The organism is Synechocystis sp. LKSZ1 (assembly GCF_040436315.1).
In the GTDB taxonomy this organism is placed as follows: Bacteria; Cyanobacteriota; Cyanobacteriia; order Cyanobacteriales; family Microcystaceae; genus Synechocystis.
Window position 1 is genome coordinate 1491860 of record NZ_AP031572.1, and the last position, 57671, is coordinate 1549530.

53 protein-coding genes (2 of these 53 running past the window's edge) are annotated in these 57671 nt (G+C 48.8%); 39 read left to right on the forward strand and 14 right to left on the reverse strand.

What is annotated here, in order from left to right:
- Window positions 1-114, reverse strand: the 5' portion of a protein-coding gene (locus ABXS88_RS07080; protein WP_353674478.1) for a response regulator. The gene continues 3981 nt to the left of window position 1, outside the view; 114 of the gene's 4095 nt are visible here — the first part of the coding sequence; its start codon is at window positions 112-114; its stop codon lies beyond the left edge, outside the window.
- 155 nt (window positions 115-269) lie between these two features.
- Here ABXS88_RS07080 and ABXS88_RS07085 point away from each other — a divergent pair, with 155 nt between their 5' ends.
- From ABXS88_RS07085 to ABXS88_RS07140, 12 genes are all read left to right on the forward strand, one after another.
- Window positions 270-1298 (forward strand): glycosyltransferase family 2 protein, encoded by a 1029-nt coding sequence (locus ABXS88_RS07085; protein WP_353674479.1) that lies wholly within the window; start codon window positions 270-272, stop codon window positions 1296-1298.
- 112 nt (window positions 1299-1410) lie between these two features.
- Window positions 1411-1854, forward strand: coding sequence for a PssD/Cps14F family polysaccharide biosynthesis glycosyltransferase (pssD, locus tag ABXS88_RS07090; RefSeq protein ID WP_353674480.1), 444 nt, complete (start codon window positions 1411-1413; stop codon window positions 1852-1854).
- A 77-nt stretch (window positions 1855-1931) separates the two neighbouring features.
- The gene (locus tag ABXS88_RS07095; RefSeq protein WP_353674481.1) at window positions 1932-2531 is read left to right on the forward strand and encodes a glycosyltransferase; all 600 of its coding nucleotides are present in this window, start codon (window positions 1932-1934) and stop codon (window positions 2529-2531) included.
- 225 nt (window positions 2532-2756) lie between these two features.
- On the forward strand, window positions 2757-3704 hold the full coding sequence (locus tag ABXS88_RS07100) for a sugar transferase (protein WP_353674482.1): 948 nt from the start codon (window positions 2757-2759) through the stop codon (window positions 3702-3704).
- 50 nt (window positions 3705-3754) lie between these two features.
- A complete protein-coding gene (locus tag ABXS88_RS07105) occupies window positions 3755-4081 on the forward strand; it encodes an STAS domain-containing protein (protein WP_353674483.1) in 327 nt (108 codons plus the stop codon).
- 13 nt (window positions 4082-4094) lie between these two features.
- Window positions 4095-4982 carry a sulfotransferase gene (locus ABXS88_RS07110; protein ID WP_353674484.1) on the forward strand — a complete coding sequence of 296 codons (888 nt, stop codon included), beginning with the start codon at window positions 4095-4097 and terminating at the stop codon, window positions 4980-4982.
- A gap of 9 nt (window positions 4983-4991) precedes the next feature.
- On the forward strand, window positions 4992-5981 hold the full coding sequence (locus ABXS88_RS07115) for a glycosyltransferase family 4 protein (RefSeq protein WP_353674485.1): 990 nt from the start codon (window positions 4992-4994) through the stop codon (window positions 5979-5981).
- Window positions 5978-7231 (forward strand): lipopolysaccharide biosynthesis protein, encoded by a 1254-nt coding sequence (locus ABXS88_RS07120; protein WP_353674486.1) that lies wholly within the window; start codon window positions 5978-5980, stop codon window positions 7229-7231. Before ABXS88_RS07115 ends, ABXS88_RS07120 begins: the two co-directional genes overlap by 4 nt.
- Window positions 7212-8276: a polysaccharide biosynthesis/export family protein gene (locus ABXS88_RS07125; RefSeq protein ID WP_353674487.1), complete on the forward strand. Its 1065-nt coding sequence runs from the start codon at window positions 7212-7214 to the stop codon at window positions 8274-8276. The genes ABXS88_RS07120 and ABXS88_RS07125 overlap by 20 nt, the downstream gene beginning before the upstream one ends.
- Before the next feature lie 5 nt (window positions 8277-8281).
- Entirely contained in the window at window positions 8282-9706 is a 1425-nt protein-coding gene (locus ABXS88_RS07130; protein WP_353674488.1) for a hypothetical protein, read from the forward strand.
- A 13-nt stretch (window positions 9707-9719) separates the two neighbouring features.
- Window positions 9720-11063, forward strand: a complete 1344-nt coding sequence (locus tag ABXS88_RS07135) for an O-antigen ligase domain-containing protein (RefSeq protein WP_353674489.1) — start codon at window positions 9720-9722, stop codon at window positions 11061-11063.
- A 198-nt stretch (window positions 11064-11261) separates the two neighbouring features.
- Complete coding sequence (locus ABXS88_RS07140) at window positions 11262-11957, forward strand: aldehyde oxygenase (deformylating) (RefSeq protein ID WP_353674490.1); 696 nt, start codon at window positions 11262-11264, stop codon at window positions 11955-11957.
- Between the two features lie 69 nt (window positions 11958-12026).
- Here ABXS88_RS07140 and ABXS88_RS07145 read toward each other — a convergent pair whose 3' ends face one another.
- Window positions 12027-12803: a glycosyltransferase family 2 protein gene (locus ABXS88_RS07145; RefSeq protein WP_353674491.1), complete on the reverse strand. Its 777-nt coding sequence runs from the start codon at window positions 12801-12803 to the stop codon at window positions 12027-12029.
- A 153-nt stretch (window positions 12804-12956) separates the two neighbouring features.
- Between ABXS88_RS07145 and ABXS88_RS07150 the strand changes: the two genes are divergently transcribed.
- The 3 genes from ABXS88_RS07150 (at window position 12957) to ABXS88_RS07160 (ending at window position 17470) form a co-directional block, all read left to right on the forward strand.
- Window positions 12957-13985 carry a sirohydrochlorin chelatase gene (locus tag ABXS88_RS07150; RefSeq protein WP_353674492.1) on the forward strand — a complete coding sequence of 343 codons (1029 nt, stop codon included), beginning with the start codon at window positions 12957-12959 and terminating at the stop codon, window positions 13983-13985.
- Window positions 13986-14287: 302 nt separating this feature from the next.
- Window positions 14288-15313, forward strand: a complete 1026-nt coding sequence (gene purM / locus ABXS88_RS07155) for a phosphoribosylformylglycinamidine cyclo-ligase (RefSeq protein WP_353674493.1) — start codon at window positions 14288-14290, stop codon at window positions 15311-15313.
- Window positions 15314-15469: 156 nt separating this feature from the next.
- Window positions 15470-17470 (forward strand): M48 family metalloprotease, encoded by a 2001-nt coding sequence (locus tag ABXS88_RS07160; RefSeq protein ID WP_353674494.1) that lies wholly within the window; start codon window positions 15470-15472, stop codon window positions 17468-17470.
- On the opposite strand, the gene dusA is transcribed toward ABXS88_RS07160, so the two are convergent.
- The gene (gene dusA, locus ABXS88_RS07165; RefSeq protein ID WP_353674495.1) at window positions 17458-18459 is read right to left on the reverse strand and encodes a tRNA dihydrouridine(20/20a) synthase DusA; all 1002 of its coding nucleotides are present in this window, start codon (window positions 18457-18459) and stop codon (window positions 17458-17460) included. The two genes, ABXS88_RS07160 and dusA, sit on opposite strands and share 13 nt — an antisense overlap.
- 96 nt (window positions 18460-18555) lie before the next feature.
- On the opposite strand from dusA, the gene ABXS88_RS07170 reads away from it, so the two are divergent.
- Window positions 18556-19554, forward strand: a complete 999-nt coding sequence (locus ABXS88_RS07170) for a CHAD domain-containing protein (protein ID WP_353674496.1) — start codon at window positions 18556-18558, stop codon at window positions 19552-19554.
- On the opposite strand, the gene panD is transcribed toward ABXS88_RS07170, so the two are convergent.
- Window positions 19534-19998, reverse strand: coding sequence for an aspartate 1-decarboxylase (gene panD, locus ABXS88_RS07175; protein ID WP_353674497.1), 465 nt, complete (start codon window positions 19996-19998; stop codon window positions 19534-19536). The two genes, ABXS88_RS07170 and panD, sit on opposite strands and share 21 nt — an antisense overlap.
- A 182-nt stretch (window positions 19999-20180) precedes the next feature.
- Here panD and ABXS88_RS07180 point away from each other — a divergent pair, with 182 nt between their 5' ends.
- On the forward strand, window positions 20181-20423 hold the full coding sequence (locus ABXS88_RS07180) for a DUF167 domain-containing protein (RefSeq protein WP_353674498.1): 243 nt from the start codon (window positions 20181-20183) through the stop codon (window positions 20421-20423).
- A 28-nt stretch (window positions 20424-20451) separates the two neighbouring features.
- On the opposite strand, the gene ABXS88_RS07185 is transcribed toward ABXS88_RS07180, so the two are convergent.
- Both ABXS88_RS07185 and ABXS88_RS07190 read right to left on the reverse strand, forming a co-directional pair.
- Window positions 20452-21579, reverse strand: coding sequence for a THUMP domain-containing protein (locus tag ABXS88_RS07185; RefSeq protein WP_353674499.1), 1128 nt, complete (start codon window positions 21577-21579; stop codon window positions 20452-20454).
- A 3-nt stretch (window positions 21580-21582) separates the two neighbouring features.
- Window positions 21583-22440: a tetratricopeptide repeat protein gene (locus tag ABXS88_RS07190; protein ID WP_353674500.1), complete on the reverse strand. Its 858-nt coding sequence runs from the start codon at window positions 22438-22440 to the stop codon at window positions 21583-21585.
- Between the two features lie 12 nt (window positions 22441-22452).
- On the opposite strand from ABXS88_RS07190, the gene ABXS88_RS07195 reads away from it, so the two are divergent.
- The 16 genes from ABXS88_RS07195 (at window position 22453) to ABXS88_RS07270 (ending at window position 36829) form a co-directional block, all read left to right on the forward strand.
- Window positions 22453-23682: a DUF790 family protein gene (locus ABXS88_RS07195; protein WP_353674501.1), complete on the forward strand. Its 1230-nt coding sequence runs from the start codon at window positions 22453-22455 to the stop codon at window positions 23680-23682.
- A 247-nt stretch (window positions 23683-23929) separates the two neighbouring features.
- Entirely contained in the window at window positions 23930-24358 is a 429-nt protein-coding gene (locus ABXS88_RS07200; RefSeq protein ID WP_353674502.1) for a DUF29 domain-containing protein, read from the forward strand.
- A gap of 114 nt (window positions 24359-24472) precedes the next feature.
- Window positions 24473-25765, forward strand: coding sequence for an ABC transporter ATP-binding protein (locus ABXS88_RS07205; protein ID WP_353674503.1), 1293 nt, complete (start codon window positions 24473-24475; stop codon window positions 25763-25765).
- A 7-nt stretch (window positions 25766-25772) separates the two neighbouring features.
- Window positions 25773-26498, forward strand: a complete 726-nt coding sequence (locus ABXS88_RS07210) for a hypothetical protein (protein ID WP_353674504.1) — start codon at window positions 25773-25775, stop codon at window positions 26496-26498.
- Between the two features lie 32 nt (window positions 26499-26530).
- A complete protein-coding gene (locus tag ABXS88_RS07215) occupies window positions 26531-27760 on the forward strand; it encodes a glycosyltransferase (protein ID WP_353674505.1) in 1230 nt (409 codons plus the stop codon).
- A 41-nt stretch (window positions 27761-27801) separates the two neighbouring features.
- A complete protein-coding gene (locus ABXS88_RS07220; RefSeq protein WP_353674506.1) occupies window positions 27802-28641 on the forward strand; it encodes a methyltransferase, TIGR04325 family in 840 nt (279 codons plus the stop codon).
- Complete coding sequence (locus ABXS88_RS07225) at window positions 28638-29369, forward strand: class I SAM-dependent methyltransferase (protein WP_353674507.1); 732 nt, start codon at window positions 28638-28640, stop codon at window positions 29367-29369. The genes ABXS88_RS07220 and ABXS88_RS07225 overlap by 4 nt, the downstream gene beginning before the upstream one ends.
- Complete coding sequence (locus ABXS88_RS07230; RefSeq protein ID WP_353674508.1) at window positions 29362-30366, forward strand: NAD-dependent epimerase/dehydratase family protein; 1005 nt, start codon at window positions 29362-29364, stop codon at window positions 30364-30366. The genes ABXS88_RS07225 and ABXS88_RS07230 overlap by 8 nt, the downstream gene beginning before the upstream one ends.
- Complete coding sequence (locus tag ABXS88_RS07235; RefSeq protein WP_353674509.1) at window positions 30363-31457, forward strand: DegT/DnrJ/EryC1/StrS family aminotransferase; 1095 nt, start codon at window positions 30363-30365, stop codon at window positions 31455-31457. Before ABXS88_RS07230 ends, ABXS88_RS07235 begins: the two co-directional genes overlap by 4 nt.
- Complete coding sequence (locus tag ABXS88_RS07240; protein ID WP_353674510.1) at window positions 31447-32421, forward strand: hypothetical protein; 975 nt, start codon at window positions 31447-31449, stop codon at window positions 32419-32421. The genes ABXS88_RS07235 and ABXS88_RS07240 overlap by 11 nt, the downstream gene beginning before the upstream one ends.
- Window positions 32422-32459: 38 nt before the next feature.
- The gene (locus tag ABXS88_RS07245) at window positions 32460-33173 is read left to right on the forward strand and encodes an FkbM family methyltransferase (RefSeq protein WP_353674511.1); all 714 of its coding nucleotides are present in this window, start codon (window positions 32460-32462) and stop codon (window positions 33171-33173) included.
- 3 nt (window positions 33174-33176) lie between these two features.
- A complete protein-coding gene (locus ABXS88_RS07250) occupies window positions 33177-34049 on the forward strand; it encodes a glycosyltransferase family 2 protein (RefSeq protein ID WP_353674512.1) in 873 nt (290 codons plus the stop codon).
- A 16-nt stretch (window positions 34050-34065) separates the two neighbouring features.
- Entirely contained in the window at window positions 34066-34944 is an 879-nt protein-coding gene (locus tag ABXS88_RS07255; protein ID WP_353674513.1) for a glycosyltransferase family 2 protein, read from the forward strand.
- A 1-nt stretch (window position 34945) separates the two neighbouring features.
- Window positions 34946-35896, forward strand: a complete 951-nt coding sequence (locus ABXS88_RS07260; protein WP_353674514.1) for a hypothetical protein — start codon at window positions 34946-34948, stop codon at window positions 35894-35896.
- 49 nt (window positions 35897-35945) lie between these two features.
- On the forward strand, window positions 35946-36500 hold the full coding sequence (locus ABXS88_RS07265) for a Uma2 family endonuclease (RefSeq protein ID WP_353674515.1): 555 nt from the start codon (window positions 35946-35948) through the stop codon (window positions 36498-36500).
- 131 nt (window positions 36501-36631) lie between these two features.
- Window positions 36632-36829: a hypothetical protein gene (locus ABXS88_RS07270; RefSeq protein ID WP_353674516.1), complete on the forward strand. Its 198-nt coding sequence runs from the start codon at window positions 36632-36634 to the stop codon at window positions 36827-36829.
- 2 nt (window positions 36830-36831) lie between these two features.
- Here ABXS88_RS07270 and ABXS88_RS07275 read toward each other — a convergent pair whose 3' ends face one another.
- A complete protein-coding gene (locus tag ABXS88_RS07275; protein ID WP_353674517.1) occupies window positions 36832-37779 on the reverse strand; it encodes a glycosyltransferase family 2 protein in 948 nt (315 codons plus the stop codon).
- Between the two features lies 1 nt (window position 37780).
- Window positions 37781-38731 (reverse strand): ABC transporter ATP-binding protein, encoded by a 951-nt coding sequence (locus ABXS88_RS07280; RefSeq protein WP_353674518.1) that lies wholly within the window; start codon window positions 38729-38731, stop codon window positions 37781-37783.
- 136 nt (window positions 38732-38867) lie between these two features.
- On the opposite strand from ABXS88_RS07280, the gene ABXS88_RS07285 reads away from it, so the two are divergent.
- From ABXS88_RS07285 to ABXS88_RS07310, 6 genes are all read left to right on the forward strand, one after another.
- Window positions 38868-42245, forward strand: coding sequence for a glycosyltransferase (locus tag ABXS88_RS07285; protein ID WP_353674519.1), 3378 nt, complete (start codon window positions 38868-38870; stop codon window positions 42243-42245).
- A 60-nt stretch (window positions 42246-42305) separates the two neighbouring features.
- Window positions 42306-45314, forward strand: coding sequence for a glycosyltransferase (locus ABXS88_RS07290; RefSeq protein WP_353674520.1), 3009 nt, complete (start codon window positions 42306-42308; stop codon window positions 45312-45314).
- A gap of 4 nt (window positions 45315-45318) precedes the next feature.
- Window positions 45319-46479 carry an FkbM family methyltransferase gene (locus ABXS88_RS07295; protein WP_353674521.1) on the forward strand — a complete coding sequence of 387 codons (1161 nt, stop codon included), beginning with the start codon at window positions 45319-45321 and terminating at the stop codon, window positions 46477-46479.
- Window positions 46480-46507: 28 nt separating this feature from the next.
- Window positions 46508-48334, forward strand: coding sequence for a hypothetical protein (locus ABXS88_RS07300; protein WP_353674522.1), 1827 nt, complete (start codon window positions 46508-46510; stop codon window positions 48332-48334).
- Window positions 48335-48422: 88 nt separating this feature from the next.
- Complete coding sequence (locus ABXS88_RS07305; RefSeq protein ID WP_353674523.1) at window positions 48423-49670, forward strand: FAD/NAD(P)-binding oxidoreductase; 1248 nt, start codon at window positions 48423-48425, stop codon at window positions 49668-49670.
- Window positions 49671-49827: 157 nt separating this feature from the next.
- Window positions 49828-51579, forward strand: coding sequence for an FAD-dependent oxidoreductase (locus ABXS88_RS07310; RefSeq protein ID WP_353674524.1), 1752 nt, complete (start codon window positions 49828-49830; stop codon window positions 51577-51579).
- Window positions 51580-51763: 184 nt separating this feature from the next.
- On the opposite strand, the gene ABXS88_RS07315 is transcribed toward ABXS88_RS07310, so the two are convergent.
- The 6 genes from ABXS88_RS07315 to clpS all read right to left on the reverse strand — a co-directional run.
- Complete coding sequence (locus tag ABXS88_RS07315; RefSeq protein WP_353674525.1) at window positions 51764-54481, reverse strand: valine--tRNA ligase; 2718 nt, start codon at window positions 54479-54481, stop codon at window positions 51764-51766.
- Window positions 54482-54541: 60 nt separating this feature from the next.
- Window positions 54542-55054 carry a type IIL restriction-modification enzyme MmeI gene (locus ABXS88_RS07320; RefSeq protein WP_353674526.1) on the reverse strand — a complete coding sequence of 171 codons (513 nt, stop codon included), beginning with the start codon at window positions 55052-55054 and terminating at the stop codon, window positions 54542-54544.
- Between the two features lie 252 nt (window positions 55055-55306).
- On the reverse strand, window positions 55307-55792 hold the full coding sequence (gene rnhA, locus ABXS88_RS07325) for a ribonuclease HI (protein ID WP_353674527.1): 486 nt from the start codon (window positions 55790-55792) through the stop codon (window positions 55307-55309).
- 63 nt (window positions 55793-55855) lie between these two features.
- On the reverse strand, window positions 55856-56692 hold the full coding sequence (locus ABXS88_RS07330; RefSeq protein ID WP_353674528.1) for a type II CAAX endopeptidase family protein: 837 nt from the start codon (window positions 56690-56692) through the stop codon (window positions 55856-55858).
- 124 nt (window positions 56693-56816) lie between these two features.
- Window positions 56817-57266, reverse strand: a complete 450-nt coding sequence (locus ABXS88_RS07335) for a hypothetical protein (protein ID WP_353674529.1) — start codon at window positions 57264-57266, stop codon at window positions 56817-56819.
- A 227-nt stretch (window positions 57267-57493) separates the two neighbouring features.
- Window positions 57494-57671, reverse strand: partial view of an ATP-dependent Clp protease adapter ClpS gene (clpS, locus tag ABXS88_RS07340; protein ID WP_353674530.1) — the 3' portion only. It continues 116 nt past the right edge of the window; the window shows 178 of its 294 coding nt (coding positions 117-294); the start codon falls outside the window, past its right edge — the gene reads right to left on this strand; its stop codon occupies window positions 57494-57496.

Below are 57671 nucleotides of genomic sequence, written 5' to 3' on the forward strand. Positions count from 1 at the left end.
CAGGACACGATGGCCCTCCATCTCAACGCGTACCTGATAGCCGGCTTTGGTGAGAATGTGGCTGAGGATACTTAAATTGTCGGGGTTATCGTCAACCACGAGGATGCTGGCCATTGGCAGAAAATTCAGGGAGGAAAGATTCTTTTACTGTAGGCGGAGATTTTGGGTCGAGGCTAGGCTATCAGCCAAAAAAGTTAGACACAAGTTAGGCCCGATCACAGGAATGTCTAGTGGAGGATAGGATCAGTCGCGTTTGGTAAGGTATCCCCATGAAACTAGTCTCTGTGATTGTTCCGGTCTATAACGTTGAAGTCTATCTCGCCGATACGATTCGCTCCGTTCTCGCCCAGACCTATCCTCATTTTGAGCTAATTCTAGTGGATGATGAGTCCCCCGACCAAAGTGTGGCCATTGCCGAATGTTTCACGGATCCTCGTCTTAAAATTGTGCGCCAGAAAAACCGAGGCCTGGCCGGGGCCCGCAATACCGGAATTCGTCATGCCCAGGGAGACTACTTAGCTTTCTTAGATGCTGATGACCTCTGGTTACCGGAAAAATTAGCGAAACACGTCCAACACCTAGACGCCAATCCCCAGGTCGGGATCAGTTTCAGTCGTTCGGCCTTTATCGACCAAGCGGGCCAATCCCTCGGGTTATACCAGATGCCCCAGCTCACCGACATCACCGCCGAGCATCTCCTCTGCCGTAACCCCATCGGCAATGGGTCGGCCCCCGTCATCCGTCGCCAAGTCTTTGAAGCAATCCGTTTTCAGCAAAACCGCACCGGCATCGTCGAAGACTTCTACTTTGATGAAGATTTCCGTCGCTCCGAAGATATTGAGTGCTGGTTGCGCATCAAGCTCCTGACGGATTGGCAGTTGGAAGGGATTCCCGAGGCCCTGACGCTTTACCGAGTCAATGAAGCCGGTCTGTCCGCCGATGTGGAACGCCAATTTGAGTCCTGGCAACAGATCATCACCAAAACCCGCACTTACGCCCCGGAACTGATCGCGCAATGGGGCGATGTCGCCAAGGCCTATCAATTACGTTACCTGGCCCGTCGAGCCGTTCGTTTCAAAGCCCCCCAGGCCGCTGTCCCCCTCATCCACCAGGCCCTGGCGGCCCATTGGCAAATTGTCTTAGCGGAACCCCGTCGCACCCTTTTGACCCTGGGAGCGGCCTATCTCCTCCAGCAATTACCCTTGCCCCTCTATAGCGCCCTAGAATCAGGGGCCGTGACCATCACTGGGGCCCTGCAACGCTCGAAAATTCAACGTCAATCCCTGGCCAAGGCCTAAAAATCAGCAAGAAAGGCCTGAACTTAGACAATCGCGTAGGCCTGATCACCGATCCGGGGTTGAGATACTGAAAGTTGAGCCAGTTCAGTAATTTCTCGTAGGCCTTCAGGTTATGAAAGTTGTCCTAGTTAGTTCCACCGGTGGTCACTTCAACGCCCTCTGCCAACTCTCTTCTTTTTGGCAACGCCACCAATGCACTTGGGTTACCTTCCGCAACAGCACCACCGAAAAAGTTCTCCAGGGCCAACCAACCTTCTGGGCCTATGGCCCGACCAACCGTAGCCTCAAAAACCTTGTGCGAAACCTTCTGCTCTCGGCCCAGGTACTCCAGCAAGCAAAGCCTGACTTGGTGCTCTCCACCGGAGCTGGGGTTGCGGTTCCCTTCCTGATCCTGGCCAAGTTGATGGGCATTAAAACTGCTTTTTTAGAATCCTTTACCCGCGTCGAAGACCTCAGCCTTTCCGCCCGTTTGGCCCTGCCCTTCATCGACAAGCTCTACGTCCAGTGGCCCCAACTCCAGGACAAATACCCCCAGGCTGAATTAATTACGCTTTAAGCCTTACTTCTAATTTTTAAGAACTTTTACTTTTTAAGTTAACGACTCCCCTGTTCCCCTCTCTTCCTGTCACTACCATGATTCTGATTACCGTCGGCACCGAAAAATTTCCCTTCAACCGCTTAATGACCTGGATTGACCGCCTCATTGAACAACAGTTCATCAATCCCAACGAAGAAGAAATTATTGTCCAATACGGTTCCTGTACCATCCAACCCCAGGGCGTTAAAGCTTATCAAGTCCTCCCCAGCCAAGATTTTCAGGCCCTCGTCGCCGAAGCCCGCCTGATCATCGCCCATTGTGGCGAAGGCAGTATCGACCTCCTGGCCAAAGCCGGTAAGCCCTATATTCTTGTTCCCCGTAGTGGCCAATTTGGAGAGCATGTCGATGACCACCAAGTAGAATTGGCCCGTAGCCTGGCCCGTCAGCAGGTGCCCATCGCCTATACCCCTGGTGATCTGGTTCGTTTTCTCCAGGCTCCTGTGTTTGTGGAAATTCCTGCAACCCCGACCCAATACTATGCCCAGGCCAGTCAACTTCTCCACCAGGACTTGGTGACACTAACTACGCCGAAAACTCGTTCTAGCCGCGCGTTGCTTCCTGGCCTCGCTTCTCTGGCCAATATCGGTAACTGGGTGGCCCGTGTCCCTGCGGTTTTTTCCCAAATCACTGCCTAGATCACCAAATTATCTAATTAAATATTGGTATTTTGCTGGCCCTGCACTGGCGCTTAATCTGTCGTTTTTAGTAATAGTTAGGCCAAAGGACAGAAGTTAGACAAAAAAAAGCACAAAGTTAAACATCGCAGTCAACAGGAACGTAGATCTGAGCCGGCCAAAATAAAAGTATCGACAAAGAAAGCACCGCCGCCCGAATCCTTCCCCAGTCCTTAGGAGTTTACGATGAGCCAAGTCCAACTGATCGAAATGCCAGTCCACTTCACCCTAGCGGAAATCACGGATATCCACGGGGCCTTAAAGGAACTGTTACGGGAAACGGTCACCCTCAAGCGCATCGTCTTTGACTTTGCCCAAACCAACTTTATTGATAGCAGTGGTGTTGTTTATCTGCGTCAATTTTGCCAAGCGGCGCAACGGGCCGGCATTGAACTCCTGGGCTGGAGTTTGTCCCCTCAGATTAAGTCTCTCCTCCAGGCCTCCCACCTCGACCAATGGCTGGAAATTGACCTGGATACGGAAGGGGTGATTCGTCTCCAGACTGAAGACAATAAAGATTTGCTCCATCCCTCGGTGCGTTCTGTGGCCAAGCGGGCCATCGATATTGTGGGAGCCTTGGTTGGTTTGACGGTGACGGCGGTGTTGTTTGTCCCCGTGGCCATCGCCATTAAGTTAGAAAGTCCTGGGCCAGTTTTGTTTAGCCAATTGCGCTGTGGCCATCAGGGCCGTACCTTCCGCATTTGGAAATTCCGTTCTATGGTCGCCAATGCCCCAGAACTGAAGCATTTAGTCGAGAACCAAATTAAAGGGGCCTTCTTTAAGAACGAAAATGACCCCCGCATCACCAAAATCGGTCGTTTGCTACGCAAAACCAGCCTCGATGAGTTTCCCCAGTTTTGGAATGTCCTCACGGGTGATATGAGCCTTGTGGGAACCCGCCCCCCCACCCTCGATGAAGTGGCCCAGTACGAACCCCACCAGGGCAAACGTCTCGATGTTAAACCCGGCCTGACGGGGGAATGGCAGGTGAATGGCCGCTCACAAGTCCTGGATTTCGAGCAAGTGGTGGCCCTGGATCTGCGTTATCAAGAACGCTGGAGCCTCTGGCATGACCTGAAATTAATCTGGAAAACGGTCACGGTTCTGCTCAGCAAACGCAGTGGGGCCTGTTGATTTTTCCGCTTTTTTTAACTGACTAATCTAAAACTTTTTGGAGTCAACCCATGAACTTGAACCTCCCCGCAATCCATCCCACCATGCTTGATGTCTCCGGTGCGATCACTGTCGAAAATGCCCCCGCCGTCGAGGCCCTGTTGACGGAAGTGATTCAGACCCTACCGCATGATCACGTTGTCTTGAATATGCAAAAGGTGGATTTTCTGGATAGTACCGGCCTGGTGGTACTGGTCAGTGCCTGGCGCTTAGCCCAGGATTTAGGCAAACAATTGAGCCTATCTGCTCTCACACCAGGGGTGCGCCTGATTTTTGACCTTACCCAATTGGATCGCGTCTTTCATCTCATCGAAGAATCTGCCCAATTTACATTCTAAGCTTCTCTTCACCATGACTCTCCCCAATTTCCTCATTGTCGGTGCCGCTAAATCAGGAACAACGGCCCTGCATACCTACCTGCAACAGCATCCCCAGATCTACATGACCCCCGACAAGGAAACCAATTTCTTTGCCTTTCAGGGGGAAACCCTCCACTTTCAAGGGCCCGGGGATGAGGCCATTAATTCTTTTTCCATCACTGACTTGGCCACCTACGAACAGTTATTCGATGGTGTGACCCAGGAAACCGCCATTGGTGAGGCCTGCCCCCTCTATCTCTACCATCCCCAGGCCCCCCATAACATTGCCCAGATGCTGCCAACGGTGAGGTTAATCATCATTCTTCGTAACCCCGTGGATCGGGCCTATGCTAACTTCCTTCACTTAGTAAGGGATGACCGGGAACCCCTCGACTTTACCTCGGCCATCGCCGCTGAGTCCGAACGCATTAACAAGCATTGGGAATGGTTTTGGCACTACCTCCAACAGGGGTACTATGGCCCCCAACTCCAGCGCTACTACGAGTTATTTCCCGCAAACCAGATGAAAGTCTATCTCTACGAAGACCTGGTGAAACGGGCCGATTGGCTACTCCGAGATATTTTCGACTTTCTGCAAGTTGACCCCGATTTCCAGCCGGATATGTCCGTGCGGCCCAATAAATCTGGTATGCCTAAAAACCGCTTCTTGCACCAGTTACTCACCAAACCGAACCCGATTAAAAGTCTTCTCAAACCCCTCTTTCCGGCCCAACTGCGGCAAAAAATTCAACACCGCAACCTAGAAACCCCTAAACTAACAGCAGAGATGCGTCAGCAGTTGATTAATTCCTATCGGGTTGATATTCTTGCCTGTCAAGACCTGCTCCAGCGGGACCTCTCGGCTTGGCTCACGGTTTAGCGATTCAGCATGGCTCCCAGCAAACCTACGATTTGGCACATCATCGGCGATAAACGGGCCGGTGGTTCCAATCGCTTTGTGCAACAGTTGAGCGAGTCCTATCTCCAGGAACAGTTTTATTTTGTGACCCTGCGTCTGGAAGCGGCCCAGGCGAGACTCCGCCAAGAAAAGCCGGCCTTGATCATTTTTCACTATCCCTGTGCCTGGAAGTATCTAGCGGCCCTATTTAACTTCACCACCAATGCCCCTCTCTGGATCTGCGACCATCACTATTGCCGGGGCTTTGAACAACGACAGGTGCGCTCCCGCTGGCGCTTTCGGCTACTGCTCAAACTGGCCTACGGCTTAGCGGATGGGATAATTGCGGTTTCCCAGGGCCAACGCCAATGGATGGTCGATGCAGGCCTGGTGAAAGCGGACAAAATCCGGGTGATTAAGCCGGCTTCTATCCTGACGGAACTCTTAACCCTGCCCCCAAAAGTTCCTGAAAAACCGCTGATTCTAGGGTCCTATGGTCGTTTTGCCCCCCAAAAAGGCTTTGATCAGTTACTCCAGGTGATGGCCCCGCTTGACCCAAAGCAATTTCAACTGCGTCTAGGGGGCTACGGGCAGGATGAGGAAAAGATACAAACCTTGGCCGCCAACCTGCCCCAGGTGCAACTGGTGGGCTCGATTCCCCAGGTTCCCGACTTTCTGGCCCAGTGTGATCTGGTGATTATTCCCTCGCGCTGGGAACCCTTTGGTCTGGTTTGTTTGGAAGCCAAGGCCGCCGGTAAACCTGTGTTAGTTACCGATGTGGATGGCCTACCAGAGCAAGTCCTAGCCGGTATGGGGGCCATTTTACCCAGCGATCAGCCGGAACAATGGGGAGCAATCCTCACCCATCTGGCTGAACAGGATTTGGTCGCCTGGGGCCAACGGGGCCGGGCGACCGTGGAACGGGCCTGGGAAAATTGTTTAGAACAGTGGCAGTCTTTTCTTAGCTCAGTGGCCCTATGAAACAATGGCTCCAGCAAAAAATCGCTCAAATTGATAGCCCCTTTGTCCGCAATGTGGGCTGGTTGGGCAGTTCCGGGGCCATCATTCGAGTCTCACGCTTACTAGCCACGATTATTCTGGCCCGCTTTCTCACCCCCCAGGACTACGGCTTAGCGGCCCTGGTCTTGACGACGAATGAGTTTGTGCGAGTGTTTACGCGCAATGGCGTGGTGGCCCGCTTAATTCAAGTAGAGGCGGAGAAATTACCCTATCTGACCCAGGCGGCCTATTGGCTCAATTGGGCCATGTTTATTGGCCTGTTTTTGATCCAATGCCTGGTGGCTTTTCCCATTGCCTGGTTCTATCGAGACCAGCAGATTATTTTGCCCATCTGTGTCATGGGATTAAATTTACTCTGGATTCCTCTGGGCCTGGTGCAAGCGGCCCTCCTGCAACGAGAAGGTCGGTTTAAGGTAATTGCTCTGACGGAACTGGTGCAAATTTCCACGGATAATCTGCTCTCGGCAGTGTTAGCTATTGCCGGGTTGGGCATGTGGGCCATTATTTTGCCGAAGATCTTGGTGGCACCGATCTGGGTCTATATCATCACCAAAAATAATCCCTGGCGACCAACCGAGAAATTTAGCACTCAGCATTGGAGTGATCTGTTTGGCTTTGGGCGCAGTGTCTTGGGGGTGGAGTTGCTCAATACCCTCCGGGCCAATCTGGATTATCTGATCATTGGGCGTTTTCTCAGCCTAGAGGCCCTGGGGTTGTACTATTTTGCCTTCAATGCCGGATTAGGGATTAGTTTGGGCATTATCACCTCGATCAAAGCGGCCCTTTTGCCCCACCTCTGCGAGGGCCGGGATACGCTCCAGGAATTTCGCCAACGCTACTACCACAGCCTCAAAACCATCGGTTCGATCATTACGCCCCTGGTGGTGTTGCAATCCTCCCTGGCCCCTTTTTATGTTCCCCTGGTTTTTGGCCAACGCTGGACTGAGGCCATTCCCATCTTGATCCTGATCTGTCTGTCGGCCCTGCCCCGGCCCTTTGCCGATTCCGCTTCCCAGTTACTGTTAGCCATTGATAAACCGGAGTTGGATCTGTACTGGAATCTCGGTTTTACGGCCCTGTTTGCCGGGGCTTTACTCCTGGGGGTACAAGGGGGAAGTTTGGGGGTTGCCTGGGCCGTCTTGCTGAGCCATTGGCTCTGTTTACCGCTGTTTATCTGGTGGACGTCTCGCTATGTCTTTAAAACTGCTTAAGGGTTGGCTGACTGTCCTGGGATGGACTTGGATGTGGCCGGTTTCGGCCCTGCCCCTGTCCCCCGGCGATCGCCTGGAAGTGTCGATTCCCAAGGATACCTATTTTGCACGGGTCTATGAGGTGAACCAGGACGGTAATTTAGAAGTTCCCTTTGTGGGGTTGGTGCCCGTATCTGGCCTAGAACCCCCGGAAGTGCAAGCCAAATTATCTGAGATTTTAATTGCTCAAAAATTCTTTCCTCCCCAACGCCTACAACTGAGCGTACAGATGGTGGCCTGGGCCCCGGTACAGGTGAGTTTAGCCGGGGAATTGTTTCAACCAGGCCGGGTGTTAATTAATGACCCCAAGGATAATCCCCCCACCGCCATTAGTGACACCAGTCGTCAGATCACCGGCAGTAATCCTGTTCAGCGCTACCTAACGACGGCGATCCGGGCCGCCGGGGGCGTTTTACCCACCGCCGATGTGACCCAGGTGCAATTAATTCGCCAGGGCCAAGCCACTATAGTGGATCTTTCGGGTATTTTTAGCGGTCAACCGATCCAGGATTTACCCTTGATTAACGGCGATCAGATTATTGTGCCTCGATCAGAACGGTTCCAAAACGAGCTCATGCGGCCTTCCCAAATTACACCGCCGGGGATTAAGGTGTTTGTCTCTAACTTAACCGTGCCGGCCACCAGCAACGCCACCTCGGCCGTCGGAAACCAACAGGAGGGGATCACCTTTCCCTACGGCGCCCGCTTTAGCCAGGCCGTCATCTCGGCCAACTGTGCCGGGGGGATTAATGCCACCAACGCCGACCGCCGGGCCATGCTGGTACGGGTGGATAGTCTGACGGGAAAAACGACGACCGTGGAGCGTCAGGTGGAAGATTTACTCCGGGCCTCGACGAACAATGAAGAGAATCCGCCCCTTTTTCCGAGGGATGGTGTGGTTTGTTATGATTCGACTGTGACCAGCCTACGGGATCGCTTCCGGTCTATTTCTGACATTTTGAGTCCTCTCAATCCGATCTTGCTCCTCATCAATCTCTTCAAATGATCGATATGGCTTCCCAGCCTTCTTCCCCGGCCAACGTTGAGCCGATGACCTACGGTACCTTGCCCTGGATTCGTTTCGCTAAGTACCTTGTGGTTGCCGGGCTGGTCAATGGTTTGGTCTGGTCGCTATCCCTCGGTTATCTCAAAAAAGCCAAGCCGGTCTATACCAGTGAATTGGTGTTGAATATTGCGGGGGCAGGCCAGGGGGTGAATGTCAACTTGCCGGATGTGGGCCAGGCCATTACTTCCACGACCACAGCCTACGGTTCCACCGCCGATCCCCGCGAAAATTACAAATTGATGACCCTAGGGCCGACGGTTCTCGGTAAAGCGGCGGAGGCTCTCGACCTGACGGAAGAGCAACTGGGCCAACCCAAGGTCAAAATTATCAATAACACCACCATGATGGAGATTACCATTACCGGCCTGACTCCTCAGAAAGCACAAGCCAAGGCCTGGGCCATCTACAATGCCTTGACCCAACGCCTCACGATTCTCCGGGACAATGAACGTTCTCAACGGGATCGAGCCATCCAAGCCGCCGTTACTGAGGCCCAAAATAAACTCACTAGTGCCCAGCGCCAACTCTCCCTCTACCGCTCTCAATCGGGTCTCAATTCCTCGGAGCAGGTCAGTAATTTGATCAGTAGTATTGAAGCTCTCCGTAAACAACGGGCTGAATTAGTTGCCCAAGCCCAACAGTCCGGTGATCGCCGCCAAAAATTATCTGCGACCCTTGGTCTTTCTCCCCAACAAGCCGCTGAGGCCCTGCTCTTGCAAACTGACCAACAATTCCAAGCAGCCCTCAAAGATTACAGTACCTTGACCCTAGCTTTAAATACCCTGCTGGAAACTCGGGGAGAAAACTATCCCGATGTGGTAGAAACCCGAGATGCTCAAACCGCGGCCCGTACCCTGCTCCTTAAACGGGGAAAAATCCTGCTCGGTCGTCCCCTGGATCAATTGGCCCTAGAACGCCTCAGCTTAGATAACAGCAATGGGTCTGGGGTCAAACGCAGTGAACTATTTCAACAATTGGTGCTAGCTGACAGTGATTACCAAGGCCTGATGGGCCAACTCCAGGCCCTCAGTCAACAGATCCAAGACCTGGAAAAACGCCTAGCCAGCCTGACGCAAAAGCAATCGATCCTCGACCGTCGCCTACGGGATCTACAAATCGCCGAGGCCATTTTTACCTCCACCCTCGCCAAGGTCGATCTGGGCAAAAGCGACCCCTACGGTTCCTTTCCATTGTTAGAAATTGTGGAAAATCCCAGTCTTCCCAGCGAAGCCACGGCCCCTAAACCCAAACTAGTTATCGCGGGTTCCCTGGGTGGTTCCCTACTGATTACCCTGGGGCTGACCCTTGCCTGGTGGCGATCGCCGATTCTGCGGTTTAGTAAAAAAGCGATGCGGGATATTTTGGCCTAGTGGTGTGGCAACGATGACGGCGAACGAGTCTATCCCAACAGGTAAGGTATTCATTTCCAAAGAAGTTATTCCCAAGCAAGCCATTCAACCAGAAAACTTTCCCGAACGCCTGGTCTGGTACAGCATGATCTGGACTTACGGCTTTTATGTGATTGGGGCGACCTATATTGTGGGCTCCCTGCTGAGTTGGATTCTGACCTTTTATCTCCTGCTGAAACTCTGGATCCAAACGGAAGACACCCCAGAGACAGAAAAAATTCGTATTCCCTTTCTTGTCTGGGTCTGGATTCTCGGCATGATCGGCATGGAAGTCGCTCTAATTGTTGGTTCTCTGGACTTTGACCTTTCCACTGGGGAAATTATTAAATCCTCCATCGGTTGGGCCAAGGGTTGGGCCGCCCTGGCCCTCTATCCCCTGGTTGGCGTTTTAAATATTAGACCCCAAATTATCTATCGGGCCACCTGCATTATTTGCCTGCACACTTTGCTCCTCTCTCCCATCCTCATTCTCGCCCCTATTCTCCACTTTCCTGAAGTTCTCTATGTTTCCCCTCTGCGGGCAGTGGGCGGGCCAAGTGATCAATTCTTTGATGTCTCCTTTTACGAAGTCGATTTTGATGGCCAGATCCGTCAGCGCCTTTTTACCCCCTGGGGGCCAGCCCTGGGCTTTGTGGCCAGTACCTACTTCATCCTAGCCCTGAAGGAAGAAGATAGAAAATGGCGCTGGTTTGGCATCATTGGCTCGATTTACATGGGTTATATCTGTAAGTCTCGGCTAGCCTTAGTCTCCCTGCTATTCACCCCTGTTTTTACCGCTCTTCTCGCTCGTCTGGGCCGTCCTGCCATTTTGATCCTGTTAGGCCTGGGTAGTACCCTATCAGGAATCTTTGCACCCAATATTGTGACCACCATCGATACGGTGATGACCAAATTCACTGAAGCCCGAGCCGCCTCCAGTAAAGTCCGTTCCATCCTCAAGGAAATTGCCGGCCATCGTTGGGAAACGGAAGCACCGATCTGGGGCCATGGGGTAGTGGAAGCCGGGCCCCACGTCGCGGAATTTATGCCCATTGGTTCCCATCACACTTGGTATGGTCTCCTCTTCGTTAAAGGCCTGGTAGGATTTTATTCCTTGGCAATTCCGATGGTCTTGAGCTTTATTGTTTTGGTCTTTAAGGCCCAACGCAGTCAAACCGCCCGAGCCGGTCTAGGCATTCTATTCACCTTATTTCTGTATACTTTTGGGGAGAATTTGGAAATCCTGGCTTATCTTTACTGGCCCGGTCTGATTATCATGGGCAGTGCCTTTAAAATAAGGCCGTCAGCCCCTCAGAGTGACCACGAGATCCCTTCTTGATCCCTGGAAAAATCCCCAGTCCTGGTCTGGCCCTATCATCTCAATAGAAGAAGTTGAGGTGTTACCAAGGGAGCCCTTAGGTTTTGACTAATCCAGAGGAATTAGAATAGAGTAGAACCTGAAATTTTAAAATAAATGGCCACGGCGTAGCATGAGCCATTGCAACATCCCATAAGAATTTAGGAGAAAGAAGTCCCTATGCCAGAGCTTGCTGTACGCCCAGAATTTGACTACACCAGCGCGACCTACAAAGATGCCTATAGCCGCATCAATGCCATTGTCATCGAAGGAGAACAAGAGGCCTATAGCAATTATCTCCAAATGGCAGAACTCCTCCCTGAAAGTAAGGATGAATTGGTTCGTCTCGCCAAAATGGAAAACCGTCACCGGGCTGGCTTCCAAGCCTGTGGCAAAAACTTAGATGTAACCCCCGACATGGCCTATGCTGAGGAATTTTTTGCGGCCCTGCACCGTAATTTCCAAACGGCCTTTGCTGAAGGTAGAATCGTCACCTGTCTGTTGATCCAGGCCCTAATTATCGAAGCCTTTGCCATTGCTGCTTACAATATCTACATTCCCGTAGCTGATGACTTTGCCCGTAAAATTACGGAAGGCGTTGTCAAGGATGAATATACCCACCTCAACTTTGGGGAGGAATGGCTCCGGGCCAATTTTGAAAGCGCGAAAGCAGAGCTAGAAGCGGCCAACAAAGAGAATTTGCCCATTGTCTGGCGGATGCTCAACCAAGTTCAGGACGATGCCAAAACCCTCGGCATGGAAAAAGAGGCCCTAGTGGAAGATTTTATGATCAGCTATGGTGAGGCTCTGAGCAATATCGGCTTCAGTACCCGGGATATTATGCGGATGTCTTCCTACGGCTTAACAGCAGCCTAGGCCCTGAAGCGACCCTACCTTTATTTATGATCCCCCAAAATTGGGGGATTTTGTTTTGTGGCAGAATCATCAGGCCGACGTTAACCAGAACTTAGCAATGTAGCCCAGGGCCTTAACCCCATCACGCCAGTTAATTTTTTTCCCCTCGGCGTAGGTGCGGCCATAGTAGGCTACGCCCACCTCATAGATGCGCCAGCGATGACGAGAACGGGTTACCTTCATGGTGAATTCCACCTCAAAGCCAAAGTCATTACAGGTCAGGGCCAAGTCTTCTAGGACTTCACGGCGAAACATCTTATAGCAGACTTCAATATCACTCAGGTTGATATTACAAATCAGATCGATCAAACTGGTGATGATTTTATTGCCTAAGTAGTGGTGGAAGTAAAGTACTCGGTGGGGATTGCCGTAAAAACGCGAACCAAAGACCACATCGGCCCAACCCTCGGTAATTAAGCGCCACATGGGTTGCCAGTCCTGGGGATCATACTCCAGGTCAGCATCTTGGATAATCAGCACCTCCCCAGAGGCCGCTTCAAACGCCGTGCGCAGAGCGGCCCCTTTGCCTTGATTACGACGGTGGAAAATCAGCTTGACCGATAGAAGGGCCGACGCGAACATTTCAGGGGCCAGCTCATCGGGCAGAAAGTCGAGGCCCATGGGTTTGGCCTGGCCATCTGCTTCCCCAAAGGTTTCCACCAACCACTCCCGCGTGCCATCGGTGGAGCCGTCATCGACCATCACAATTTCCTTTTCCACTTGGGGCAGTACCAGGGCCACCTTGGCCAACAGCAAAGGCAGGGTATGAATTTCGTTATAAACGGGAATGATGACCGATAACTTCATGTCGGGGAGGGCGGCGACTTAAAAAGCCCATTATAGAGCGTGGGGGTTCTCCTCCAACTCAGCAACGGCAATGCCTCGGTGGTGCATAGACGCAATCCTGTACTGCCTGCCATAATGAAGCTCTCTGCTAAAACCTCCAATGCTTGAACCCGAATGGTTATTTCTACTTCTCAGGCCAATCCTGCCACCACGGCGACGCTACAACTGCCGCCCCTGCCTTATTCTCGCCCCCTGCTGATGATTGGCCATGGTACTCGTGATCAGGATGGTCGCCAAACCTTTCTCGATTTTGCTCAGGCCTATCAACAGTTAGATACCAGTCGGCCCGTCATTCCCTGTTTCTTGGAGTTAACCGAGCCTTCGATCCAAAAAGGCGTGGAGGCTTGTGTGGCCCAGGGCTTTACGGAAATCTCTGCCCTCCCCATTCTTTTATTTGCCGCCCGCCACAATAAATTCGATGTCACCAATGAGTTAGACCGCAGTCGAGAACGCTATCCCCAGATCACGTTTTCCTATGGCCGCCATTTTGGCATCACCCCTTCCATTCTTGAACTCTGGCATGACCGCTTGGCTGCATTGGATAGCCCAGCAGCTAATCCTAGACAAATTTCCCGTGCTGAAACGGTGCTTTTATTTGTGGGCCGTGGTTCTAGTGACCCCGATGCCAATGGCGATGTTTATAAAATGGCCCGGATGCTCTGGGAAGGAAGCGGCTACCAAACGGTGGAAACCTGTTTTATTGGTATTACCCATCCCCGGCTAGAGGAAGGGTTTCGTCGCGCCCGTCTGTATCAGCCTAAACGAATTATTGTTCTGCCCTATTTTCTCTTCACCGGGGCCCTAGTCAAAAAGATTTTTCAGATCACGGCCCAACAGCAGGCGGAATTCCCCGAGATTGACATGGTTTGCTTGCCCGAAATGGGAGTACAGGCTCCCCTATTAGCCCTTGTCCGCGAACGAGAAATCGAAACCCAATTGGGCCAGGTGGCCATGAATTGCGAGGCCTGTAAGTTTCGCTTGGCCTTTAAGGCCCAGGGCCATTCCCATGGGCACGATCATCACCACCACGGGCATGATCATAGCCATCATCACCACGACCATAATCATGATCATGACCATTCTGCCCCCGACCCCTACGCCAACCTAGCAGACTACCACGGACGGATTTGGCAGGCCCCGTAGCTTGTCTCGCCGTTAAGTTTCCGCAACTAAAGGGCCGTTCCTCCAGGGGATGCGCGAGGATGAAAGTAGGAATGATCCACCCTATTCAAGTAGGGTGATTTCTGGAGGTTCCCATGTTGAGTACCTATCTCTACCCTGATTCCCTCACCTACCTGCTGGTGAAACTGGTTGTTCTAGCGATTGTCGTGCTTCTCTGGTTGGCTCTGACAACGGCCCCAGTGGTCTGAAGTAAAAGAAAAGCTTGAGCGCAATTCCCCCTAGCCCTTAGCATGGAAAAAAGTTATTGCTCAGGATCATAGTCTATGGATTACCGGGAAGCGGGGGTTGATGTTACCGCTGGTCGCAATTTTGTCGAGCGCATTCGCCAGGGCGTGGAAAGTACGTTTCGGCCCGGTGTCCTCGGTGGCTTAGGGGGCTTTGGCGGCCTGTTTCAACTGCCGAGCGGCTATCAAGAACCCGTGCTGGTGTCGGGTACCGATGGAGTTGGCACAAAACTGAAAATTGCCCAGGCCCTGGATCAGCACGATAGCATTGGCATCGACCTGGTAGCCATGTGTGTCAACGATATTTTAACCAGTGGTGCAGAGCCGCTCTTTTTTTTAGACTACTTAGCCACGGGCAAACTAGAACCAGAGCAATTGGCGGCGGTTGTGCAAGGCATTGTTGAGGGCTGTCGGCAGAGTGGCTGTGCTTTGCTGGGGGGAGAAACGGCGGAAATGCCGGGTTTTTACGGCCAGGGAGAGTATGACGTTGCCGGCTTCTGTGTCGGCATTGTGGAAAAAAGTAAAATTCTCGATGGTTCTCAGGTGGAACTCGGAGACCGGGCCATTGCGGTCGCCAGTAGTGGGGTACATAGCAATGGCTATAGTCTTGTCCGTCGCATTGTAGAGAGCCAGGGTCTGAGTTGGCGGGATTATCCGGCTGAACTAGGGGGCCAAAGCCTGGGAGAAATTTTTTTAACGCCGACTCGGCTCTATGTAAAGCCTATTTTGGCCCTGCTTAACTCGGGTATTGGGGTTCATGGCATGGCCCATATTACCGGAGGAGGCCTACCGGAAAATCTGCCTCGTTGTCTGGGGCCGGGCCAAGCGATTCAAGTGAAATCAGGCAGTTGGGAGGTTTTGCCCATCTTTCGCTGGCTCGAAAACGCAGGTCAAGTTCCGGAAGCGGCCATGCTAGAAACGTTTAATCTGGGTGTGGGTTTTGTGGTTTTAGTCAGTCCAGACCAGGCCCTGACGACCCTAGATTTTTTCCGAAGCTATGATTTAGCGGCCTACGACATTGGCCAGGTGATTCCGGGACAAGGGGATTTTCAACTCCAGGCCTAGGAGCACTCCAGAGCCTTCAACCCAATCTGGGGCCTAGGCAACAAGGGAAACAAGGAGAACTGGGGTATCTCAAATTGGGAGAGTATTTGCGACTTTCCCCGACAAACAACGATAATTAGTATCGTCTTGGTTGCTGACCCCAGGCTGTCTCCTGCTATGTCAAACCCCGCTGATATCCTCCCTCTCCTTGACCGTGGCCTAGCCGCTTTACAGCGCCAGGACTATCGCCAGGCTATTGCTGACTTAACCACTTGTTGTCATCAAATTGTAGATGCCCAAGACCCTTACTTTGTTAAGGCCCAGATGGCCTTAGCCAGAGCCTACCGGGGCCTGGGAGATACCCAAGCGGCTATAGAGCTTTGTCAAACCCTGATTAACCATCCCGACCGGGAAGTGAATCAATGGGCCTGGTCCTTGTTGGCCCTTTTGGATCAAGGAGAAGCACCGGCAGACCTAGATGCGATGCCGACTACGGAATTTAAGGCCCAGCGGGCCGACAAAAATCGGGTGCACGTCAGCTTACCCCGCGTCGCCGATAGCTATTTCTTTGTGTTGTTGATGGCCATCCTGACCCCCCTATTGCTGGGGGCCTTACTAACGATGGGGATCGGCTGGATTTTGGGTCAGAAAGCGTTTTTACCCTTACTCTACCTTGGGCTGGGAGTAACCTTCCTGCTGAATGGCTCGGCGTTGCTCTTCAGCAATATTTTAATGGATTGGCAACAACGACACTTTTACCAAACCCAGTGGATTAATCTCGGGGAAGTGCAAAAGTATAGCCCCGAAGCGGGAGAACTCCTCCTACGGATTTGCCGCCGCCGCAATATCAAACTACCGCGCTTGGGGTTTATTGACGACCGCCGACCGATGATTTTTTCCTATGGAATTTTCCGTCAACAGAGTCGTCTCATTGTTAGCAAAGGGGTGTTTCGTTACCTGGACAATGAAGAAATTGCCCTGCTCTACGCCCACGAACTGGGCCATATCCTGTCAGCCGATAGTATGCTGATGACCTTCGTCAGTGCCTGGGGCCAGGTCTTTTACAGCGGCTATGGCCTGCTATACCAGGTGATTCAAAAAGTTCCAGGGCCAGGGGCTTGGCTATTGTTGATCCCCACTAGCCTCTGTTATGGTCTGTTTCAGATCAATCAAGCTTGTAATCTCTATTTTTCCCGGTCGCGGGAATACTATGCTGACCATTTTGCCGTTGAACATACTGGCAATCCCAATGCCCTGGTTCGGGCTCTGGTCAAGCTCTCCAAGGCGATTGTCAAGCAAGAGCGTCAAGCGGAGAAACCGGCCCTTTTTCTGGAGGCCCTGCGTAACTTCGGCATCTATGATCCCTTGACCACGGGGACTTGTGAACGGGCCAATCGCTTTGTCCCCCAAACCATTTATCGGCTTCTGGCCTGGGATTGGTCGAATCCCTGGCATTCCCTACTTGCCTGGCGCAGTTCCCATCCTCTTCTAGGCAAGCGAGTTCTGCTCCTTACCCACTATGCCGAGCAATTGGGCTTAAACACCGAATACCATCTGGCCTCCGCCTACTATCTCCCGTCTGAGCTGAAGCCCCCCCAGCGCTATCAACGCTTGACTGGGGAAATCTTTATTGCAAATCTGCCGATCCTCGGGGCCGTCCTGGGGAGCGGTCTAGCCCTGCTTTCTGGTGTCAAAGCAACGATGGCCTGGAACCAGGGCCTACTGCTGGGGCTAGGACTGGGCCTACTGAGCCAAAGCCTGCTACGACGTTTTCTGAGTTTATCGCTATCGGCAAAGGATATTTTAACCCTCCTGAGTGAACCGGCCCTCAGTCCCGTTCAGGGAACAAACATCCAGTGGCAGGGCAAGCTCCGTCTTCGTCAGTCTGTGCCAGGAAAATGGCCCAAACTCTATTTCCATGACCGGACGGCGGTTATCCCTGTGCGTTATCCCTACTGGTTGCATTGGCAATTTCCCTTTCGTTCTCCCGTCAAGGTTTTAGAACCCTTTTTAGAGCATACCTGTACAGTCACGGGCCAAGTACAACGGGGCCTGGTTCCCTACTTAACCCTGTATCGTGTGACGGCGAAGGAAAAGCCCACAGTCCATAGTTATGCTGCTTGGCCCGCCTACGGTCTTAGTCTCGTTTTCCTGGTGCTGGCCTACTATTGGCGGTGAACTCCCGCATTTCCCATACCGGCCAGGGCCTCGCGGAGGGTTTGGGGGCCGGCTTCCGGTCGGTGGGCATTTTCACTGATATGGCGTTTCCAGGCCTTAGTGCCCGCCTGGCCCACAAAAAGATTGAGCAAATGGCGACTGATGCTGTGGAGTTTCCAGCCCTTCTGCGTCCATTCTTCCACGTAGGGAAGCATGCCTTCGATAATCTCCTGACGACGGGGAATGGGGGTTGATTCTCCGTAAAAATCCCGGTCTACAGTCGCTAACAGATAGGGCTGGTCGTAGGCGGCCCGGCCGATCATCACCGCATCGACATGGGCCAAGTGGTCTCGGGCTTGGGCCAAGTTGGTAATGCCGCCATTGATTTCAATCCCTAGCGGGGGAAAATTCCGCTTGAGCTGGTAAACATCGTCGTAACGCAGAGGCGGAATCGTTCGGTTTTCCTTGGGACTCAGGCCCTGGAGCCAGGCCTTGCGGGCATGAACCGTAAAACGTTGACAACCCCCATCGGCTACAATCCGCACAAAGTTGGCCAGATCCGAGTAACTATCTTGGTGGTCAATGCCAATGCGATGTTTTACCGTTACCGGAATTTGCACCCGTTTCTGCATCGCTGCAACGCAACGGGCCACCTGCTCCGGTTTGGCCATTAGACAAGCCCCGAAATGACCATTTTGAACTCGGTCACTGGGACAGCCGACATTTAAGTTAATTTCGTCGTAACCCCAGTCTTGGCCAATCAAGGCACAGTCCGCTAATTGTTGGGGATCGTCGCCCCCCAATTGCAGGGCCAGGGGATGTTCTAGGGGGGAAAAGTCTAGAAGCTTAGAACGATTGCCGTGGAGAATGGCCGCCGTCGTGATCATTTCCGTGTAAAGCAAAACCCGACGACTAATCTGACGCAGAAAGTAGCGAAAATGCCGGTCGGTATAATCCATCATCGGCGCGATACTCAGGGGATTCATCAAAGCAGAGGAAGAATGCGTCACAGGGCCTTTAGCTTTTTTTACCTAGCCTTTAATTCTATCGCCTAGGATGGAAATAGCCGGTGTCAGGCTCCGCCAACTCAGGAGCAGGAGGTCAGGGTGAAAACAGACGTGCCAGCTACAAGCTTTGGGGATTGGGCGATCAGGGCCCTAGAACGCCACTACAAAAAGATTCTTAAACACGAGAAAAAAGTTCTCCTCGACCGCGATCCCGAAGAACTCCACCAAATGCGAGTCGGGATGCGGCGGCTACGCACAGCCATGGTAGGTTTTAGCCGGGCGGTTGTTCTACCGAAGGGGGTCAATGAAAAAAAAATTGGTGCCATTGCCCGCATTCTGGGCCAGTTGCGAGACAATGACGTTCTCCAGGCGAGCCTGACCCAAGACTACCAATCCCAATTACCAGAAAAAGAACAAGAATACGTCCAGAGCGTTCTAGCCCATCTCCAACAGCAACGACAACGAGCCGTCCAGCGGACGCGAAAAACCCTGACCCACGCCAACTATTTTGCTCTGAAGGATAAGCTCCAACAATGGTTAGCGGCGCCTCAACTGACCGCCATTGCCGATCTGCCCATTACAACAGTATTACCCGACTTGCTCTTGCCCCAATTTAGTCAATTACTCCTGCATCCCGGTTGGCTTGTGGGCCGGTCGCTGTCCGGTGCTATCCCCCCCAGTCTAGAAACCCTGGCCCCGGAGCAAGAAACCTTGCTCCATGACCTCCGCAAAACAGCCAAAAGAACGCGCTATCAAATGGAACTCTTTACGCCCTTTTACAGGGCCGATTATCAAGACCTTTTGGACAAAATCAAGGCCCTCCAAGAAATTCTAGGGGCCCTACAGGATAGCTGTGTGTTAAGGGAAATGGTGAAGGATCACGACCGAATGCATACTCCTGAACCAATGCCACGGTTTGAAGATTGTCTCCAACACCATCGTCATCAGTACTGGCTAGAATGGTTGCCTCTCCAGAGCGACTTCCTCGACCCAGACCATCGCCAACAATACCGGACGCTCCTTCAGCATTGCCAGGCCCTAGAATCGATCCCATCTCCCGAGCTGATTCCAGCCAACTCAGGGGAGAATGACGGCTGAGGAACTGGCGAGTTCTGCGGGAAGATCTTCTGGGATGTTGCAAAAGGCCACCCCTTGGCCCTGGGGAATCAAGCGCTGGTGATAAAAGGCCTCAATGCCATTATCGGGGCTGGCTACTAAAACCTTGGCTTCGTGGCCCGATTGCAGAACCTCCTGCCGTTCCCGCTGTTCATAGGCGTAAATAATCAAGAGATCCCCCGGTTGACAGAGGAGAGCCGCGCCGCCATTGGGACAGACTTCACGACTACCGCTCTGGCCAGGAATCGCATAGGTAGAAAAGCGCTGGCCATTATTGAGGTTGACAATTTCGACTTCTTCTAACGGTAGAATACCGACAGTTGCTAACAAATCAGGGTCAATAGTAATACTGCCGACATAGTTCACGTTGGCCGCTGTCACCTGCACCCGATGCAATTTAGCGTGCATTAGTCGAATCATTCCCATGCGTCGTTCCTACGATACTGCTTGCCGAAAAAACCTGGCGTCACCGGCCTTTTTTAACGCCAAACCCAGCCCGTGAGCCTCAGCGTTTTACGTCACAATTATTAACATCCTCAGATACTCTAGCATTTTCCCCTTCGCTTTCTACGGGACTTCCCGACGTAAGCTTTTTCCACCCAACAGTTATGCTCAAAAAACAAGTCAAAGTTAAGCCCCAGGCCAAACAAGCCAAAGTTATCCATGGGGAAGACGACAGTATAACGGTTTATCTCAAATCTCCCCCCATTGATGGCAGGGCCAACCAGGAACTGATTCAACTCTTGGCCAAGGAATTTGGCGTTCCAAAATCTGCCGTCAAAATTTTGGGCGGCCATACCACTCGCTACAAATGGGTTGAAATTGATGGTGTCAACCCTTCTCTGGCCTGACCCTGCCCCATTGCGTCCCAGTATCTCCTCAGTAAAGTTCGTATTTGAGAAGGGTGCAGGGAATTGCCCCATTCAGCAAGGGAAAACGACGGGCCGTTCTTAGGCCAATGCGCTTAGTCAGGGCCGCATTGCCACTCAAAATAAAAGCTGTCCAACCCTTAAAGCGTTGTTTGAGGGTATCTCCTAGTAATTGATAGAAATCCCCCAGGGCCTCGGTATTGCCAATCCGCTTGCCGTAGGGAGGATTGCAGAATAATATTCCCTGGCCAGCGGGGGCCTCTACCTGACGAAAATCCTGTTGCCACAGCTTGAGGTGGGGGCCGAGGCCACAACGCTCGGCATTGGCTTGGGCCTGTTCAATCACTGCTGAGTCCTGGTCACTCCCCCAAATCGGCGCCGGTAAGTGCTCTAGTTCTCCTGCCTGGGCCTCCTGACAGAGGGCCTGCCAGAGCGTGGCATCAAAATCAGGCCAGTGCTGAAAACAAAATTGGGGTTGAAAGCCACCAGGAGCCCGTCGCAAACTTTGTAAACCGGCTTCAAGGAGCAGGGTTCCCGAACCACACAGGGGGTCGTAGAGGGGTTGCTGGGGTTGCCATGCCATCAGCCTTAAAATGGCGGCGGCCAAGGTTTCCTTGAGAGGGGCCAAGCCGAGGGCCGGCCGATAGCCCCGACGATGGAGACTGACCCCAGAGCTATCTAAACTGAGATGACAGCGATTGTGGTCAATGTGGGCATTCACCACGATCTGGGGTTGTTCTAGTTCAATACTGGAGCGCTGGCCGTAACGTTCTCGCTGTTGGTCAACAATCGCGTTTTTAATCTGCAGGGCCGTAAAGTGGCTGTGGTTCAACTGGGGATTACTACCCGTGCAACGAACGGCCAAGGTTTGTTCCGGCTGGAGGTAGGCCGACCAATCCAACTTTTTGACGCTTTTGTACAACACATCCGCATTAAACGCCTTGACCTCAGCAATGGGGACTAAAACACGAAAAATTAACCGTGACCAGAGGTTAACCCGATACAACAGAGCCCGGTCGCCCTGGAAATGAACACCAGTAAAGGCAGGAGAAACATCCACTGCGCCGAGTTCCGTTAATTCCTGGACGGCCAGCGGTTCTAGGCCCCGGGCCACGGTGGCAAAATAAGCCTGGCCCATAACCTACGCCAAGGATTGGAGCAGGGCCTGGTAACGAGGCAGGGTCTGCAACGGCGCAAACATAGCATCAGGATGCTGGAGGCCAATAAAGTTAGAGTCTAGAGCCAGCAAGGTTTCTAGGCAATCCAGAGCTAAGTCCAATTGTCCTAGATGAAGATGGGCTTGGGCTAACTGGTACCAAGCATCAGGATGGTAATCTTCGGCGGCTAGGGCCTGTTGATAGCAAGTAATCGCGGCGGGCCAGCGTTGGATTAGGGCTAAAATCTGGCCCTGTTGGAACCAGGCCCAATAGTCGTGGGGTTTAAGCTGAGCGGCCTGTTGGTAGTCGCGCAAGGCATCGGCGTAGCGTCCCAAGGCCCGACAACAATCTCCCTGGCGATACCAACACCAGAAGTCACGGGGACGAATCTTCAAGGCTTGGTCTAGGGCCACTAGGGCCTGGGAATACTGGCCAGCATGGCGATGGGCTTCGGCTAGACGGTAGTAGGCCCAGTAGTCCATCGGGCAGGCCTGGAGCGCTTGCTCAAAACAATAGATGGCCTGGGGATAGTCCTGTAGTTCCTGGAGGTAAAGACAACCCTGATCGTACCAGGCCCAGTAATTATTGGGTTGGAGTTGGCTGGCGTTGTAATAGCTGGTCACGGCCTCTTCGTAGCGTCCCAATTGCTCTAGGGTATTGCCGCGCTTGTACCAGGCCCAGTAGTCGCGGGGATAGTATTCCAAGGCCCGGTCGTAGCTGGTTAAAGCCTCGAAAAAACGACCCTGTTGCCCGAGGGCATTCCCTTGCTGATACCAACCCTGATAGCTGTCGGGCCGACATTCTAGGGTTTTGAAAACCGTTAAACTGGGAGATCGGGTCATAGCTTCCTCGTCATGTTACCGTCTGCACTGCTCATATCCCGGCGCCATGGAGACACAATCATTCCGAAACGCCTACCCCTTAATCATAGCCTGTTGGCCTTAGCCCAAGGGCAAATTGAGACGTTTCAACACCATCTGGGTAAAACCCAGGGAGACCTAGACCGTACCCTTGCCGACCTCGAAGGCGATAGTCCCCAATACCGTCTGACCCGTGGCTTGGCCCATCTGCTCAAAAATCATTTTGCTAACTTTGATATCCGCAGTCCCCTCGACCCCATGGCCCTACGTCGGCGCGTCTTCCAGGGGGCCCAACCGCCGCCCCTCACCGCTGAACAGCGCCAGCGTTATCTCGACACCTTAGCCCTGCAGTTGGGCCAGGAATTAGGACGGGAGGTACTTACCCAAGAAATTGAGCAGGGCCTCTACGCCGATCTACCCGAAAACCGAATTTTGACGGAATTTGAGGCCCCTACCCCGGAAACCCTTCTGCATCGCTACAATTTGTCCCAAGTCCAGGGCATTTTCTACCGGGCCCACCATGTTGTTCTCCAGGCCTATCGTAATGACCCCGGTGAGTACAAGCTTCTCTTTCGCTATCTCAAACTATTTCAACTCATGGCCTATATCGAAGGGGATGCGGATCTGGGTTTTACTATTACCATCGATGGCCCAACGAGTCTATTTAAGGCCAATACCCGCTATGGTCTGGCCCTGGCCAAATTGATCCCGGCCCTGCTCCACGTCCGTCGTTGGCATCTCCAGGCCCAACTAGAGGACAAAGACGCCTACTCTGGTCAACGCAAACTAGGCCAGTTTGAATTGGATCATGAGTGCGGCCTCGTGAGCCACTATCCCGCCGGTCAGGCCTACGACAGTATGTTAGAGGCCGCCTTTGCTCAGGGTTGGCAGAAACTAGACAGTGCTTGGCAACTGGAGCGGGAGGTGGAGTTGATTCCCTTACCGGGGAGTGTAATGATTCCTGATTTTCGCTTGGTTCATCCCGATGGCCGAGTCTATCTGCTGGAAATTGTCGGCTATTGGCGGCCCGAATACCTCAAAAAAAAGTTTGCCCAAGTCCAGCGGGCCAGCATTGATAATCTGATTTTGGCTATTTCAGAACGGCTAAACCTAGAAAAAGCGGGAGTTAACTTCCAAAATACACCAGCCCGTCTGGTTTGGTTTAAGGAGAAACTCAAGCCCCAATCGATTCTGAGCTTACTGGAGCCTGAAGTGAACGTCTAATTGACTGACAACACTTAAAGGACGTTTGAAAAGAGTCAGGCGGAATAAAAAGATAGGGTTTTAAATACTGTCCCTCAGCGAGAGAATGAGCCTTTCAATCACCAGATAAAATGCCTCAAACAACCGCTTCAATAGAAAGTTTGCATTTACAGTGGTGGCACATTTAGAGCCGGAGATTTGGTCGGCACTAACCTCCCAAGTAAATTGTGCTAGGATTCAATCAAAAACATTCATGAGCAACATCAAAATGAATCAATTGTACGAACAAGACTACAGCCAATGGGCAGAAACCATGGCCGACTTACTCGAATCAGGCAATTTTAAAGAGCTTGATATTGAAAATTTAGTGGAAGAGGTGCGGGATTTGTCAAAGCGAGAACGTGATCGCCTTTTGAGTAGCCTGCGGTTGATTGTCCATCATTTGCTGAAGTGGGATTATCAGCCCAAGCGACGCTCTCGTAGTTGGCAGGGAACAATAGAGCGAGAAAGGGCCAATATTAATCTTTATTTAAAGGATAGTCCCAGCTTAAATCGCTATTTGATCAATGAGTCTCTGTCAAAAATTTATCCTACTGCCCGAGCCGATGGATTTAAGGAAACGGGTTTAGAGCTTCCAGACACCTGTCCCTATGGCATTGATGAGGTGTTGAATCGCGTTATTTCCCTGAGTGAATGATTTCCTAAGTTGAAAAATTATTTGGTAGAGTTAGGGTAACGGTTTGTGAAGGATGATCACTGTTAAGGCCTGGTTGGGTAAGCTATTGAGTATTGGTTTTGAGCGAGTCTGTTGATGTCGGATGTAATGATCCGGGTAGAAAATTTAGGTAAAAAGTACATTATCGGCCACCAAGCCCAGGGCCAGTCGAACTACGTGGCCTTGCGGGATGTTTTGACTGACGGGGCCAAGTCTTTGGTGCGGCGGTTTACGGGGCGTAGTCGGGGCCTGCGGGAAACCCAGGAGGAGTTCTGGGCCTTGAAAGATGTGTCCTTTGAGGTGAAGCGGGGGGAATGTGTTGGCATCATTGGCCGCAATGGGGCTGGGAAATCGACATTGTTAAAAATCCTCAGCCGGATTACGGAACCGACAACGGGCCGCATTGAACTGAATGGTCGAGTAGCGAGTTTATTAGAAGTGGGAACTGGCTTTCACCCTGAACTTACAGGCCGAGAGAATATTTACCTGAATGGGGCCATCCTGGGGATGAGTCGGGCGGAAATCAAGCGCAAGTTTGATGAAATTGTGGATTTTGCGGAAGTAGAGAAATTCCTGGATACGCCGGTTAAGCGTTATTCTTCGGGCATGTATGTGCGGTTGGCGTTTGCGGTGGCGGCGCATTTGGAGCCGGAAATTTTGATTGTGGATGAGGTGTTGGCGGTGGGGGATGCGGCGTTTCAGAAGAAGTGTTTGGGGAAGATGGGGGATGTGGCAACTAAGGAGGGAAGGACAGTTTTATTTGTTAGTCATAATATGGCGGCAATTCGTAACTTATGCCAACAAGGAATTTTACTTAATCATGGTGAAATTTTGATACAAGACAAAGCAGAAATTGCTATTAAAAAGTATACAGAGAAATGTCGAAATGAGCCATCTAATTTATTAGAAGATAGAAAAGATAGAAAAGGAACAGGTGATATAAAATTTACAGCCATAAGCTTTAAAAATGAAAATAGAGAAGAAATACATACACTTTATAGTGGTCAAAATGTCCGTTTTATTTTGTATTTCAAAAATAATCTTAAGCAAGATTTAAAAAATCTACATATAGCTATTGGAATTGATAGTTATCTCGGTGATAGAATTACTTTAATTAGTAGTGAAGTTACAAATGAAGATTTCTTATGTTTGCCTGCAAAGACTAATAACATAGAGATTGATATAAAACGACTACCTCTAACTCAAGGGAGATACGGTCTTACGATTTATTCTACTCTTAATGGTGTTGTTGCTGACTGGATCCAAAATGCTGGATTCTTTGATGTAGAATCAGATGATTTTTATCGAAGTGGTAAGTTACCGCCAACTGGTCAAGGAAACTTTCTACTAGATTATCACTTTACAGTTCCATTATTTATTAATACATAAATTTATTATGTTTTTTTGGGGAATAAAAACGTATATCAAAGAATCAATTAAGCTAAAAAATGATTATCCTGATTATTTTAATTTTTGGGATTTAGTTAAGCTTTTTCCCAAATGGAGAACAAACTTAAATGGCAAATCTAATCCATTAAAAGATGAACAGCCTTGGATTACTTTTCTTGCGATTGATTTTCTCGAAAAAAATCTGAACAAGGATATGAGAGTTTATGAATATGGAATGGGGGGGTCAACATTATTTTTTGCAAAACGGGTTAAAGAAATTATTTCAGTAGAACATGATAAAAAATGGTTTAATTTAGTTGAAGAAAACATCAAAAAAAAAGGATATAGTAATTGGAAGGGATATTTAATAGAAGCAGAAACAAGTGTTAAGAATGTTGACATTAATGCATCTGATCCTGATTCTTATACTTCAGAAGATGAAAATTTTAAAGAAAGAACATTTAAAAACTATGCAATGAGTATTGACAATTATCCTGATCAATATTTTGATTTAGTTTTGATTGACGGAAGAGCTAGACCTTCTTGTTTTAAGCATGCTTATAAGAAAGTCAAAAGCGGTGGTATAATTATGCTAGACAATTCTGATAGAGACTATTATTTAATTTATATAAATAAAATAGTACCTAAAAATATTGTTTCTGTTGATTTTCCAGGTTTTTGCCCTTATCTATCATCTTTAAGTAAAACTTCAGCTTGGATATTTGATGCTTAAATATAAATCTATCCATCACAAAAATATCGCTTATGCGCCTTCTCCGAATCACCACGAATTATCCTAATTATTTAAGCCAGTTCTATACAAAAAAATCAGAACTTAAAAATAAGCTTTTTTCGATACAGTATCAAAAAATAACAGATGATTGTTTTGGGTGGGCAGATTTTTGGTCAAAAGCCTTAGAACATCATGGATATGATGTTACAGAAATTATATCTAACGCAAAATATATGCAATTTGCCTGGGCAAGAGAAAACCAGATTGCCATAAATTCGGTTAATTGGCTGGAAGAAATTACACTAAGGCAAATACAATCAGTCGCACCTGAAATATTATTTGTTGATGATCATTCAACCTTTACTCCAAAGTTCATTAATCATGTCCGAGAGCAATGCCCATCAATTAGGCTCATTTTAGGTTGGTGCGGTTCTCCTATTCATAATTATTCTGTCTTTAATAGTTATGATATCATCTTGTCGAACATTCCAGAATTGGTAACAGAATTTCAAAAACTCGGACATAAATCTTATCATGTTAATCATGCCTTTGAGCCGAGGATCTTGGATAAAATCAACAAGCTAGTTGCACAGGATATTGATTTTTCGTTTATTGGATCCATCGTCAAAGCGTCGAATTATCATATTGAACGTGAAGTTTTTTTAGAGAAGCTAGTCAATCAAACTAATCTAGAAATTTGGTCTGATGTTTCTTCATCATCATTACTCAACCAGAAATTGCTACCAATTAAGCAATTTGTGCATGATTGTATTCAACCTTGTAAAAAAAATCCATTTCTATCTAAAATTATACTTAAATTACCTAAGCTTAAAAATTTCATTAAATTGAGTGATCGTCCAAGCAATAAAGATTTCATAAGTAGGTCAATTGTATTAAGATCTCACAATCCTGTGTATGGATTGGAAATGTATCAACAGCTTGCCAAATCTAAGCTAGCCTTTAACAATCATATTAATATTTCATTACAATCCGCTTCCAATATGCGCTTGTTTGAAGCGACAGGTGTTGGAACTTGTTTAATCACTGACTGGAAAGATAATCTTACTGAACTATTCGAGTCAGATCGAGAAGTTGTAACTTATCGTAATGTTGAAGAATGTATTGAGAAAGTAAAATGGTTACTAGAAAATGATGATGCTCGTCAAGCTATAGCTGAGGCGGGACAAAAGCGAACACTAAAAGATCATACTTTTTCCCAAAGAGCTATTCAATTAGATGAAATAATTAGAAAATCTTTATAAAGGAAAATGTTCACAAGATAGAATTATTGTTCTAACAGCAAATGAATTCCCAGCAATCACGTTTTCTTTCAAAGGCAAAATTTTTAGCTAAGGAGCTAATGCCTCCATTTATCTGGAAAGCATTAAAAAAGCTAAATTCACCTGAAGAGTATGGATTTTTTGGAAATTATTCTTCTTGGCAAGCGGCATTAAAAGATTCCGATGGTTATAGCTCAGATGTGATTTTAGAAAAAGTAAAGAACTCATTATTACAAGTCAAAGAAGGAAAAGCCATTTATGAGCGTGATTCTGTTTTATTTGATACAATTCAATATTCTTTTCCAGTTTTAGCCACTCTATTAAGAGTGGCATTGGAAAATGAGGCAAAATTAAGTGTGCTTGACTTTGGTGGCTCTTTAGGCAGTTCTTACTTTCAGTGTCGAGACTTTTTAGCAGGTGTTAAAAAACTACGGTGGAGCATCGTCGAACAGCCCAACTTTGTTAAATATGGACAGAAATATTTTCAAGATAATCAACTAAAATTTTATGAAAATATAGATGCTTGTTTAGAATGTGAACAACCAGATGTTATTTTATTGTCTAGCGTAATTCAGTATTTAGAGAAACCCCATGAATTTATTGAAAACATAATCAATAAATACAATTTTTCTTATGTTTTGATTGATAGACTTGCTTTGATTGAAGACTATGATGATAGACTAGCTATTCAAAAAGTTTCTCCAGAAATATATAATGCTAGTTATCCTTCTTGGTTTTTTGGTGAATCTAAGTTCTTGAAGCATTTCCAGGAAAAATATGAATTGATTTTTGAATTCCAGGGAACCGATAAAGTTAATATTTTGTCGAAATTTAAAGGCTTTATTTTCAAAAAAAAAGGATGAAAACTAAATTAAAACAATTATTTGAAAAAGAGCAATTTTATCCTAGCTTGTTTGGGTTATTGATTAACCCCTTTTACTTCGCTAGAAAGGGACTCCTTGAGAATATTCAAGACTTTAGCCCATTGGTCACAGGAAAAACCCTCGACGTTGGTTGTGGAAGCAAACCCTATCAAAAACTTTTCGATGCATCAGAATATATTGGGCTAGAAATAGACTCAGAAAACAACAGAAAAAATAAAAAAGCGGACTATTTTTATCAGGGTGATAAATTTCCTTTCAATGATGAAGAATTTGATTCTGTTATTAGCAATGAAGTTTTAGAACATATTTTTAATCCTGACACCTTTTTATCTGAAATTAATCGAGTGCTGAAAAACCAAGGAACTTTATTGATTACTGTCCCGTTCGTCTGGGATGAACATGAACAACCCTATGACTATGCCCGTTATTCATCTTTTGGATTAAAATATTTACTTAATAAGTATGGATTTAAGATTATAGAATATCGAAAAAGCATGAATGATGTTAGAGTGATTTTTCAACTAATCAATGCTTATTTATACAAAAAAACAGTAACATCAAACCAATATTTTAACCTAATGAGCACCATATTTTTAATGTCTTGGTTTAATGTATTGGGTGAACTATTATCAAAAATTCTTCCTAAAAACAACGACCTATATTTGGACAGCATTATTCTTGCTAAAAAGGAGAAAAATAATGAGTGAATTCACACAGTTTTCCCATAAAAAAACTCTCATCACAGGTGGAGTTGGTTTTATTGGTTCTTCTCTGGCGAGAAAACTCGTCAATCTTAACGCCAAAGTTACTCTCGTTGATAGTCTCATTCCCCAATATGGCGGCAATTTGTTCAATATTCATGACATTCAAGATCAAGTTACCCTAAATATTACAGATGTTCGAGATCCCTACGCGATCGCCTACCTAGTCCAAGGGCAAGACTTTCTATTCAACCTCGCAGGACAAACCAGCCACCTTGACTCCATGGTCGATCCCCAAACCGACTTGAACATTAACGCCTCTGCCCAACTGTCAATTCTGGAAGCCTGTCGCAAACATAACCCAGACATTACCCTCGTATTTGCCAGCACCCGACAACTCTATGGCAAACCCCAGTATTTGCCCGTTGACGAAAATCATCCCATTCATCCCGTTGACGTTAACGGTATTAACAAACTTGCGGGTGAGTGGTATCACTTGCTTTATGATGACATTTATAACATCCGCTCCTGTGCATTACGCTTAACCAACACCTACGGGCCAGGAATGCGGGTCAAGGACGCCCGACAAACCTTTCTCGGCATTTGGATTCGTAAACTAATTGAAGGACAGCCCATTCAAGTTTTTGGTGATGGAACCCAACTCAGGGATTTTAACTATGTTGACGATGTAGTCGAAGCCCTTCTATGGGCCGCCATTCATCCTAAAGCTGATGGGGAAATTTTTAATCTAGGTAGCTCTGAATATGTAAATCTGAAGGACTTAGCCGCTTTAATGGTCGAAATATTCCAGGACGGCTCCTATGAATTAATTCCCTTTCCCCCGGAACGAAAAAAAATTGATATTGGTGATTACTACAGCGATTATCAAAAAATTCATCAATCCCTAGGCTGGGAGCCAAAAGTGAATTTACAAACAGGACTGGAACAAACTATTCAGTATTATCGCCAACATTATCATCATTATTGGGAGGTAGAAGCATGATCAAAATGAACGACTTTGCGGGCGAACCCGAAGAACTGTTACAAGAACAAATATCAGCAGTTGAAAAAGTACTTCGTTCCGGCTGGTATGTTTTGGGGCCAGAAGTTAAAAATTTTGAGAAATTATGGGCTGAAAACTGTTTGGTTAACCATGCGGTTGGTGTAGCCAATGGAATGGAAGCGTTAGAAATTGGGCTATTGAGCCTAAACCTCCAACCGGATGATGAAATCATCACCACTCCCATGACGGCCTTTGCCACAGTTTTAGCCATCATTCGAGCAGGAGCCGTGCCCGTATTAGCAGATATCGATCCCCAGACAGGTTTGTTAGATCCAGATAGCGTTGAACGGTGTATCAGTCCCAAAACTAAAGCTATTTTATTAGTGCATCTCTATGGACAAATTCGCCAAATGGATCGGTGGCAGGATCTCTATCAACATTACAACCTAACTCTATTAGAGGATTGCGCCCAATGCCATTTAGCCACCTGGCAAGGTCAAGCTGGAGGTAGTTTTGGTATCTGGGGGGCTTATAGCTTCTATCCCACCAAAAATCTAGGGGCTATTGGAGATGCCGGGGCCTTAGTGACCAATGATCTGGCGATCGCCCAACAAGCCATTATTTTGCGTAATTATGGTCAGACCCAAAGGTATCACCATCCAGAAATTGGCTTAAATAGTCGCCTTGATGAACTCCAAGCTGCTTTGCTATCTGTTCGTCTCAAATGGTTAGCCGAGTTTACACAACAAAGAAAATATATTGCCAATTGTTATCTTACAAAAATTACTAATCCCAAAATTACACTTTTAGATCCTCCCCAAGACCAAGAAAACCATGTCTATCATCTTTTTGTTATCAAGACCGACCAAAGAGAACGACTAATGGAACACTTAAACAAAAGTGAGATTAATAATCTATCTCATTATCCCATTCCTATTCACCACCAAGAACCTTGTTTAGGAATTAGAACTGACCCCCAAGGTCTAAAATATGCTGAAATCCATGCAGATCAATGTTTATCATTACCTTGTCATCCGCAAATGACTGATCCACAAATTCTTCGGGTTATTGAGGTTATCAATGAATACTAACCAATGCAAAACAGAACATTTTTGTACGTTATTTGATCATAAGTTTCTGCCGATGGGAATGAGTCTTCATCAATCCCTGATGACCCACGCTCAACCCTTTCATTTATGGATTATTTGCATGGATGAATTAGTAGAAAAACAGCTTAAAATTTTAGATTTACCTCAAGTAACTTCAATCCCATTGCAAGAAATAGAAACCCCAGAATTATTAGCTGTTAAGCCAGAAAGGAGTCAAGGGGAATATTGTTGGACGCTGACACCCTTTACTTTTACAGCCGTTTTTCAAAAACAGCCTGACGTAGAAAGGGTAACCTACCTTGACGCTGATCTCTACTTTTTTAGGAATCCACAAATTCTAATTAAGGAATTTGAAGAAAGTGGCAGAGATGTTTTAATCACAGAACACGGTTATGCGCCAGAATATGATCAAACATTATTGTATGGCAAATTTTGTGTTCAGTTTTTAACCATCAAAAACAACACTGACGGTAATAAAATTATTCAATGGTGGAAAAACAAGTGCTTAATGTGGTGTTCTGACTATTTAATGGATGGAAAATTTGGTGATCAAAAATATTTAGATATTTGGCCTATCATTTTTTCTAAAAATATTTGGATCTTACAACAAAAAGAGAACACTCTTGCTCCGTGGAATGTTACTTATTTTCAAAAACACTTAGGCTTTCAGCTATTTCCGGTATTTTATCACTTTCATAGCTTGAGAATAATCAATTCTAGAACCATTTTGTTATTCTATAACTACACAATAATCAGCAATGCTATTATATTTTATGAAAGTTACTGTCAAAGCTTAATTAAAAACTTGAAAAAAATGAAAGAATTAAATATTCCAGTAAATAATATCGGCTTTGCTAAATTCTTTGATGATTGGTCAATTAAACAATGGATAAAATATTTGATAAATAGAAAAATAAGATTTAAAATCTTACCTGATTTCGATTAATTCTTGTTACAAGAAAAGATTTATATCATAATAAAAACATGAAAAACTTACTTTCAAAAGCCATTCTCAAAATATTAAAGAAAACCAAACTTTATGATTCAGAAACATCGTTGACGAGTTCACTAAGTCGTTGTGTTACTAGGCAAACCATAATTAATACTATAATCGATGTTGGTGCATCCAATGGTTGCTGGTCAGCTACAGCTCGAAAATATTTTCCGACAGCCTTTTATCACCTAATTGAAGCTAATCCTTGGCATGCTCAATCCTTAGAAAATCTCAAAACACAATGGAAAAACTATGATTATACATTAGCTGCCGCAGGAGATATTGTCGGTGAAATTTATTTTAATGATAGCGATCCTTTTGGTGGTCTTGCATCCCACACTCAATCAGAGGAAACTAACTTAAAAATTCCTGTTGTTACTATTGATAGCATTGTTGAAAAATACAAACTCCCCCCCCCCTACCTACTTAAACTGGATACCCACGGTTTTGAAGTTCCTATTTTTGAAGGTGCAGTTAAAACTTTATCAAATACGAATCTTATTATTGTTGAAACTTATAACTTTGATATTAATCCCCAGAGCTTAAGATTTCCGCAGATGTGCCAATATTTGGAACAGGAAGGTTTTCGTTGTATTGATATTTGTGACCCATTATTTCGTAATCAAGATAAGGCATTATGGCAATTTGATTTATTTTTTATTCCTTCTTCTAGTCTATTCTTCCAGGATAATCAATGGAGGTAAATTATGATAAATCAAACATTGCCAAAAATCAGCATTGTCACTCCTTCCTTTAACCAAGGAGAATTTCTAGAAGAAACCATTTTTTCTGTTTTATCGCAAAATTATCCTAATCTTGAATATGTCATTATTGATGGAGGATCTACTGACAATAGTATTGATATAATTCGTAAATACCAAGATCATTTAACGTATTGGATTAGTGAGCCAGACAGAGGTCAATACGATGCAATTAATAAGGGTTTTGCACAAACGACAGGAGAGATCATGGCTTGGATAAACTCCGATGATAAGTATACTCCTTGGGCTTTTAATGTTATAGCTCAAGTGTTTAAATCACTCCTTCAAGTTGAGTGGTTAACTACTCTGTGTCCGCTCATTTGGGATAGACAGGGTAATCCAGTTTCTTTTCTCTCTAGAGGAGGCTACACCTATAGCGGATTTATGCGAGGTGAAAACTTACCAAAGTATTGTATTCAACAAGAATCTGTTTTTTGGCGACGCTCACTCTGGGAAAGGACAGGAGCTAAACTGGATTCTTCGTTAAGATTAGCAGGTGATTTTGAACTTTGGACTAGATTTTATCAACAAGCAAAGCTTTATACGGTAGAAGTCCCTTTAGGTGGTTTTCGTTTATACGGCGATCAGAAATCCGTTATTGAATATGATAATTACTGTCAAGAGGCGAAGGAAAGTTTAATAAAATATGGTGGCTATTGTTATCCTTCGATAATCTCAAGTTTTATTCTTGGTTTAAAGAGATATATTAAACTGCCTCATGTTATCAGACAAATTCTAGTTAAAATAAAAATCAAGGATGAGCATAATTTATGTATTTACTCTATTGAAGAAAAAACCTGGAAGGTCAAAAAAATATAATTCTAGCTGAATAAAAATGCTTGCCCCCAAAAAAAACACCTATATCATAATACCTGTACACAATAGAAAGCTTGTTACCACAAACTGCTTAAATAATTTGAAAAGAAATGGCGATCTAGATATTTATCAGGTCATTATTATCGATGATGGATCAACTGATGGCACTAGTGAGTTTATCAAGTCTGAATATCCTAAGGTTATCCTTTTACAAGGCGATGGTAATCTTTGGTGGACTGGTGCTATTCGCATGGGTATGGAATATGCATACGAGCAGAGTGCCAACTATTTTATTTGGCTAAATGATGATTGTTATCCTCAAAAAGGAACTATCGATAAATTATTGTTTTTTTGCCATCAAGATCCTGATTTAATTATTGGATCACAATGTATTGATTCTTCTACTTTAGAACCCAGTTATGCTGGTATTTCAACAAAAAGAAAATATTTTAAGGCAATTCATTGTCAATCTAAATCGATAATAGAATGTGATGCTTTAAACGGAAATTTAGTATGTTTTAGTCGGAACTTAATAGATAAAATTGGCTACCCAGATAACAAAATATTCCCTCATCATTTAGGAGACTTTGTTTACACAAATAACGCTCTTAAAAATGGCTTTAAGCTTTATATTCACGGAGGAGCTATTTCTTTTTGTTCTCAAAATCCCCAAAATGCATCATGGTTGTACTCTAAAAAATCATTTAAACAATATTGGCATGATTTTTTTCTACAAACATCGCCATCTTATTGGAAGATACAGGTATCAGCATACGAATCAGTGTTTGGAAAAATTGGATTTTTATATTATTTTTATCATGGTTTTATAAAATTCATAATTATCTTCTTTATACTAAGACCACTACCTATAAAATTTAAACAGATTTTTAAATCATAGCATGAGTTATCGTAGAAATAAAGCAAATTTTATAAAAATTGGTGCCTATATTACTGGCTATAGAGATAGTTATCTCATACAAAAAACGATTGAATACCTTGTATCACAGTCACACGCAGTAGATTTTATATTTATTGTTGACAATTCTCCCGCCAGTTTAAATATATCTATTTCCATTCCACATATTATCAAGCATTGCCCTAATAATATTGGTGTAGCAGGAGGATTAAGTACTTCTATGCAATGGTTTTTAGATAATGAATATGACTTCATTTGGGCATTTGATCAAGATAGCCAAATTGCTCCTAATAGCCTTCAAATAATGCTTTCAGAATATAATTATCTTGACAAAAACCATATTCCTGTTGCTATTATTTCTCCTACTGTAATTGATTCACAATCTCAAATAAGACTAGCTAATGGTTACTTAAATAAGTATCAATTAAATTGGAGATTACCCAATAAAGTTGATTATTATCAGGAGAGCCTTTATCAGTGTGATGTTGTTATCACTTCTGGCTCTCTTATTAATCTCCAAGCTGCTAAAAATATTCCTCTCCCTAACCCTGACTTATTTATTGATGGCGTGGATTGGGAATACTGCCTCAACCTGAGAAAACAGGGTTATCACATCTGCGTTAGCGAAAAGACCACCATGCAACATAACTTTGGCACATACCTCACTCATCTGAATAAAGACCATCCTATCTATATCTATTCTCCCCTACGTTACTACTACATCAACCGTAATCATACTTATATTGAAACCCGCCTTTCTGATCACCCCTATTACAGAACCCTCTCCTACCTCCACCGTATCAAAAGCCTAATCAAAAAAATTGGCAAAATTATCATCTACGAACCCGACCAAAAACTACTAAAAATCTGGGCATCCTGCCTTGGTTTTTATCATGGCCTTATCGGCAAACTCGGCAAAACCTGGCTGCCCTAGGCCTAGCCCCAATCCTCCCCGAAAAAGACTTTATAATCGGGCTAAACCCATGCACCAATCATTAAAAATGACCCTAGCCCTTTCCCCCCTTACCCTCAAGGATTTTCTGCAACTACCCAACATTGAAGAATCCCCCGCCTGGGAACTCATCAACCAAGTGCCCAGCCAAAAACCAATGCCCACCTTGTATCACAGCCGACTGCAAAAACGCCTCGTTGCCAAAATTGATAATGCCAGCACCATCTATGAAGCTCTCCCTGAATTTCGTTGTGTCCTGAGTACCAACTCCATCGTTCCCGATATTGCCATCACCCACACCGCCCGACTACCCACCACCAATCAACCCTTAGAAGGAGCCCCCGATTGGCTCATTGAAATTTTATTCCCCGACCAAAGAAGCACCAAAATTATCACTAAAATTCAAACCTGCCTAGAAGAAGGAACCCAATTAGCTTGGTTAATCGATCCCCTCGAAGAAATTATCTTGGTTTTTCAGCCCCATCAGCCCCTTCTCATTTGCCGAGGTGATAGCATTCTCCCCGTTCCTAGCGATCTGCCCCTAACTTTAAGCGCCCAGGAAATCTTTAGCTGGCTCCAGAGTTGAAAATCGGGGCATCTGGCCTCGGCTTTTACCCTGGCCTCATCGACAAGCTCGGCAAAACCTGGCGATCCTAGGCCCAGTCAACCCTGCCTGACCCAGGATTAAAATAGAGCTACTCTCTCTTCTCCTATTCCATGGCCACCACCCCCCAAGAAGTCTGGCAACTCCTGCCCCGTTACCAACCCCTCAAAATACTGGGAGCTGTGGCCGCCATGGTAGTGCCCGCTCAGATTGCCAGCTATGCCTACCGCAAAGGCCTCTTTGTCATTGCCCAATCCGGCAAAGATCTGATGATTTTAAACGATGCTAAATTTCGCCCTAAAACCTGGTAGCCCTAACCCTTCAATACCTGGGCGAAGACAGAAAACACCCCCTTCAAAAATCGCCACCTCAGCGGACAATCTAACCCCCTCAACGCCGGCAACTCCAATAATCCCATCACCTCCTGAAACTGCCGCCAACGGCCCCGCTGCAACTGCCGCCAGGCCCCTGATAACACATATTGATGAAAAAATGCGCCCTTGCACCGACTAATCTCTGCTGTCGCCAAAATATTTAGCTTTTCCAACTCCCCAAACAACGCCAGCAATATTTTTACGGTCTCTCTATGAAATGACCCCATTGTTAAGGCCTGGGAATGCACCCGATAGGCCACCGTCACCTCCTGACAACAATACACACCATAGCAAGAAAACAACCGCATCCACATCTCCAGATCACAGGGTTCCCGCCAATCCGGATTAAAAAAACCCACCTCAGTAAACACCGGCCGTTGTATCACCATGCCCGGAAACCGCACAAACGACGAATTAGAAAATAAGCGCATCAACGCCTCCTGGGGTGATAAATAACGATCTTGAGCAAAAACCTGCCGCTTCATCACCCGTTCCTGCTCATCCACCACCCGCACCCCAAACAACATCACCGGATACTGATTCGCCAATCCCCGTAACTGCGCCACCAACCGATCCAGCCCCCCCGCCACAAAAAAATCATCATCATGGAGGATCACCACATACCGCCCCGTCGCCCATTGAATGGCCCGGTTCCAATTTTGCGCCATCCCCAACGGCCGTTCATGGTGTTCATACCGCCAAACCCCAGACCACCCGGCAAACACCTCAGCCGCAATATCCCTTCCCTGATCCGTATCCGAATCATCCGTAATCACCACCTCGATTCCCACCCCGGCACTTTCGGCAATGGATTCCAAACCCCGCCGCAACCAAACCGGCCGATTATAAGCCGGAATACAAATACTTAGTAAAGGTAAGTCAGTCATCTCAGGACACCTGTTGATGTCCTAATTTGAGAAAAATTTCCTCCAGATTTTCCTGGAGCAGTTGAAACTCTGTCAGCGGAAATCCTTCCAGAACCAGGGCCCGAAGTAAATCAGCACTGGCTGATGCTTCACCACTAAAAGCCAGGGTGATTTGTTGTTTGTCTAAATTCAGATCTAAGGAATCAACACCGGGATACTGACTTAACCAATGGTGGAGGTCAGCTAAGCGCTCCAGGGCCTTGATGCGAATTTGCTGTCTTCCTAATCGTCGGTAAAGGGCCTCCAAAGAGGTGCTTTCCACCAAACAGCCCAGTTCCATGATGCCCACGGCCGTACAAAGCTCCGCTAGGTCACTGAGGACGTGGGAGGAAATCAGAATGGTCATCCCGGCCTTTTGCAGAACCTTGATAATTTCCCGAAACTGCATCCGGGCCAGGGGGTCTAGCCCCGATACCGGCTCATCCAGTAAGAGTAAAACCGGCTCATGGATAATGGTGCGGGCTAGACTGAGTCGCTGTTTCATACCCCGAGAAAGGGTGCGAATTTTGCTCTGGCGTTTACTGGTCAACTGCACCAGTTCTAAAACCTCTTGGATACGGTGGCGGCGGTGGGGCGTGGTTAAAAAGTACAAGCGGGCAAAGTAGTCGAGGTAATCCCAGACGGTTAAATTGTCGTAGAGGGGATAGTCATCGGGAAGATAGCCCAGATATTGCTTGAGGCGGAGATTGTCTTCCCCCGGTATCAGCCGGTCGCCAAAGAGAAAGATTTCCCCCGTGGAGGCTTCTTCGGCCATGGCTAATAGGCGGATTAAGGTAGTCTTGCCAGCCCCATTAGGGCCAATGAGACCATAGACGGCTCCTTCGGGAACTTCAAGGTCAACGTTATTGACGGCCCGCTGACGCTCAAATTGTTTGGTCAGGCCTTGGGTGGTAATGGCTAATGTCTCTGCCATAGTTGGACGCTCTAGAATTTACAGTTACTCCGGATCAATACTGAGGGCAGACAAGACCTGGGATCATAGTTCAGTAACATGGCTTGAGGTGGAGGAAGTTGCCTCCTATTATTAGGGATGCTGACCTGGTGTACTGATGCACAAATTTATTGTTATTGACCATTCTCTGCGGGACTTACAGGGCCATCATTACGAATGCAGTCTGAGTATTGCGGAAGCGGCACAGCGAGCGGGCTATGATCCTCTGATCTTGGCTCACCGACAGTTTAATTCCTCCCCAACGCCCGATTCGATCCCGATTATGCCAGTGTTTGAGGTGGATTGGTTGAATCAAACCGGCGGCCAAGAGTCATCCCAGACCGTAGCGGTCGAGGAGTCAGTGATTTCCTGGTGGCAAGACTGGGCCCAAACTGCTCAAGGGGCCAAGTTCCGGGAAAAACTCCAGGGCAGTCGAGAACGCTTGGGGCTTTGGTGGCAAAAAGACCGGGAGGCTCTCAAGGCCATTCCCTTTAGCCATCTCACCGTCGGTTTACTTAAAACCCTCTGGGGTGGCCTGCGGTTTGCCGGTCAATCCCTCCGGCCTACCCAGCAGGAGGTTGGCCCAACCGGAACCCAAACGTTGCCCTACTGCTCCTTTGGCCAGAGTCTGGCGGAGATATTGCCGAGTCTAGGATTAACGGCCCAAGACCAGGTTTTTATCCACACCATTGGCATTGAACAATTAGAGGAACTATTCATTTTTTTGCAAGGGCAAGCGCGAGAGGCCCTACCGCTTTTCCATATTTTGCTCCGCCGAGACCCCGACGAACCTTTGGTACTGAATGCTCCGGGTCTAGGCCTAACGGGATGTTTACAGACCTATTACAGTAGTCAACTCTGGCCCAGTAAAATTCGCTTCTACACTGATACAGAAGACCTTGTCCGCAATCATGAGGCCCTGAGTCCCATTCGTCTGGGCCAAATTCCGATTCCCTTCCGCCAGGAAAAATTAAGCCTCACCCCAGAGCCTGACCCCGCTCAACCGATTCACCTCGTCTATTTAGGGGACGCCCGCTCTGAAAAAGGCTATCAACATCTGCCGGCCCTGGTGGCCCAGCTTTGGGACGACTACCTCCAACCCGGCAAAGTCCGCTTCACTATCCAATCCAACTACAACGTCCAGGGAGGAGAACCGGGCATCCTGGCGGCCAAGATCAGTCTGGCCCAATACCCCAGGGCTAAAGTGCAACTAATTGAGGCCCCCCTAACCCCAGAGGACTATTATCAACTCCTGGTCAGTGCAGATCTCGTTGTGTTGCCCTACGATCCCCAGAGCTATCAACGCACTTCCGGGGTGTTAACGGAGGCCCTGGCGGCCGGTAAACCCGTCGTCGTTCCCGCTGGCAGTTGGTTGGCCCAACAGGTCGATGACCAGCGGGGTCGCATTTATGTCCATCCCGGCAAGTTACCCCAGGCGGTGATCAGTGCTCTAGACAATTTAACGGACCTGACGGAAGCGGCCCAGGCCTATGCTCCTCAGTGGCGGCAACAGCAATCCCCCGACCGACTACTACAAATTTTGTTGAGGCCTGAACCAGAGCCAGAAAGTCGGATTCCGGCCCTGTTGTTTGTAATCGCGTTGGAAAGTATTCGAGCACTAGAGCCTATTCTGCGGTACTGGGGCCAACGGGGTTATCGGCTCTTTGTCCTGGTCTATGGGCCAGAATCCACCGTCTCAGTCGAAAAAGCTCGCTGGGGCCAAACCTTAAAGCGTCTGGGTGTTACCTATTGCCACTGGCTGAGCTTCCCAACAGACTCCCCCCTGGGCCAAGGTTGGTTCCAGGATTGGCAGGCCTGGCAACAAGTCGCTTTCCCTCAAAACTGGCAGGCCCTGGGGCCAGATTTCATTTGCTTAGATAATCCCCTCTGTTGGGCTGGCTTGGAGCAGGTAAACGTCGGCCACCCCGTCCTAATCACGATTCAGACCGTTCAGAGCTATTGCTACGCTCAACAGCATCAGCGGGAGATTAACCCCCAGGAACTGGCGGCGGAAATCGCAGTCCTGCAAAAGGCCCGGGTTTTATTGCCCACCTCTCCCGTACTGGCGGAAAAATTGGCCGAGCTAACGGGCCATTCCCAAATTTATCCCCTTCGTTCTCACCAGCAGAGCATTCCGGCCCAACGCAACCTAGAACAGGCTTTTATTCAACAACAACTCAACCAGATCTTGCCGTTAGTTTTACCGGAAAAGGCCCTCACCAGTCCGATAGCCATACCGAAAAAAAGCCAGGGCCTCAAGATTGCGGTTCTTTATCCCTGGGGAGACCTGCCTGAGCGCCAAAGTGGGGCCAGTCAACGAACGGGCCTGATGGTGGATTACCTGCAAGAGCAGGGTTTTGAAGTCAGCGTGTTTAGCATTGGCGAGCGACCGGCGGGATGGCATAACCAAGTTTATTTTGAGTACCATCGACCGCAGTTTGACCAGGCCCCTCTCGTCCAGAATGTCTATCAACAGGCCTATCAAACTTGGCAGGCGGCCCAGGAATTTAAGCAAAATCATCATCTCAAGACTCAGGTCGACCGAGAGACATCTGAAGAAACCCGCCATTGGTTGCCCTGGATCTACTATTCCTTCCGCCACGACCCCCATTTCCAGGCCTGGCTGGAAGCCATTATCGCTGAGGCCGATGCGGTGATTCTCGAATATCCCTTCTGGGGGGCTTTGGTTGGGCCGATGTGTCAACGCCAGGGCCGACCACTCATTTTGACGGCCCATGATGTTTTGGCCAAGCAGTTAGCGGCTACTAGTGCCTTGGCCCCCATTGCCCTCTACGAAGAATTACAGGCCCTTAAACTCGCTAACGCTGTTATTACCCTTTCCCCCCTTGACCAGGCCTTTTTTGCCGACTGGGGCCTGACCAGTCTGTGCATTCCCATCGGCATTGACTACGCTCAAATTCAACAGTCAGAGGCCTTGGAGCCAGATTTGTTCGATTCTTTGGCCAGTCAACGGGATTGGCGTAAACCCTTTTGTCTCTTCGTGGGCAGTCAGCACAGCCCTAATTTGGAAGCCGTCGAACAACTCAAAAATTGGAGCCAGGCCGGGGGGCAAACCTGGGATATCGTCATCGCCGGCAGTTGCAGTTCTCCCCAGCGTCAGGGGAATTGCTGGGCCCTGGGAAAAGTTTCTCAGGAGCAGTTGGGTTGGTTGTATCGTCAGGCATTTTTAGTCTTAATTCCCCTCACCAGCGGCACCGGCATGTCGGTGAAAACCATTGAGGCCATGGCCTACGGCAAAGTGATTTTAGGAACGAGTATTGCCTTTCGGGGCTATCCGGTAACAGCAGGGTTAAACTGCCTCATTTGTGATACCTTGGATGACTATCCTGCCCGGATTCAGCAAATTTTTAGCCAACCCGAGGCTTACCAAGGCCTGGGGCAACAGGCCCAGCAATTTGCCCAGGGCTACGACTACCGCCACCTCTACCAGGGCTATGGAGATTTAATCCTTGATTTAATCGCCCGGCCAACCTAGGAATTCTTGTTTCTGCGGTCATGCCGCCCTTGTTGATTTATTGTACTGATACCAATATTTATGAAAGTTCTGATTGCAGATTTTGACCTCTTTGCGAAGGTCGGCGGTGGCCAAACATTTTACCGAAACCTGATTCTTAAAAATCCTGAGATTAATTTCTATTACATTGCCCACAAGGAAGCCAGGGATATTCAGCGGCCTGCTAATGTCCAGGCCATTCCCTACCAAGAAATCCATTTTCTGGCAGACTTTAAGAACTTTTTTGATGTGACACCGCCCAAGTGGGTCTATCGTTCCTTTGTCCGGGCCAGCAATATCGCCGCTTCGGTGGCCGGCATGCAGTTTGATGTGGTGGATTGCCCTGATTACGAACAATGGGGCCTGTTCCTACCGGCGGCCCTGGGCTACTACCGAGTGGAACACCAGAAAGTGGCCCTGTCCATGCATGGCGTTATTTCCACCACTCTGAAACTGGATTGGTTCACCTACGGCCAGGAAAATATTCCCCTCGACCTCGAAGAAAGCAAACAGTACAACACCGTTGATCTCCGCTACGGCATTAGCAAAAGCTATTTAGAGGAATGGCATCAGCAGAGTCCGTTACCTTCCCATTATTACCATCCCCTCCACTTTTTTGATCTGCCGAAGCCGACCCAGGCCATTCCCAAGACGGAACCGCCCCAGCTAACCTTTATCGGCCGCACGGAAAAACGTAAGGGGCCAGATATTTTTATTGACCTGGCCTGGTGGTTGCCAAAAACTCATTACAGCCAAGCGACGATCATTGGTCCCCATAGTTTTGATGAAACCGGCACGATTTCCTCGGAATCTTTTCTGCGGAAGATGTTGCAGAATCGTTCGGATCTCGTGCAACTATTACCACCCCAAAGCCCCAATGAATTGCTGGCCCGCTTTGCCCAGAAAACCGTTACCTTTGTGCCCTCCCGCTACGATACCCTGAACCTGGTAGCCCTGGAATCTCTCTTTGCGGGTTGTCCAACGGTGATTGGCAGTGGGGCCGGGGTTTGTCGCTTACTGGAAGAAGATTTCCCCCAAATTCCCTTCGTTAAGCTGGATATCGAGAATATTTACGCTTCTTTGCCGAAAATTCAATACATACTAGAGCACTATGAGGACTACCGTCGCCACCTTGTTGAAAGCTTAAATCAACTGGCTTTCCATCCCCAAGGCCCGGACATTCAGCACATCTATGAGCAACCCGGCCAGTACAATCCTGAGGTGCGGGAAGAATTGCAGATTTGGTACGATCAATTAATTAGCTATTGGCAATCCCTCCAAGGCGGCTTTAGTCTGAGTCAACTGCCTCCCGTTAAGGCATTGAAAACCAGTCTTAAACCCTCCCTCAAACAACTCAAGCAAAACCTCAAACAAACGAAGGGAAATCTGCAACGGCAACTGACCCGGCCCTTGAGCGAGGCCCAAACCTTCCAGACGATCAAGGCCCCTTTTCTACTGAAAAAATACAAGGAAACCTTTAATTTTGGGGAACAGACCCGTAAAGATTTGGCCTACAAAATTCAGCAGTGTTGGCGCGTGGGGTCGGAATACGAAACGGAGTTTCAGGGGATACGGGGCAAACTAAGCACGAATTATCGTATTGATCGAGTACGGCTCTGGCGGGAAGCGGCACGGGTGGAGGAATTGCGGGGCAATACCCTAGTGACAGCGACCTATAAGCTCCGGGCCATGCGGGCCCTAGGCCGGGATCAATTTGGAGATTTGCCTTTTGTATTGAGAACGCTCCAGGAAAAGAACTTCCCCAAGGAGGCCCAGGCCGTGGCGGCTCTCTACGGTCAATCCGCTGAGCGGGAAGAGCGGTGTTTCCAACTAATGGAACAGGCCCGTCTGGATAGCCTCACCAATCCCGCCGATGACCAGTACGAGATCTGGGATGACCGTCGGGGCCAGGGGGATTATCGGGCCACCATTATCGTCTCCCTCTACAATGCCGAAGCAAAATTGGCCTATTTTTTGAAAACCCTCCAGCATCAGACCCTGATCCGGCGGGGAGAAGCGGAGGTGATTCTCGTCGATAGTGGTTCTCCGACAGGAGAATATCGCGTTTTTCAGGAATTGGCCCCCCAATTGGGCTATCCCCTACTCTACGTCCGCTCCTTTCAACGGGAAACGATTCAAAGCGCCTGGAATCGTGGCATTAAGCTGGCCCGTTCTCCCTACCTGGCCTTTTTGGGGGTGGACGAAACCATCCTGCCGGATTGCCTGGAAATCCTAGCGGGGGAGCTGGATCGCGACCCGGCCCTGGATTGGGTGATTGGCCATAGCCTAGTGACCAACGTGGACTTGCGGGGCAGTTGGGTTAACGATGTGATGACCTACGACCGCACCGGCTACGAGCAGGATTTGGTGTACCTAGAGACCTGTTATCTTTCTTGGGTCGGGGCCTTGTATCGCAAGTCCATTCATGACCGCTTTGGCTACTACGACCAGAGTTTTCGCGGGGCCGGTGATACGGAATTTAAGAGCCGGGTCATGCCCTTCATCCAAAGCAAAGTGGTGGATAAAACCCTGGGCCTGTTTTGGAACTATCCCGACGAGCGCACCACCCAAAGCCCCAACGCCGAAATCGAGGATATGCGGGCCTGGTATCTGCACCGAACCTTAGCGGGGGTTCGCTATGCCTTCCAGCACCGTAGTCCTGAGGAGGTCGAGAACCTCATGTACCATTGCCTGGGCTATCGCAAGTCCTACTGTCGCCATACCAGTACAGACTTTGACCATGCGGTCAATCTGGGACGCTACCTGCAAAGCGTTGAGCCAAATTCTCCAGCCCTGCGTTTGTTGCCCGGCATTGAGGCCCTAAACCAAGCCTATCAGGCCCTGGATTGGCTGCCTAAATTGAGTCGCTTTTCGCCGCTGAAATTAATGCTGGATACCCGCCAACTAGTTAGTCAAATTCAAGCGGAGCATCAGGCCTTGTGGCCCACAGAGCGGCAGGCCCAGCAGCCAAGCTACAAAATTTTCAACGACAACCGCCACGAACAACATTCCTTCCTGTGGTTTACTGATATTGCCGAGGTGAAAAAATAAGCGGATGTTCAATCAGCTCAAGGACAAACTGAAATTGAAATTGGCCAAGATTCTGGCCCCGGAAATTGACAAAAAACTACGGGTCGAGGAAAAACTAGCCAGCGTGACCCTCTACGGCATTGCCCCTTGGTACCAGGAAAATCTCTGGGAACCACCGGTACAGATCGCCCTGCGGGATCTCTGCAAACCCGGTGATGTGGTCTTTGATGTCGGGGCCAATTTTGCGGGCCTAACTACGGTGATGTCGCGAATGGTGGGCCCGAGAGGCGTCGTCTGTGCCTTTGAGGCCAGCCCTCGGATTGTCGATAAAACCCAGCGTAATTTGGTGTTGAGTGGTTGCCATAACGTCCAATTATTTCACCAGGCCGTCTATCACACCTCAGGCCAGACGGTCAAGATTTACCTTGGTAGCCATCTCAACGACAGCATCTACAGCGAGCATGGCCAGGGGTCGGCCTACGAAGTCAAGACCATCGCCCTGGATGATTTTGTCGGCCATACTCAGCTCGCGCCCAATCTGGTCAAGATGGACATTGAAGGGGCCGAATTTGATGCCCTGCAAGGATTTGAAGTCACCCTCAAGGCCGCTAAACCCCACTTAATCCTCGAAACTCAACGGGATGACCGGCGCTGTCTCGACTTTCTGCGGCAGTTAGGCTACCGGGCCATCGACCTCAACACCTACCGAGAAATTCAGACCCCCGATGATTATCCTCAGGGGGCCGATATTCGTAATAACCTCTATATCCACAGTGACCGCCTGGGAGAAACACCCTACCAATCGCCCTTTGACCTCCGGCCCCATACGGAACTGACCACTGCGGATTTTAGCCAACGGGCCAATGGTTCGACCTATTTAACCAAAACCCTGGTACTAGACAAAGGACGCTACCTGATCGACCTCGACTTTACGGCCCAGGGCCAACAAAATGACCTGATGTGCGGTGTCAAAATTGGCGAAAAGGTAATTTTTCGTTACCACGGCTTTAGCCAACTACTGGCTTCCAGCTACCGGGATTGGGTGATTGACCTGCCGGAAACCAGCCAAATCACGCTCTATTTTGAATTTCAGCACGGCACCAGCGACCCGACTCTGACAGTGGAGGGGGCCAAAATTACCGAAATCACCAACTTCAAAACCCTGTCTTCGGCCCTCTACGTCTAAATTTTTTATTTTCCCCTACTAAAATTCCATGCTAGTCCCCCTCCTCAGCTTTGGTTTTGGCCTTGTCCTCGCCATCGTAACCGTGTTGATCTACCGGGGGTCTAGTCGGCTGAGTGGCCCGGTTCTCCTCGACAATCTAATGGGGGATGTGGTCTTTCTCTGGGGCAATAGTCTGGTGGCCCTGGCGGCCATGCTAGGGGTGGCGGGCTACTGGAATGTTTTTAATGGCAATGACCTCCGCTTGGGCCGTACTTTTCTCTTGCTCCTTGGTATTCTCTTGAGTGGCTTGGCGGTGCTGAATCGCTTAGACGAGCAGAACCCTCTGCGGCGCTTGCCTCTGCTGGCCTGGATCAAGACCCTAGATAGCCTAAAGGTCATTTGCTACCTGCTCACTGGCCTGGCCGCGGTGGCCCTCTTTTTAATTTTTCTGATTGCCTTCTTTGACTATAACTACGGCGGGGATGCCTTCATGTACCACGTCCCCTTTGCCGCTCGGCTCTGGGGCATCATCACGCCGAAACAATACACCTTTGAATACTTCACAGAAAATCGCTTTCTGGGCTTTCCCCTGCTAGCCAATTGGCTCCAGGGCCTGTTTTGGGTGATTTTTCAGCGCATTGAAGCGACGAACTTGGTGGCCTACAGCAGTTTACTCATTTTCCTGGTCTATCTCGTCCGAGTGGCCCAAATTCCTTTTTATCTGGCTACTCTGTCACTGCTGGCCATCCCCATGGTTTACATGCACGCGGCGCGGAGCTACATCGACCTGCCGGGCAACGTAGGCATTGCCATTCTGATTTTGACCCTCTATTTTCTCTACGCCCAGAAATTGGCCCTGACGCCCCAAATCCTGCTGATTCTGTTCCTGGCGGCCTTTTCTGCGGCCAACATCAAGCTCCAGCTTATTCCCATTGTTTTCCTGCTGGTATTGACGGCCCTGCCGTTGATCCTACGCCACTATTGGCAGCCGGAGCTTGACCGGGCCAGCAATCTCAAAACCACTGCTAAGGTAGTTGGACTGGGAGTTCTGGCTAGTCTGTTGATTTTTTTCACCCCGATCAAGAATATCCTGCTGTACCAAAATCCGGTTTATCCCGTCAAAATTACCTTAGCGGGCCGGGTACTGAACCACACAGAAGAATCTCCCAACTTCATGCACCCCCATATTCGTCAACTGCCGCCGCCGTTGCGTTGGGGCCGCTCTGTATTAGAAATTGATGCCTTTGATGCCCGTCGGCCCTGGCCCTGGACGCTAGCCATGGATTTCATTTCCTGGAATGAGGAGCGCTTTGGCATGGGGGGCTATTTCGGGGCCTACGTGGTCTTTAACTTAGTCCTGTTTGGGGTTCTCTGTGGGCGCGATTGGGGCCGGGACAGTCAATTGCGTCTGTTGTTTTTAGGGGCCATGACGGGGGTTACGGTCTGGATGCCCCAGTCCTACGAACTTAGATACTATATGTATTGGATGATAGTACTGGTTTCCCTCAACACGTATCAAGTCTGCCAGGTGGCGCAGGCTCGACCGGGATGGCGCAATCCTTTTAAGCCGGAATACTTTGGCTTGGTGGCCCTGGTGTTTATCCTGATCTTTGTGCAAAAAACCAATAAATTCTTTAGCTATCCGGCCTTTCAGCCCCTAGCCCAGCAAATTCGAGACAATAGCTGGATGGTAGAGCCGAAAATTTTTAACCAAATTAAGGACGGCGACAAAATTTGCCTGGTGGGGAAGGCCCCCCATTCTTTCTTTTATAGTGCTTATTTTCATCCTGGACGCAACTACCAACTCCGCAGTGAATTTAACTTGGAAGATCAACGGATGAAGGATACTTGCCAGGGCTGGAAAATTCTACGCTGATAAACTTTCTTTAACAGGTCGCGCTCCGAACAAAAAGCCTGGGTTATGGTTGGAAAGCAAGCTAGCGGCTAGTTTAGGCCCGAAAGTCATGACCTCGTTACATCATCAAATTGTTGTTATTGGCGGCGGTGCGGCAGGTATCACCGTTACAGCCCAATTGTTAAAGCAAGACCATCGTCTTGATATTGCCATTATTGAACCCTCGGATAAGCATTACTACCAACCCGCCTGGACGTTGGTCGGCGGCGGAGCCTATGCGATGGAGGCCACGGTCAAAGCTGAAAAAGATTGTATTCCCAGTGGGGCCCAGTGGATCAAGGCCAGCGTGGAAAGCCTCAACCCCGACCAAAATAGCGTCACCACCCAGGATGGCCGCACCATTAGCTACGATTACCTGGTGATCTGCCCCGGTATTCAGATCGATTGGCATTTGATTCCCGGCCTGCAAGAGGCCCTGGGTAAAAATGGGGTTACTAGCAACTACGACCGGCGTTATGCCCCCTACACCTGGGAACTCCTCCGCAATTTTAAAGGGGGAACGGCCCTGTTTACTTTCCCAGCTACGCCGATTAAATGTGCCGGTGCGCCCCAAAAAATTATGTACCTGGCCGATGAAACCTTCCGGCGCAATGGCGTGCGGGATAAGACCCAGATTATTTACGGGGTCGCCGTGGCCAAGATTTTTGGCGTTCCAGGCTATTGCGAGGCCCTGGAAAAAGTGGCAGCGGGTAAGGAGATTGATGTCCGCTATCGCCATAACCTCAAGGCCATTAAACCGGAAAGTCGAGAAGCCGTCTTTGCCGTCACCACGGATACGGGCCTGGAAGACGTAACCATTCCCTACGACTTCCTGCATGTGGCCCCGCCCATGAGTGCGCCAGATTTTATTAAAAATAGTGCGGTGGCAGTGCCCGATGGCCCTGGTAAGGGCTGGGTAGATGTCCATAAATTTACCCTCCAACACAACCGCTATCCCAATATTTTCAGCTTGGGGGATGCGTCTTCCTTGCCCACTTCCCGCACGGCGGCGGCGATTCGTCAGCAGGCCCCGGTGGTCGTCAAAAATTTGCTGGCCCTGATTCAGTCCCAAACGCCCCAGGGCCAGTACGGCGGTTATACCTGTTGTCCCCTGGTGACGGGCTACGGCAAAACGATCATGGCCGAGTTTGATTACGACAATAAACCAAAATCGAGCTTTCCCTTTGATCCCACCCAGGAACGCTGGAGCATGTGGTTGGTGAAACGCTATGTCCTCCCCTGGCTCTACTGGAATCGGATGCTGAAGGGAGAATCCTTTGAACCGGATCGCTGGAAACCCCTGCTGGGCAAGGCCTAGTTTTAGCCATCATCCCCTCCCCCGTCCAGCAACAATGACAGAATTTTACCCCTCCTCCGTCGGCAGGGGTGGGGTCTCTGATGTCGTTGGGCCTGAGCGGCTGGGTCTCAATGCTGTTTGAAACAGTCCTAAAACAATACGCTTAATTCATTCGTCTATGGTTTGCCAACAATTAACAACAGACCTGCTGATCGTCGGCGGTGGCACCGGAGGAACCGCGGCGGCCCTGCAAGCGGCCCGTCGGGGAATTTCGACTATCCTTGTCAGTGAATTCCCGTGGCTGGGGGGCATGTTAACTGCGGCCGGTGTGGCGGCCCCCGATGGCAATGAATTGGCGGCCTGGCAGACGGGCCTGTGGGGCCAATTTTTACGGGCCCTCCAACAACGTCAACCCGAAGGGCTAGACCATAACTGGGTGAGCTTTTTTGCCTTTGATCCCCGACTGGGAGCGCAGATCTTTGCAGACTGGGCCCAGGCCCTGCCTTCCTTGCAATGGATTCAGGGCCAAACGCCCCAAGCCGTTTTGCGCCAGGGGGATCGCATTCTCGGTGTGCGCTTTGAAGATTACGAAATCCGGGCCAAGCTGACCATTGATGGCACAGAATTAGGGGATGTTCTGGCCCTGGGAGAAGTCCCCTACCGTTGGGGTTGGGAATTGCAGTCGGAATTTGGGGAAGTGACCGCCCCCTCAAGCTGGAATGATTTAACCCAACGCTATCCCGTCCAGTCCCCCACCTGGGTTTTTTATCTTCAAGATTATGGCGATCCGGTAGCTCCCCCCGTCCAGAATCCTGGCCCCTACAACCCGGCACAATTCGCCACGGCCTGGCAGAACTACGGGCCCGAGATGTTTTTGAATTATGGCCGCATCCCTGGTGGGCGTTTCATGATCAATTGGCCCATTGCCGGTAATGACTACGGCCAGGATCTGAGCCGTTTAGTCGGTAGTCCAGCGGAGCGTCAGGCCCTGCTCCAAGAAGCCTATGACCATAGCTATAACTTTGCCCATTTTCTGCAAAGCAATCTGGGCCAGCATTTAGGCCTGGCCGAAGGTCTTTTTCCAAAAATCGGGAATCACTCTACGGCCTTTGCCCTCCATCCCTACTACCGCGAAAGTCGTCGTCTCCAGGGCCTGATGACAGTCACGGAATCGATGATTTTACCCCAGGGCCAAGTCGCTCCCCTACCGATCTACAACCAACAGGTTGCCAGCATCGCCATCGGCAATTACCCCAACGATCATCACTATCCCGGTGTGGAATTTCCCCTGGCCCCGAAATCCCTGCGCTGGGGCGGCAACTGGACAGGAACGCCCTTCACCATCCCCTACCCGGCCCTGGTGCCAGCGACGGTCACGGGCCTCTTAGTCTGTGAAAAAAATATTTCCGTTTCCCACATGGCCAACGGGACCACTCGTCTCCAACCTTTAGTCCTCAATATTGGTCAGGCGGCTGGACTGGCCGCGGCCCTGTGCTTAGAACAGGGCTGTGAACCGGCGGAATTATCGGTGCGAGCCCTACAGGAGGCCTTACTGACCGATCCCCAGGCCCCGGCTGCGGTTGTTCCCTGCTACAACCTGCCCCTCGATCATCCCCAATGGTTGCAGTGGCAACGTCATTACCTAGAGCATCCCCAGGATTATCCCCCGGATGGCAATTGTCCTGAGGCTTGTCCCCCGTTAATTAATTCGGACGCTCCCATCTATACCGGTCATTTTGAAGCCATTGCCGAGCAAACCTACCGCTTTACCCTGGCAGGAATCCCGCAGGCCTGGGAGGTGATGACCCTGCGCCCAGAAGTGAACGAGGCCCTGGCCCAGTTAAGCTCTGGCCAGCTTGTGACCTTGCAAGGCCGCTATAATGCCGCTGGCAATTGGCTTTTGGTCGAGGCCCTACCCGCAATAGCTTGATCTGGCGGTTCACATTCGAGACAGGCTTGTACCAAGTCTCCAAACAAGGTCTATAGATTTTTATCCCTCCGCCAGCGGCACCTCCCCTTACTAAGGGGACAGTGGGGTCATTAGTGTAGTGGGGTTTCAGATATTGGGGATGACTCCCCTCGCCCAGTCTCAAGAGGGGAGCTAAGGGTTCAGGCTATAACCGGGCCAAGCGTTCCTGTAGAATTTCTACTTGTTTCAAGGCCGCGGCTAGGGTATCCCGCACAGATTGAATCACGGCCTCAGGGGCCTGGTTGACAAAACCAGGATTTTCCAGACGTTTTTGCTGGGACTGGGCCTCTTTTTGTACCTTTTCTAGCTTTTTCGTCAGCTTACTGCGGAGTTGATCGATATCCACTACCCCGGAAAGGGGAATCAGCACTTGCACCGTTTCCACCACGCCCGCAATACATTGCAGGCCCTCATTTTCCAATTGAGGGGTAATGGTCAGGCCTTCGAGCTTACCTAAGTCCTGGAGATAGGCCTGGCCCTGTTCGAGGATGGCCCGCTCGATAGCGTTCTCACTTTGCAGAATGACGGCAACCTTAACACCGGGTTTAATGTCCGCCTCGGCCCGTAGGTTACGAATGGTACGAATGACGCCAATTAACAGATCAAAGGACTGTTCCAGCTCAGGCTGAATGAAAGCAGGATCAACCGTGGGATAGGCCTGGAGCGCCAAAAATTCCCCTGGCCGTTGGCTCAGATTTTGCCAGAGTTCTTCAGTGATGTGGGGCATAAAGGGATGGAGTAGTTTTAGGATCGACTCCAATACTGCCGCCAAAACTTGCTGGGCAACCCGTCGGGAACTATCGCCCTCGTCGCACCAGAGCCGAGATTTCACCAACTCAATGTACCAGTCGCAAAAATCTCCCCAGATAAATTCGTAGAGGCTCTTGGCCGCTTCGCCTAGGCCATAATTTTCAATCTGGTGACGGGTTTGGGTAATAATTTGATGCAGACGCGACAGCATCCACTGGTCTGCCAACTCTAAATCCTGGGGATGGGGCTGGCCGAGACTGGCCGGCGTTTCCCCGTGGAGATTCATCATCACAAAGCGGGCCGCATTCCAGAGCTTATTGGCAAAATTGCGCGAGGCTTCAACGGATTCCGACTCATCGGTTTTGCGGTTGTACTGCAGGCTAATGTCCTGGCCCGCACCTGCCACTTCCCGGATTAGGGTATAGCGCAGGGCATCGGTGCCGTATTTATTGATCAAGATCAGGGGATCAATGCCGTTATTAGCGGATTTTGACATTTTTTTGCCATTTTCATCCCGGACGAGGCCATGGATATAGACATCCTTAAAGGGCATCTGGCCAGTGAAATGACCGGCCATCATCGTCATCCGGGCCACCCAGAAAAAGATAATATCGAAACCCGTCACCAGGGTCGTGGTGGGGTAGTAGGTGGCCAAGTCCTGGGTCGTGTTGGGCCAACCCATGGTGGAAAAGGGCCAGAGGCCAGAGGAAAACCAGGTATCCAAAACATCGGGGTCTTGTACCAACTGCACTGATTCGCCGTACTGGCCCTGGGCTTTTTCTAGGGCTTCGGTTTCATCGTGGGCCACCACAAAGGGCGTATGTTCCGTGATTTCCCCAGCGGTTTCGCTGACCACATACCAGGCCGGAATTTGATGGCCCCACCACAGTTGCCGCGAAATACACCAATCCTTGAGTTTAACCAGCCAATCCCGATAGACCTTCGTCCAGCGTTCCGGTACAAAACGGGGCGATTGCTCCTGATCCAGACAGTACAGGGCCTTTTGAGCCAGGGGTTCAATTTTGACAAACCATTGGGTCGAGAGTAGAGGTTCCACCGGTACTTTCCCTCGGTCGCTGTAGGGAACGGTGTGCTTATAGTCTTCGATTTTGACTAGATAGCCCAGTTCTTCTAGTTTTTTCACCACATTTTTGCGGGCTTCAAAACGGTCTTGGCCAACGAAGGGGCCACCGTTTTCATTCAAGCTACCGTCTTTATTAAGGATGTTGATAAAGGCCAGGTTATGGCGTTGACCCATGACAAAATCGTTGGGGTCGTGGGCCGGAGTCACTTTGACGCAACCCGTACCAAATTCAGGATCCACTAGTTCATCCCCGACGATGGGAATCTCCCGGTTCATAATCGGCAGGGTCAAGGTTTTCCCGATCAGGCCCTGGTAACGGGGGTCTTTGGGATTCACCGCCACCCCCGTATCCCCCAGCATGGTTTCCGGTCGAGTGGTAGCCACCACCAGTTCTCCACTGCCATCACTGAGAGGATAGCGAAAATACCAGAGATGGCCGTTTACTTCCTTATTTTCGACTTCTAGATCCGAGACAGCGGACTGGGATTCTGGGCACCAGTTCACCAGATAGTTACCGCGATAGACCAGGCCCTCTTCGTAGAGTTGCACAAAGGCCTTTCTGACGGCTTGGGACAGGGCTTCATCGAGGGTAAAACGTTCCCGCGACCAATCCACCGATACCCCAAGACGACGCAGTTGGTTAACAATCGTGCCGCCGGATTCTGCTTTCCATTGCCAGGCCCGTTCTAAAAATTTTTCGCGGCCGAGGTCGTAACGATTGGTGCCTTCGGCCTTTAATTGGCGCTCTAGGATGGTTTGCACCGCAATACTGGCGTGGTCTGTTCCCGGTAGCCAGAGGGTATTATCGCCCCGCATCCGGTGATAGCGAACCAAAGTATCAATTAAAGCACTCTCAAAGGCATGGCCCATGTGCAGACTGCCGGTGACGTTGGGCGGTGGAATCACCACACAGTAGGGCTGGCCGGGATGGTTAGGGTCAGCCTTAAAAACCTGTTCCTGCTCCCAGGCGGTTTGCCATTTGGCCTCGGTGGCTTGGGGTTCGTACTGGGGGGGCAGGGCGGTGGTCATAGGAGCTTGCTCATGGGGAAAAAATCACGTTCCCCATTTTGCCACAGTTCCGGAATGGCCCTAAGCCGGAGATTGACCGGCCCTGCTTTTGCGCTTTTTAGGTTTTTCGGCCTGGAGTAGGGGAGCGGTCAGGGCCTCATACAGACTAAAGAGGTATTCGATGCGGTTGAGTTCGTTGGTGAAGGGTTGGGGCCGATAGCAAAGATTGACGGCTTTATCTAAGCCTTGATGGGCCTTGACCAAATCTGGGGGCATGGTTAGCGGGTCGTAGAGGTCAGCTAGGCTACTATCGGGATATTTGGCCCATGTATCGAGGACAGCTTGAGCTAGGGTTTTAACCTTTTGTTTTTGCTTGTCATTAACATTTTCAGGAAAGGGAAAATTATTATAAACAATGGTATTAGAATAACGAAAACGACTTTCTAACCGACCACAGACATATTTCACCCAAGTCATGTGCATTGCTGAGGTAAGAATACCAAATAAAACCCTGTCGGTTGTCCCATTTTTTGATCGGTTGTTCAAAACTGGCCACTCTGCGCCAGGAAATGCCAAACATATTGAAAAAATCATTCCAGAAGGTCTAGGTTTCAGCTTTTTCCGAGACTTCCTGCTCCTACTCTTGGGCGTAGGTGATTGCTCTGGCCTTAATTTCGTTCCAGCTTAGGGGCATCGTCATCCTCTGTTTATCTTAATCAATTATTCGTCAAGACTACCCATCCAGCGTAAATACCTAAGCTAGCAGTGTACTAATCTGGGTGAATTTCCTCTAGTGTATTAACGCCGCCTGACTGATGTTGCAGGCTATCGCTCTGCGTCCCAATATTAAACTGTGGATACTTCAAACCCTTGATCTAGTAAACGCTCTTGTCCATTGGCGGCGGCAACGGCTAAGCGGTCACAGCGTTCGTTTTCCACATTACCGGCATGGCCCCTGACCCAAATAAAGGTGACTTGGTGTTGTTCACACAGACCTAGAATTTTGGCCCAGAGGTCTGGATTCTTGGCCTTGTCTTTGGCATTGCGTTTCCAACCATTGGCCCGCCAACGCTTTGCCCATCCTTTCATGACCGCATCCACCAAGTACTGGGAATCACTATACAATGTCACGGTGGAGGGAGTCGTCAGGGCCTCTAGGCCAGCAATGGCTGCCATCATCTCCATGCGGTTATTGGTGGTGAGGCGATAACCAGCGGCTAATTCCCGGCGTTGTTGTCCATCCAGTAGGACAACCCCATAGCCCCCTGGGCCAGGATTACCCAAACAGGCCCCATCGGTATAAATAGTGATCTTGGGAGATAATACAGTCATGGTCAGTTTGCAATAGACAGCCCATAGCTTACCATGGCGGAACCGTCGAATGGGCGCTTCTACTTAGTCCACCGCCGCTTCAGTCTGCTGTTTTTGGACAATGAACAATAATATGCAAAGACCCATCAGGCCCATCACGCCAGCCAGGGGATTACCATCAACCCCTGTGAGCCAAGGGAAAATATTATCCGAATATTGTACTAATTGACCAACGTTAACAATATAGTAGGCCCAGACCAATCCTCCATGCAAGCCAATGCAGTAGCCCAAGCGATGACCGTGGCGGTTTTTAGCCAGGCCCAAGATCAAACCGAGCAAAACCAGGGCCGGAAACTGGGGAAAGGTTCGCAGAATTTCCCCCAAGGGTTTAAGGAAATGGAGGATAGCAAAAAAGAGCGCATTGCCCCCCAGGGCCACTCTCAACGTGTAGTCTCGTTGCAATTCCGTTAAAAACCAGCCTCGAAAAAAAAGTTCCTCCGCAAAGGCAACCCCTAGGCCCGTTAAGCTCCCTTCCCAGATCAAACGGCCCCAGGCCAGCACCGGAGACTGGAACGTCACCCAACCGAAAAGCGCTTCTAGAGTAAATAACCCCGCTGTCATAGCAAAGCCCAAGGCTAGGCCCTGTAAAGTGTCCCAGCCATTCCGCCGACTAGCAACTAGGCCGTAGTAGGCAAAGGCCTGGCTTTGGCCATAAAAACGACGAGTCCACCAGCGCAGAAGGGCCAAAAAAAGGAGAAAGAGGCCCCCCATGGCCACAATGGTCGTTAAATTAGTATCTGGCTGAAAGGCCCCGTAGGCAAAGAGAGCCCAGGGCAGCCACAGCACCAACAGGGCCAGGATAAAAAGCCCCAGCCGTAGGGGGGCTGGGAGTTGCGCAGGATTAAAAGTTGAGGTTTTCACAGGGCGACATTTGATTACCACGACAAACAGCAAATACTCTTGGACTACAACTTGTTCCTTGATTTTGACTGGTTTTGTAGTTTTATTGCACCATTTTGAGCGAAATAAGCATCCCCTGGGGCATTTATTTACAAGCAATTACTGCAATCGTGTAGGCGTTTTTATTACTACCGTTGATATTTAAATTAATCTGATAGGGTTGGGCCTTGGTAGGAGGTTTAAAGTCTAACGAATAGAGCTTTCTAGTCATTTCAACATTTTTGCGAAAAGCAGTACTTACAGAATTGTCTGGATATTTTAAATTGATTGTCACGCCGTAAGTTCCAACATTTTCAGGCAGCATTGAAGCTTTGTAGGACGTAAACCGTTCGCCGGTAGGAACGGCAAAGTCAGTATCAAAATTATTACCAACGATTGAGTCAATCGACTTACGAATATGAGTTTGGTTGGTGGCGACTTCTTTGAGATATTGGCAGTTTTTAGGCAGTTTAGCTTTGGAGGGATTGGCCGCCATTAAAGAAGTACTCATTAAAAGATAAGCACTTATAACAGAAATTGAATTTTTGTAAAACATTGTTGCGATAGCTGGAAATTCGTAAATTAATTAAACATTTCGGTAATATTCTACTGTAGAATTTCCCCATCAATGGATTGAGGTTAGACAGGGACTTTAATGAATCTCAAGCCCCAGAAGCCCAAATCCTCTAACATCTTTGGGACATGATGGTGTTGGCAGGGGATATTGGGGATTGCTGACCCTAGCCCAATGGGAGAATTGACCATCTGGCTATAGGAAAAGCCCTACTCATCGGGTTCAATGGTACTACTTAGTCCATGGTTTTTGAGGGTTTCGCAATAGAACTCTGCATGTTCTAGGGCACAGGTAATCACCAGGGCCGTGCCGTTAGTATGGGCTTCCATCATAATATCCACTGCCTGGGGCTGAGTCATGCCAGCCACGGTTTGCATCAGGGTTTGT

Coding starts and splice junctions, on each gene's coding strand:
- ABXS88_RS07150 (WP_353674492.1), top strand. CDS start 12,957: ATGGTTATTTCTACTTCTCAGGCCAATCCTGCCACCACGGCGACGCTA.
- ABXS88_RS07120 (WP_353674486.1), top strand. CDS start 5,978: ATGAAACAATGGCTCCAGCAAAAAATCGCTCAAATTGATAGCCCCTTT.
- ABXS88_RS07085 (WP_353674479.1), top strand. CDS start 270: ATGAAACTAGTCTCTGTGATTGTTCCGGTCTATAACGTTGAAGTCTAT.
- ABXS88_RS07185 (WP_353674499.1), bottom strand. CDS start 21,579: ATGGGCCAGGCTTATTTTGCCACCGTGGCCCGGGGCCTAGAACCGCTG.
- ABXS88_RS07130 (WP_353674488.1), top strand. CDS start 8,282: ATGGCTTCCCAGCCTTCTTCCCCGGCCAACGTTGAGCCGATGACCTAC.
- ABXS88_RS07190 (WP_353674500.1), bottom strand. CDS start 22,440: ATGACCCGATCTCCCAGTTTAACGGTTTTCAAAACCCTAGAATGTCGG.
- rnhA (WP_353674527.1), bottom strand. CDS start 55,792: ATGACTGTATTATCTCCCAAGATCACTATTTATACCGATGGGGCCTGT.
- ABXS88_RS07295 (WP_353674521.1), top strand. CDS start 45,319: ATGTTCAATCAGCTCAAGGACAAACTGAAATTGAAATTGGCCAAGATT.
- ABXS88_RS07270 (WP_353674516.1), top strand. CDS start 36,632: ATGGCCACCACCCCCCAAGAAGTCTGGCAACTCCTGCCCCGTTACCAA.
- ABXS88_RS07115 (WP_353674485.1), top strand. CDS start 4,992: ATGGCTCCCAGCAAACCTACGATTTGGCACATCATCGGCGATAAACGG.
- ABXS88_RS07125 (WP_353674487.1), top strand. CDS start 7,212: ATGTCTTTAAAACTGCTTAAGGGTTGGCTGACTGTCCTGGGATGGACT.
- ABXS88_RS07255 (WP_353674513.1), top strand. CDS start 34,066: ATGCTTGCCCCCAAAAAAAACACCTATATCATAATACCTGTACACAAT.
- ABXS88_RS07315 (WP_353674525.1), bottom strand. CDS start 54,481: ATGACCACCGCCCTGCCCCCCCAGTACGAACCCCAAGCCACCGAGGCC.
- ABXS88_RS07205 (WP_353674503.1), top strand. CDS start 24,473: ATGTCGGATGTAATGATCCGGGTAGAAAATTTAGGTAAAAAGTACATT.
- ABXS88_RS07245 (WP_353674511.1), top strand. CDS start 32,460: ATGAAAAACTTACTTTCAAAAGCCATTCTCAAAATATTAAAGAAAACC.
- ABXS88_RS07240 (WP_353674510.1), top strand. CDS start 31,447: ATGAATACTAACCAATGCAAAACAGAACATTTTTGTACGTTATTTGAT.
- ABXS88_RS07215 (WP_353674505.1), top strand. CDS start 26,531: ATGCGCCTTCTCCGAATCACCACGAATTATCCTAATTATTTAAGCCAG.
- ABXS88_RS07235 (WP_353674509.1), top strand. CDS start 30,363: ATGATCAAAATGAACGACTTTGCGGGCGAACCCGAAGAACTGTTACAA.
- ABXS88_RS07145 (WP_353674491.1), bottom strand. CDS start 12,803: ATGAAGTTATCGGTCATCATTCCCGTTTATAACGAAATTCATACCCTG.
- ABXS88_RS07290 (WP_353674520.1), top strand. CDS start 42,306: ATGAAAGTTCTGATTGCAGATTTTGACCTCTTTGCGAAGGTCGGCGGT.
- ABXS88_RS07275 (WP_353674517.1), bottom strand. CDS start 37,779: ATGACTGACTTACCTTTACTAAGTATTTGTATTCCGGCTTATAATCGG.
- ABXS88_RS07265 (WP_353674515.1), top strand. CDS start 35,946: ATGCACCAATCATTAAAAATGACCCTAGCCCTTTCCCCCCTTACCCTC.
- ABXS88_RS07250 (WP_353674512.1), top strand. CDS start 33,177: ATGATAAATCAAACATTGCCAAAAATCAGCATTGTCACTCCTTCCTTT.
- ABXS88_RS07320 (WP_353674526.1), bottom strand. CDS start 55,054: ATGATTTTTTCAATATGTTTGGCATTTCCTGGCGCAGAGTGGCCAGTT.
- ABXS88_RS07230 (WP_353674508.1), top strand. CDS start 29,362: ATGAGTGAATTCACACAGTTTTCCCATAAAAAAACTCTCATCACAGGT.
- ABXS88_RS07280 (WP_353674518.1), bottom strand. CDS start 38,731: ATGGCAGAGACATTAGCCATTACCACCCAAGGCCTGACCAAACAATTT.
- ABXS88_RS07095 (WP_353674481.1), top strand. CDS start 1,932: ATGATTCTGATTACCGTCGGCACCGAAAAATTTCCCTTCAACCGCTTA.
- pssD (WP_353674480.1), top strand. CDS start 1,411: ATGAAAGTTGTCCTAGTTAGTTCCACCGGTGGTCACTTCAACGCCCTC.
- ABXS88_RS07310 (WP_353674524.1), top strand. CDS start 49,828: ATGGTTTGCCAACAATTAACAACAGACCTGCTGATCGTCGGCGGTGGC.
- ABXS88_RS07195 (WP_353674501.1), top strand. CDS start 22,453: ATGTTACCGTCTGCACTGCTCATATCCCGGCGCCATGGAGACACAATC.
- ABXS88_RS07105 (WP_353674483.1), top strand. CDS start 3,755: ATGAACTTGAACCTCCCCGCAATCCATCCCACCATGCTTGATGTCTCC.
- ABXS88_RS07135 (WP_353674489.1), top strand. CDS start 9,720: ATGACGGCGAACGAGTCTATCCCAACAGGTAAGGTATTCATTTCCAAA.
- ABXS88_RS07300 (WP_353674522.1), top strand. CDS start 46,508: ATGCTAGTCCCCCTCCTCAGCTTTGGTTTTGGCCTTGTCCTCGCCATC.
- ABXS88_RS07210 (WP_353674504.1), top strand. CDS start 25,773: ATGTTTTTTTGGGGAATAAAAACGTATATCAAAGAATCAATTAAGCTA.
- ABXS88_RS07100 (WP_353674482.1), top strand. CDS start 2,757: ATGAGCCAAGTCCAACTGATCGAAATGCCAGTCCACTTCACCCTAGCG.
- ABXS88_RS07140 (WP_353674490.1), top strand. CDS start 11,262: ATGCCAGAGCTTGCTGTACGCCCAGAATTTGACTACACCAGCGCGACC.
- ABXS88_RS07180 (WP_353674498.1), top strand. CDS start 20,181: ATGCTCAAAAAACAAGTCAAAGTTAAGCCCCAGGCCAAACAAGCCAAA.
- ABXS88_RS07285 (WP_353674519.1), top strand. CDS start 38,868: ATGCACAAATTTATTGTTATTGACCATTCTCTGCGGGACTTACAGGGC.
- ABXS88_RS07220 (WP_353674506.1), top strand. CDS start 27,802: ATGAATTCCCAGCAATCACGTTTTCTTTCAAAGGCAAAATTTTTAGCT.
- ABXS88_RS07305 (WP_353674523.1), top strand. CDS start 48,423: ATGACCTCGTTACATCATCAAATTGTTGTTATTGGCGGCGGTGCGGCA.
- panD (WP_353674497.1), bottom strand. CDS start 19,998: ATGGGAATGATTCGACTAATGCACGCTAAATTGCATCGGGTGCAGGTG.
- ABXS88_RS07110 (WP_353674484.1), top strand. CDS start 4,095: ATGACTCTCCCCAATTTCCTCATTGTCGGTGCCGCTAAATCAGGAACA.
- ABXS88_RS07335 (WP_353674529.1), bottom strand. CDS start 57,266: ATGTTTTACAAAAATTCAATTTCTGTTATAAGTGCTTATCTTTTAATG.
- purM (WP_353674493.1), top strand. CDS start 14,288: ATGGATTACCGGGAAGCGGGGGTTGATGTTACCGCTGGTCGCAATTTT.
- ABXS88_RS07160 (WP_353674494.1), top strand. CDS start 15,470: ATGTCAAACCCCGCTGATATCCTCCCTCTCCTTGACCGTGGCCTAGCC.
- ABXS88_RS07225 (WP_353674507.1), top strand. CDS start 28,638: ATGAAAACTAAATTAAAACAATTATTTGAAAAAGAGCAATTTTATCCT.
- ABXS88_RS07200 (WP_353674502.1), top strand. CDS start 23,930: ATGAATCAATTGTACGAACAAGACTACAGCCAATGGGCAGAAACCATG.
- ABXS88_RS07260 (WP_353674514.1), top strand. CDS start 34,946: ATGAGTTATCGTAGAAATAAAGCAAATTTTATAAAAATTGGTGCCTAT.